The 43,397-nt window shown below is 58.7% G+C and carries 59 protein-coding genes and 2 riboswitches; of the genes, 36 read left to right on the top strand and 23 right to left on the bottom strand.

The genetic code is table 11. The features are described 5' to 3' along the window. Positions 1-240: 240 nt before the first annotated feature. From ACFQU0_RS17815 to ACFQU0_RS17835, 5 genes are all read left to right on the top strand, one after another. Entirely contained in the window at positions 241-1,074 is an 834-nt protein-coding gene (locus tag ACFQU0_RS17815) for a cyclic nucleotide-binding domain-containing protein (RefSeq protein WP_382203074.1), read from the top strand. 488 nt (positions 1,075-1,562) lie between these two features. Continuing rightward, on the top strand, positions 1,563-1,994 hold the full coding sequence (locus ACFQU0_RS17820; RefSeq protein WP_382203075.1) for an HD domain-containing protein: 432 nt from the start codon (positions 1,563-1,565) through the stop codon (positions 1,992-1,994). Between the two features lie 56 nt (positions 1,995-2,050). After that, on the top strand, positions 2,051-2,302 hold the full coding sequence (locus tag ACFQU0_RS17825; RefSeq protein ID WP_382203076.1) for a hypothetical protein: 252 nt from the start codon (positions 2,051-2,053) through the stop codon (positions 2,300-2,302). Position 2,303: 1 nt separating this feature from the next. Next, the gene (locus ACFQU0_RS17830) at positions 2,304-2,756 is read left to right on the top strand and encodes a hypothetical protein (protein ID WP_382203077.1); all 453 of its coding nucleotides are present in this window, start codon (positions 2,304-2,306) and stop codon (positions 2,754-2,756) included. 9 nt (positions 2,757-2,765) lie between these two features. After that, on the top strand, positions 2,766-3,059 hold the full coding sequence (locus ACFQU0_RS17835) for a hypothetical protein (protein WP_382203078.1): 294 nt from the start codon (positions 2,766-2,768) through the stop codon (positions 3,057-3,059). 62 nt (positions 3,060-3,121) lie between these two features. Here ACFQU0_RS17835 and ACFQU0_RS17840 read toward each other — a convergent pair whose 3' ends face one another. Continuing rightward, the gene (locus ACFQU0_RS17840) at positions 3,122-3,460 is read right to left on the bottom strand and encodes a hypothetical protein (RefSeq protein WP_382203079.1); all 339 of its coding nucleotides are present in this window, start codon (positions 3,458-3,460) and stop codon (positions 3,122-3,124) included. 125 nt (positions 3,461-3,585) lie between these two features. Between ACFQU0_RS17840 and ACFQU0_RS17845 the strand changes: the two genes are divergently transcribed. The 8 genes from ACFQU0_RS17845 (at position 3,586) to ACFQU0_RS17880 (ending at position 8,991) form a co-directional block, all read left to right on the top strand. After that, positions 3,586-4,059, top strand: a complete 474-nt coding sequence (locus ACFQU0_RS17845) for a hypothetical protein (protein WP_382203080.1) — start codon at positions 3,586-3,588, stop codon at positions 4,057-4,059. Further along, positions 4,056-4,322 (top strand): hypothetical protein, encoded by a 267-nt coding sequence (locus ACFQU0_RS17850; RefSeq protein WP_382203081.1) that lies wholly within the window; start codon positions 4,056-4,058, stop codon positions 4,320-4,322. Before ACFQU0_RS17845 ends, ACFQU0_RS17850 begins: the two co-directional genes overlap by 4 nt. Before the next feature lie 54 nt (positions 4,323-4,376). After that, entirely contained in the window at positions 4,377-5,993 is a 1,617-nt protein-coding gene (locus ACFQU0_RS17855) for an EAL domain-containing protein (RefSeq protein WP_382203082.1), read from the top strand. After that, positions 5,990-6,424, top strand: coding sequence for a hypothetical protein (locus ACFQU0_RS17860; RefSeq protein WP_382203083.1), 435 nt, complete (start codon positions 5,990-5,992; stop codon positions 6,422-6,424). Before ACFQU0_RS17855 ends, ACFQU0_RS17860 begins: the two co-directional genes overlap by 4 nt. Continuing rightward, complete coding sequence (locus tag ACFQU0_RS17865; RefSeq protein WP_382203084.1) at positions 6,421-6,669, top strand: hypothetical protein; 249 nt, start codon at positions 6,421-6,423, stop codon at positions 6,667-6,669. Before ACFQU0_RS17860 ends, ACFQU0_RS17865 begins: the two co-directional genes overlap by 4 nt. Beyond that, positions 6,666-7,223: an SAP domain-containing protein gene (locus tag ACFQU0_RS17870; protein ID WP_382203085.1), complete on the top strand. Its 558-nt coding sequence runs from the start codon at positions 6,666-6,668 to the stop codon at positions 7,221-7,223. The genes ACFQU0_RS17865 and ACFQU0_RS17870 overlap by 4 nt, the downstream gene beginning before the upstream one ends. Positions 7,224-7,966: 743 nt before the next feature. Continuing rightward, a complete protein-coding gene (locus ACFQU0_RS17875; RefSeq protein ID WP_382203086.1) occupies positions 7,967-8,518 on the top strand; it encodes an antitoxin Xre/MbcA/ParS toxin-binding domain-containing protein in 552 nt (183 codons plus the stop codon). Between the two features lie 53 nt (positions 8,519-8,571). Beyond that, positions 8,572-8,991: an RES family NAD+ phosphorylase gene (locus ACFQU0_RS17880; protein WP_382203087.1), complete on the top strand. Its 420-nt coding sequence runs from the start codon at positions 8,572-8,574 to the stop codon at positions 8,989-8,991. Between the two features lie 224 nt (positions 8,992-9,215). Here the strand turns inward: ACFQU0_RS17880 and ACFQU0_RS17885 are convergent, their stop codons facing one another. After that, on the bottom strand, positions 9,216-9,464 hold the full coding sequence (locus ACFQU0_RS17885; protein WP_382203088.1) for a hypothetical protein: 249 nt from the start codon (positions 9,462-9,464) through the stop codon (positions 9,216-9,218). A gap of 142 nt (positions 9,465-9,606) precedes the next feature. Between ACFQU0_RS17885 and ACFQU0_RS17890 the strand changes: the two genes are divergently transcribed. The 4 genes from ACFQU0_RS17890 to ACFQU0_RS17905 are packed head-to-tail and all read left to right on the top strand — an operon-like array spanning position 9,607 to position 12,331. After that, positions 9,607-9,882, top strand: a complete 276-nt coding sequence (locus ACFQU0_RS17890) for a CFI-box-CTERM domain-containing protein (RefSeq protein WP_382203132.1) — start codon at positions 9,607-9,609, stop codon at positions 9,880-9,882. Next, positions 9,816-10,394 (top strand): PD-(D/E)XK nuclease family protein, encoded by a 579-nt coding sequence (locus ACFQU0_RS17895; protein WP_382203089.1) that lies wholly within the window; start codon positions 9,816-9,818, stop codon positions 10,392-10,394. Before ACFQU0_RS17890 ends, ACFQU0_RS17895 begins: the two co-directional genes overlap by 67 nt. Before the next feature lie 42 nt (positions 10,395-10,436). After that, positions 10,437-11,576, top strand: coding sequence for a hypothetical protein (locus ACFQU0_RS17900; protein WP_382203090.1), 1,140 nt, complete (start codon positions 10,437-10,439; stop codon positions 11,574-11,576). Between the two features lie 41 nt (positions 11,577-11,617). After that, complete coding sequence (locus tag ACFQU0_RS17905) at positions 11,618-12,331, top strand: hypothetical protein (protein WP_382203091.1); 714 nt, start codon at positions 11,618-11,620, stop codon at positions 12,329-12,331. A gap of 26 nt (positions 12,332-12,357) precedes the next feature. Here the strand turns inward: ACFQU0_RS17905 and ACFQU0_RS17910 are convergent, their stop codons facing one another. From ACFQU0_RS17910 to ACFQU0_RS17920, 3 genes are all read right to left on the bottom strand, one after another. After that, positions 12,358-12,639: a type II toxin-antitoxin system YafQ family toxin gene (locus ACFQU0_RS17910; protein WP_382203092.1), complete on the bottom strand. Its 282-nt coding sequence runs from the start codon at positions 12,637-12,639 to the stop codon at positions 12,358-12,360. Then, entirely contained in the window at positions 12,626-12,889 is a 264-nt protein-coding gene (locus ACFQU0_RS17915) for a type II toxin-antitoxin system RelB/DinJ family antitoxin (RefSeq protein ID WP_382203093.1), read from the bottom strand. Before ACFQU0_RS17915 ends, ACFQU0_RS17910 begins: the two co-directional genes overlap by 14 nt. Before the next feature lie 179 nt (positions 12,890-13,068). Continuing rightward, positions 13,069-14,046, bottom strand: a complete 978-nt coding sequence (locus ACFQU0_RS17920) for an SOS response-associated peptidase family protein (RefSeq protein ID WP_382203094.1) — start codon at positions 14,044-14,046, stop codon at positions 13,069-13,071. 669 nt (positions 14,047-14,715) lie between these two features. Between ACFQU0_RS17920 and trfA the strand changes: the two genes are divergently transcribed. Together trfA and ACFQU0_RS17930 are read left to right on the top strand one after the other, a co-directional pair. Beyond that, positions 14,716-15,558, top strand: a complete 843-nt coding sequence (gene trfA, locus ACFQU0_RS17925; protein ID WP_382203095.1) for a plasmid replication initiator TrfA — start codon at positions 14,716-14,718, stop codon at positions 15,556-15,558. A 33-nt stretch (positions 15,559-15,591) separates the two neighbouring features. Further along, positions 15,592-16,203: a hypothetical protein gene (locus tag ACFQU0_RS17930; RefSeq protein WP_382203096.1), complete on the top strand. Its 612-nt coding sequence runs from the start codon at positions 15,592-15,594 to the stop codon at positions 16,201-16,203. A gap of 154 nt (positions 16,204-16,357) precedes the next feature. Here ACFQU0_RS17930 and ACFQU0_RS17935 read toward each other — a convergent pair whose 3' ends face one another. Continuing rightward, positions 16,358-17,188: a hypothetical protein gene (locus ACFQU0_RS17935; RefSeq protein ID WP_382203097.1), complete on the bottom strand. Its 831-nt coding sequence runs from the start codon at positions 17,186-17,188 to the stop codon at positions 16,358-16,360. A gap of 703 nt (positions 17,189-17,891) precedes the next feature. Between ACFQU0_RS17935 and ACFQU0_RS17940 the strand changes: the two genes are divergently transcribed. Continuing rightward, entirely contained in the window at positions 17,892-20,708 is a 2,817-nt protein-coding gene (locus tag ACFQU0_RS17940) for a class I SAM-dependent DNA methyltransferase (protein ID WP_382203098.1), read from the top strand. A gap of 56 nt (positions 20,709-20,764) precedes the next feature. Here ACFQU0_RS17940 and ACFQU0_RS17945 read toward each other — a convergent pair whose 3' ends face one another. The 8 genes from ACFQU0_RS17945 to ACFQU0_RS17980 form a co-directional block, all read right to left on the bottom strand. Then, on the bottom strand, positions 20,765-22,558 hold the full coding sequence (locus ACFQU0_RS17945) for a methyl-accepting chemotaxis protein (RefSeq protein ID WP_382203099.1): 1,794 nt from the start codon (positions 22,556-22,558) through the stop codon (positions 20,765-20,767). 221 nt (positions 22,559-22,779) lie between these two features. Next, a riboswitch (cyclic di-GMP riboswitch) is annotated at positions 22,780-22,877 on the bottom strand. A 56-nt stretch (positions 22,878-22,933) separates the two neighbouring features. After that, on the bottom strand, positions 22,934-23,161 hold the full coding sequence (locus tag ACFQU0_RS17950) for a hypothetical protein (protein WP_382203100.1): 228 nt from the start codon (positions 23,159-23,161) through the stop codon (positions 22,934-22,936). Between the two features lie 22 nt (positions 23,162-23,183). Continuing rightward, a complete protein-coding gene (locus ACFQU0_RS17955) occupies positions 23,184-23,468 on the bottom strand; it encodes a hypothetical protein (RefSeq protein ID WP_382203101.1) in 285 nt (94 codons plus the stop codon). Between the two features lie 17 nt (positions 23,469-23,485). Then, on the bottom strand, positions 23,486-23,893 hold the full coding sequence (locus ACFQU0_RS17960; protein WP_382203102.1) for a hypothetical protein: 408 nt from the start codon (positions 23,891-23,893) through the stop codon (positions 23,486-23,488). Then, a complete protein-coding gene (locus ACFQU0_RS17965; protein ID WP_382203103.1) occupies positions 23,890-24,357 on the bottom strand; it encodes a hypothetical protein in 468 nt (155 codons plus the stop codon). Before ACFQU0_RS17965 ends, ACFQU0_RS17960 begins: the two co-directional genes overlap by 4 nt. A 63-nt stretch (positions 24,358-24,420) precedes the next feature. After that, positions 24,421-24,795, bottom strand: a complete 375-nt coding sequence (locus tag ACFQU0_RS17970; protein WP_382203104.1) for a hypothetical protein — start codon at positions 24,793-24,795, stop codon at positions 24,421-24,423. Between the two features lie 51 nt (positions 24,796-24,846). Continuing rightward, on the bottom strand, positions 24,847-25,134 hold the full coding sequence (locus ACFQU0_RS17975) for a hypothetical protein (protein ID WP_382203105.1): 288 nt from the start codon (positions 25,132-25,134) through the stop codon (positions 24,847-24,849). Beyond that, positions 25,131-25,472: a hypothetical protein gene (locus tag ACFQU0_RS17980; protein WP_382203106.1), complete on the bottom strand. Its 342-nt coding sequence runs from the start codon at positions 25,470-25,472 to the stop codon at positions 25,131-25,133. Before ACFQU0_RS17980 ends, ACFQU0_RS17975 begins: the two co-directional genes overlap by 4 nt. A gap of 94 nt (positions 25,473-25,566) precedes the next feature. After that, positions 25,567-25,661: riboswitch (cyclic di-GMP riboswitch) on the bottom strand. Positions 25,662-25,800: 139 nt separating this feature from the next. Here ACFQU0_RS17980 and ACFQU0_RS17985 point away from each other — a divergent pair. From ACFQU0_RS17985 to ACFQU0_RS18015, 7 genes are all read left to right on the top strand, one after another. Further along, a complete protein-coding gene (locus ACFQU0_RS17985) occupies positions 25,801-26,112 on the top strand; it encodes a helix-turn-helix domain-containing protein (protein WP_382203107.1) in 312 nt (103 codons plus the stop codon). Between the two features lie 734 nt (positions 26,113-26,846). Next, entirely contained in the window at positions 26,847-27,275 is a 429-nt protein-coding gene (locus tag ACFQU0_RS17990) for a hypothetical protein (RefSeq protein ID WP_382203108.1), read from the top strand. Positions 27,276-27,288: 13 nt separating this feature from the next. Continuing rightward, the gene (locus ACFQU0_RS17995) at positions 27,289-28,677 is read left to right on the top strand and encodes a type II toxin-antitoxin system HipA family toxin (RefSeq protein WP_382203109.1); all 1,389 of its coding nucleotides are present in this window, start codon (positions 27,289-27,291) and stop codon (positions 28,675-28,677) included. A gap of 11 nt (positions 28,678-28,688) precedes the next feature. After that, positions 28,689-30,047 (top strand): putative bifunctional diguanylate cyclase/phosphodiesterase, encoded by a 1,359-nt coding sequence (locus ACFQU0_RS18000; protein ID WP_382203110.1) that lies wholly within the window; start codon positions 28,689-28,691, stop codon positions 30,045-30,047. Beyond that, positions 30,034-30,288 carry a hypothetical protein gene (locus ACFQU0_RS18005; RefSeq protein WP_382203111.1) on the top strand — a complete coding sequence of 85 codons (255 nt, stop codon included), beginning with the start codon at positions 30,034-30,036 and terminating at the stop codon, positions 30,286-30,288. The genes ACFQU0_RS18000 and ACFQU0_RS18005 overlap by 14 nt, the downstream gene beginning before the upstream one ends. 32 nt (positions 30,289-30,320) lie before the next feature. Next, positions 30,321-31,166 (top strand): hypothetical protein, encoded by an 846-nt coding sequence (locus tag ACFQU0_RS18010; RefSeq protein ID WP_382203112.1) that lies wholly within the window; start codon positions 30,321-30,323, stop codon positions 31,164-31,166. A 20-nt stretch (positions 31,167-31,186) separates the two neighbouring features. Further along, the gene (locus tag ACFQU0_RS18015; protein ID WP_382203113.1) at positions 31,187-31,711 is read left to right on the top strand and encodes a metal-dependent hydrolase; all 525 of its coding nucleotides are present in this window, start codon (positions 31,187-31,189) and stop codon (positions 31,709-31,711) included. 32 nt (positions 31,712-31,743) lie between these two features. Here ACFQU0_RS18015 and ACFQU0_RS18020 read toward each other — a convergent pair whose 3' ends face one another. The 6 genes from ACFQU0_RS18020 to ACFQU0_RS18045 all read right to left on the bottom strand — a co-directional run bounded on the left by ACFQU0_RS18020 (position 31,744) and on the right by ACFQU0_RS18045 (position 34,567). Further along, a complete protein-coding gene (locus ACFQU0_RS18020; protein WP_382203114.1) occupies positions 31,744-32,127 on the bottom strand; it encodes a hypothetical protein in 384 nt (127 codons plus the stop codon). Between the two features lie 107 nt (positions 32,128-32,234). Beyond that, a complete protein-coding gene (locus ACFQU0_RS18025; RefSeq protein WP_382203115.1) occupies positions 32,235-32,600 on the bottom strand; it encodes a helix-turn-helix transcriptional regulator in 366 nt (121 codons plus the stop codon). Between the two features lie 98 nt (positions 32,601-32,698). Further along, entirely contained in the window at positions 32,699-32,902 is a 204-nt protein-coding gene (locus tag ACFQU0_RS18030) for a hypothetical protein (protein WP_382203116.1), read from the bottom strand. A gap of 17 nt (positions 32,903-32,919) precedes the next feature. Then, positions 32,920-33,099: a hypothetical protein gene (locus ACFQU0_RS18035; RefSeq protein WP_382203117.1), complete on the bottom strand. Its 180-nt coding sequence runs from the start codon at positions 33,097-33,099 to the stop codon at positions 32,920-32,922. 35 nt (positions 33,100-33,134) lie between these two features. Further along, on the bottom strand, positions 33,135-33,761 hold the full coding sequence (locus ACFQU0_RS18040) for a LexA family protein (RefSeq protein ID WP_382203118.1): 627 nt from the start codon (positions 33,759-33,761) through the stop codon (positions 33,135-33,137). A gap of 293 nt (positions 33,762-34,054) precedes the next feature. After that, positions 34,055-34,567: an RNA polymerase sigma factor gene (locus ACFQU0_RS18045; RefSeq protein WP_382203119.1), complete on the bottom strand. Its 513-nt coding sequence runs from the start codon at positions 34,565-34,567 to the stop codon at positions 34,055-34,057. A 116-nt stretch (positions 34,568-34,683) separates the two neighbouring features. Here ACFQU0_RS18045 and ACFQU0_RS18050 point away from each other — a divergent pair, with 116 nt between their 5' ends. The 5 genes from ACFQU0_RS18050 to ACFQU0_RS18070 all read left to right on the top strand — a co-directional run bounded on the left by ACFQU0_RS18050 (position 34,684) and on the right by ACFQU0_RS18070 (position 38,195). After that, positions 34,684-35,061, top strand: a complete 378-nt coding sequence (locus ACFQU0_RS18050; protein WP_382203120.1) for a hypothetical protein — start codon at positions 34,684-34,686, stop codon at positions 35,059-35,061. A 47-nt stretch (positions 35,062-35,108) separates the two neighbouring features. Continuing rightward, complete coding sequence (locus tag ACFQU0_RS18055) at positions 35,109-35,783, top strand: DUF262 domain-containing protein (RefSeq protein WP_382203121.1); 675 nt, start codon at positions 35,109-35,111, stop codon at positions 35,781-35,783. Positions 35,784-36,727: 944 nt separating this feature from the next. Next, entirely contained in the window at positions 36,728-37,306 is a 579-nt protein-coding gene (locus ACFQU0_RS18060; protein ID WP_382203122.1) for a hypothetical protein, read from the top strand. A 12-nt stretch (positions 37,307-37,318) separates the two neighbouring features. After that, positions 37,319-37,735 carry a hypothetical protein gene (locus ACFQU0_RS18065; RefSeq protein WP_382203123.1) on the top strand — a complete coding sequence of 139 codons (417 nt, stop codon included), beginning with the start codon at positions 37,319-37,321 and terminating at the stop codon, positions 37,733-37,735. Positions 37,736-37,868: 133 nt separating this feature from the next. Beyond that, positions 37,869-38,195, top strand: coding sequence for a hypothetical protein (locus ACFQU0_RS18070; RefSeq protein ID WP_382203124.1), 327 nt, complete (start codon positions 37,869-37,871; stop codon positions 38,193-38,195). A 76-nt stretch (positions 38,196-38,271) separates the two neighbouring features. Here ACFQU0_RS18070 and ACFQU0_RS18075 read toward each other — a convergent pair whose 3' ends face one another. Next, positions 38,272-38,745, bottom strand: coding sequence for a hypothetical protein (locus ACFQU0_RS18075; protein ID WP_382203125.1), 474 nt, complete (start codon positions 38,743-38,745; stop codon positions 38,272-38,274). A gap of 369 nt (positions 38,746-39,114) precedes the next feature. Between ACFQU0_RS18075 and ACFQU0_RS18080 the strand changes: the two genes are divergently transcribed. The 4 genes from ACFQU0_RS18080 (at position 39,115) to ACFQU0_RS18095 (ending at position 42,062) form a co-directional block, all read left to right on the top strand. Then, complete coding sequence (locus ACFQU0_RS18080; protein ID WP_382203126.1) at positions 39,115-40,314, top strand: serine hydrolase domain-containing protein; 1,200 nt, start codon at positions 39,115-39,117, stop codon at positions 40,312-40,314. A gap of 65 nt (positions 40,315-40,379) precedes the next feature. After that, positions 40,380-40,745 (top strand): hypothetical protein, encoded by a 366-nt coding sequence (locus ACFQU0_RS18085; RefSeq protein ID WP_382203127.1) that lies wholly within the window; start codon positions 40,380-40,382, stop codon positions 40,743-40,745. A 113-nt stretch (positions 40,746-40,858) separates the two neighbouring features. Further along, positions 40,859-41,539: a helix-turn-helix transcriptional regulator gene (locus ACFQU0_RS18090; RefSeq protein ID WP_382203128.1), complete on the top strand. Its 681-nt coding sequence runs from the start codon at positions 40,859-40,861 to the stop codon at positions 41,537-41,539. After that, complete coding sequence (locus tag ACFQU0_RS18095; RefSeq protein WP_382203129.1) at positions 41,529-42,062, top strand: DUF6036 family nucleotidyltransferase; 534 nt, start codon at positions 41,529-41,531, stop codon at positions 42,060-42,062. The genes ACFQU0_RS18090 and ACFQU0_RS18095 overlap by 11 nt, the downstream gene beginning before the upstream one ends. A gap of 110 nt (positions 42,063-42,172) precedes the next feature. On the opposite strand, the gene ACFQU0_RS18100 is transcribed toward ACFQU0_RS18095, so the two are convergent. Then, positions 42,173-42,958, bottom strand: a complete 786-nt coding sequence (locus tag ACFQU0_RS18100; protein WP_382203130.1) for a hypothetical protein — start codon at positions 42,956-42,958, stop codon at positions 42,173-42,175. A gap of 66 nt (positions 42,959-43,024) precedes the next feature. Continuing rightward, positions 43,025-43,276 (bottom strand): hypothetical protein, encoded by a 252-nt coding sequence (locus tag ACFQU0_RS18105; protein WP_382203131.1) that lies wholly within the window; start codon positions 43,274-43,276, stop codon positions 43,025-43,027. Positions 43,277-43,397: the final 121 nt, after the last annotated feature.

The raw sequence follows: 43,397 nt of genomic DNA on the forward strand, positions 1-43,397 counted from the left end.
CAACGGTCTACCCAGACCACCCCCGCGCCAGTGCTAGCTTTGCGTACCGTCACTTATTGCACTGAAAACGAGGAGACCCCCTTTTGCACGCCACGTGATGGCCCAATCGTGCCGTGTGGAGGGTGGCGTTCTGCAACTGTTCGATGCCTCCGGGTGTTTCATGCTTCTCCCCCCTGGCCAGTGGGGTGTTGTCGAGTTGTATGACGCGAAGGCAAGGACGGCTTTGACGGGGCGTTGCTGATGATGGCCCTGAGCAAAACCCTTCTTCTTGTCGTGCCAAATGCAACTTTGGTGCTTGGGCTGGTGATCTGGCACCAATTCGGTATCCAGGGTTTTTTCTATTTCCTGGGGCACCTGTCGTTTGCTATTTCGTTTGTCGGCTACTCGCAGCGAAGCATGATCCGGCTGCGCCTGTTTGCCGTTTTGGGATTGTTCGTTGGCCTGGTCTACAACGGCTACGTCCACATGAACATGCCACCGAATCAGAACTTGTGGCCGGTTCTTTTTTGGATGACTGTCTTCCTCATTCAAAACCTCGTTTTTGCAGTTCTTGAAATTCGGGGCTCTCTTGAGGTTTCGCTGCCACCAGATCAGCGGGCAATTTTGGTTGAAAGTTTTCCTCACATGCACAGCAGAGACTGGGCGCAGCTTGTGGCCAAGGTGGATGAGAGGGGGTTCTCACAGGGAGAGGCGGTTCTTTCGTCGGGGGAGGCAACAACGTCGCTGATGTTGCTGGTCTCTGGGCGTTGCAGTGAAGTCAGGCACGATTTGCCTTCCAGTGTTCGCTCATTGGGCACGTTCTGGGGCGAGTTGACCTATTGCATGGGGAGCGCCTTGTTCAACAGGTCTCCATGTGATGTGCTTGTCGTCAGTGAAAAGGCTGTGGTCTACGTCTGGTCGTACGAGACGCTGCGTGAACTGGAGGCTGGCAATCCGCGTCTTGCCAAAGCACTGCGTGATGCTTTCATTTGGTCCGCTTGCACAAAACACGCCTTGCTGAGGCCGCGCGCAGAACCCCAACTCGATACCTCACCTGGGAAGCTCATTGGGCTTGTAGCTGAGGGTGCGGCTTGAGAATTGCTGCGGCGCAAGAGTGGTTCATTTCCAAAGGTGAAATCTATGACTGATTCAAGGCTTGCTTCTTCAGGAGTCCGCCGAGCTTGGCCTCGCAAGGCAAGCGCATTCATTGGTGAGCATCATCCCTTTTTTCCAGTGGTCTACGGCGCCATGGCCGCTGCGATGATGCTGGTTGTCGTTTCGATGGCATTCGATGCTCAACAGCAGGGCAGGGCAGGGTATCCCGTGGTCCTCATTCTGTGTGTCATGACAGGCGTTTGGTGCGTTTGGGTATCGTTCAGTCAGGCGAGGCCACTTCTGAGTGCTTTGGACACCGAGCACCTTAACTGGCTTCACGAGGTTTCATTTGGTGCACGCTCGAAAGCGATCCTGGAGCGCCGAGCGATGCAGGCCAAGCCACTACGCGGGCTGGATCTGTGGCGAGCGCTGGTGATTGAGCAGTCTGGTGCTGGTCCGCTTTCAGGACTTTCACGCGGGAGTCGATCATGAACATTTTGTCTGCCTACCAGCTTGCTGCACGGTTACACGCAGGACAGAAGGACAAGGCTGGTCGCCCCTACATTGACCATTTGGCTGGCGTGTTCATACGCACCATGCGTGCGCAAGGTGACCGGAGCCAGCAGATTGCGGCCTTGCTTCACGAGGCAATCGAAAACGGGAAGGCTAGTGCCGAGGATTTACTTGCTGCTGGTGTGCCTCAAGCGTCGGTGGATTTGGTGAAGATACTCACGCGCGACCCCAGTCAGGACTACATGCATTACCTGGCCGCAGTGAAGGCGGTGCCTCGCGCCGCACTTGTGAAGGTGGCCGATCTGGACGACATGATGGAGCCAAAGCGACTTGCCGCTCTGGATGTGGAGGTGGCTGAGAGTTTGGGGCGAAGGTACCGGTGTGCTTTTGAGTTTATGCACGCCTGAGGTCTGCGTATTAGCCCGCTTCTGCGGCCGGTTGTGATTGAGCAAAGGTGTCCATCATGAACGATCCTGTTGACGTGTGCTTGAAGGTTCTCAAGCCTTTCGTGAAGGCTGTGCTCACAGATTTGGGGGAGAGGCAAGGCTTTGTCATGGAGGACGCTGAGGCGGCTTTCGGGGGGCACGAGGCGGCTTGTGCGGTGATGGTGGCGCTGGTCGCGCGGGGTGTTGTGAGCTGTGAGCCGTACCTATTGGGAGAAGAGGTGCGCATCCTGTTTCGACTCAACGATCACGCGCAGCAGACGCCAACATGATTTGACCATCCGCCTTCGGCGTCGAGTGCTGTGGATTGTGTTTGCAATTGTTGTAGATTTGTTCTATAGTTCACTAATCGGACTACACAAAACACACATGCGTCACTCAACTTCTGCAAAATCGCCTCACCAGACCCGTGCTTTAGTGGGTCATTCTTTGTCTCAGCGCGGCTGGTCGCGCGATGGAGTGGCCGATGTGTTTATCCGCGAGATCGGCTACGGCATGGACCGCAAGTTGTTGCGAGTCGCGCTCGTGGAAGATGCGATGGGTGATATTGAACTGGTGGGGACGGTGCCTGGCGCCCATGTCATTCGGGGGCGGATTGATCGGGGCGTAGATGCGCTCGCTGGAGCTGCTGGTTTTGCCCATGACTTGGTGTTGAGCGTGGGTCAGAAACTGGCCCGTGATGTTCTCAATGCTCGCCAGGCCTCTCCCTCTGTCCAGTCCCACTAAGGTGCCGCCATGTCCGAATTGACGACGAATCACAGTGGGGTTGGTGGTGGCGATTTGGCTGATGCTCCCTTGTACATGAGCGCGCCAATCGTCAGCAGGGAGGGTGCTGAAGTGTTCATCCGCGCGTTGTACGCGGATGGGCTGTTGTTCCACTTTGACGACAGCCCGGAGACCATCATCAACGTCCACTCAGGTGCGCCCATCTTCACCCCGGCGCAGTGCGATCTAGTGCGGGCCCGTGTGGCTGAAATGTTTGCTTTGCCTGGATTCGATCCGTTCGATCTGGCAGTTGAATTGATCTGACTGGCCCGATGAAGCTGCACTCAGGCGCGTCACAAGAAGGCGCGGTGATGCGGCCTCGATTTTCACCGTGGGGGCAGCAGCTTGAGGATTTCGGGCCAGCGTGTCACCAGGGGCGAGGAAAAGCCAAGCTTTCGCAATGCGGCCAGTGCAGGAACCATGTCAGGCACGGAGTAGCCCTGCAGTGCGTGGTCGGGTGTGCCGCAGGCTTCAGGCAGAGCGGTGTCCCAGCCCTTGAATACGGGCCATGGAACAAGCTTTTGCACCCCTGTGTGGTGCGTCACCCTGATCCAACATTGGTGGTTGGGCGAGCGCATGAGTGCAACCGTGGTTTTCTTGCGGTGCTGCCAAGGCCAGGGGTTGATTCGTGGCGTGCTGGGGTCGCTGGTTTGTGCGGCGCTCATGCGGTGGAGTTGTAACAGATGGGTCGCTTGGGTGCCAAGCTGGGCGTTCATTTTGCGCCGCGTGTGCAATCCTGCGTCGCTGATGTTGTGGGGCATCTTTGATGCCCAATACGTGTACAACTGCAATGGCATTGAGTGTTTATTTATTGATGTTCATCGCCCTGTTTTGTGGGCTTGAGGTGGGCATTAAGGGTGCAATGAAAGAGGTTATGAACGAAGCTTTGTCGGATTGGCAGAAGAGTCATGGCTTTACCTATGAGCAGGCGGCAGAGTCTCTTGGGTTGGGGAGAACGATGTTCTGGAAGTACCTCAAGCGGCCGAGTCTGCCCCGCGTGATCGGCCTGGCCTGCCAGGGCGTATCCATCGGACAGTGCGTGCGAAACATCACCGTTTGGCACAAGCGCCACCGGCACACCTACGTCAGTGGTGCTGCTGCTCTTGGAGTCAGCCGTGCAACCTACGCAAGCTACCTGCGCAGCCCAGACAAAGTGCCGCGTACTGTGATGCTGGCGTGTGGGGCGTTGGATGAAGGATTGGAGCCACTTGGTCAAGACGGCGCCGTCACACGTTGGTCTGAGGTTGCAGAGGTGCGCGGATGAGTGACCCCTACGAGAAATTTGCAGACCTGTTCATGACCACCTTGGCTGGGCAGATGACGGGTTTGAGCCGTGAACAGTTCGTTTCCGTGTGCCGGGAGCGGTATCCTGACCCGGCCGATTTTGAAAGAACCATCGCAATGGTGACTGCGCAGGCACAGGTACAGGTGGACAAGGCCATGTCCGAATTGCGACCTGGTGAGTCGGTTGGCGTTGCCTATTCGCTGGACGAAAACGGTGGGCGGGTTCAGGGTGGGCCAGTCTAATGATGGCGCATCAAATTGGAAGCGTCGGGTAGGTCGATGAGAACGGTTCAGAACATGAAATTTCTCTTCAGCCGATACGCACTCATGGTTGCAATCTCCTTCGGCATGCTTGTGCCGGTGGCCATTTCCGCATGGCTGGCGGGTGTTCATGGTCAGATGCGGGTGAAGGAACTTGCGATGGAGCGCTCCGAACTCCAGATTCAAAGGTCCACAAAAATAAGCGCCCAGATTGCGTCCGCACTCCAGCAATTGGGAAGCCTTACCAGCGCGGGGCCATGCTCTGCGGTGAGCATTCGCAAGATGCGTGACCTGGTGATGGGCATGAACTTGTTGCTTGATGTTGGCCACGTTTCAGATAACGCCCTCATGTGTTCATCGTTTGGTAGTGAGCCGCTTGAAGTTGGAGAGCCCAGTTACCACAGCCCATCGGGCCACCTCATTCGCATCAATGCTTCCCACCCAGGTGTCGAGGGTGTGCCCATCACCATGACCACAGACGCCTGGACAGGGTTCACCACGTTGGTGCACCCGGACACCATGCTCGATTTCACAAGCCACAAGATAGGTGAAACACATGGCCTGGTCGGGTTGAACAGCGGGGTTCCGATTGCCGTTGCCGGTGTGTTCGATGACCGGTGGCTACCTCACATACGCTCAGCCAGTCAGGGGGTGGTCTCAGTAGACGGAGCGGTTTTGGCTTGGAAACACTCAGATCAGTACGACTACTCGGCATTCGCTTCTGTGTCGGCTTACGGGGTGGAGGGGATGGTTCGCCAGACGCTGTTGGTTCTGGTTCCGGTGGGCTTGATTGCCGGGGGTCTCATTTCTGTGGCGGTGCTGCTTTTTCTGCGCAACCAATCCTCAATGCCTTCACTTCTCAAGGCGGGGCTGCGCAAGAACGAATTTTTCGTGGTCTACCAGCCCATCGTGGAGTTGAAGACTGGAGCATGGGTTGGTGCAGAGGCGTTGGTACGCTGGCGCAGGGACAACGGCGAAATGATCGGGCCTGACACCTTCATCCCCATCGCAGAGGATTCTGGGCAGATTTGCGAAATCACCATGCGGGTTCTGGAGTTGATCGAGCGCGATGCAGCGCAGCTTTTTTATGGGCACAAGGGGTTTTTTCTTTCCATCAACTTCTCAGCCCAGGACTTTGCCAACCCGCTGGTGATCGAAAAGCTCGACTCGATGGTCAAGCACCTGAGGATTGCCCCTGATCGCATCCACGTTGAGGCAACTGAACGCGTGTTCATGGACCTCGAAACGACACGGCGCAATGTGGCGCGCATGCGTGAGATCGGTGTGAAGGTCTCCATTGACGATTTTGGTACCGGCTACTCCAGTCTGTCTCACCTGGCGAGTGTTGAACTTGATGCCCTGAAAATTGACCGCGTGTTCGTCCAGACCGTGGGCACCAACTCGGTGACCAGCAGCGTCATCGGGCACATCATCGCCATGGCCCAGGGCCTCAAGCTCAAGATCATCGCGGAGGGTGTTGAGACAGAAGAACAGGCCGCGTACCTCAGGCAGCAAGGGGTGGAGTTAGTTCAGGGTTGGCTGTATAGCAAACCCATAGACGCAGTGACTTTGCGTGCTGGAGCCAGCTCTGGCATGGATAGAAACCGCGACGAAGTGCCTGAGTCAACGAAGGAAAAGGACAGCAGCCAATGACAGTTAAACCGAGTACCAGTCACCTGAGGGTGTTCTCGCACTTTCTTGATTCGGTGGGTCAGGAGCCCTTTCGACGCTCAGGTGTGGCCGAGCAGCTCTATCCGTTGACCAACCCCCGCAGCCAAGAGCGCGCTGATGCGATTGCGCAAGCACTCATCGGCGACGCCGCAAAGAGCGGCCAGATCCAGCGTCATGGCCATTTGCACTGGATGCGCGTCACACGTGGGCGTGCCCTCAAGTCAGGCCGCAGCGTTCCCGAGTTGGATCGCGAGGTGGTCCTGACGACAAGTACCCGCTGCCCTGGCAAGTGGGCGTCGGTGGACTTGGAGACGGGTGAGGTCTGGGTAGCGGATGACGTGGGCCGCTGGAAGCGCGCAGGAGAAGCCGCTTTGGCTGACCTTAAGGTAGCTATTGGCAAAGGAACGACATGATCATCGCAGCACGTGATTACACCGAATTCGACAAGAAGCTACTGGAACTGCTGGACAACGGCACCAACACGGCAGCGGCATTGACCAAGGCTCTGGACGCTCAAGCCAAGCTGCTCATAAGCCAACCTGGCGATGAGTTCAGGGTGGTGGACCGCCGTTTGCAGGCGCTGCGCAAGAAGGGGCTCATTTCGTGGACACGTCGCGGCTCATCTGTCCTTTGGTCCACCACTCAAGGTGAAGCATGAGCCTGCCGCTTGTCCCTGAACGCAATACTGATGGCAGTTTGCTGCGCGTGGTCGAGTACAAGGAAGTTGCCCGTGGCATCGAGGTGGGCTACGACCTCATGGGTGGCGTCGATATCCGTTTGGGTGGGGACTTCGTGTATGTGCACATCAACTACGACTGGCGCTACACCGACAACGCTTCACGAAAGGCTTTGGCCGAAAGCATTGTCGGACTGCTGTCGGGCGCCGATGAGGCGTTTCCTGTAGTGGGGCTGGAAAAGCTGCGTGTAGCGCTTGCTGCGCGTGGTCTGAGCACACAAGGGGATGCCGGGGCTTTGATAGATCGCGTGTGCGAGGCCTTGGCCGGGGATGGCGAGTCGAGAGGTAGCCAAGTCGTGGATTCCAACAGCAAGGTCCCATCATGGGGTCAGCCCAGCCCTGATGATCTGGCCGGAATGAATTGGTGGAATGCCATGACCGAGGGGGAGCGCCTTGTCGCTCTGCAGGCGGCAGGGACGTCAATACCGGCAGTGGCATGGGGCCACTACAAAACAACCCAGTCGAGCCCGATATGACTTACAGGTGCACACAATGAGCAAGGCAGTTGGAGTTTTGATTGATGGCGTTGCCACATGGCATGCACCAGGTGTTTCTGGGCCCGATTACGACACCCTTTGCGGTATTGATGCAAACGACCCGGCAGTAGGCCATGAAGGGCTGATTCCCACGAAACGAGGCCAGAAAATCACGTGCGGCGAGTGCAGGAGGGTGTGGGAACGCGTGGTTGCTCTGAACTTGCGCAAGGCCAGCTTCGAAGGAATTTCTGGGGACTCCTATTGAGCGCTGTAAGTTGCGCACTGAACGTTCGCCCTCGCATCTAGAGGGCGGATGCCAGCAAGAGCACTCACCAGACGTATCCCCACCTATGAGCAGGCCTACCGTGATCAGTTGTCGAGTCTTCGGCGGGCGTAGCCCGTTGACGGGCAAGCCCGTGGGCGAGCGTCACCGCTGGAGCGGAGGGGCTTGGGGGGAGGGGCGATGCGAGTTCTGTGGGCGTTACCTTGAAGACGTGCTGGAGAAGCCCCAAAAGCCCCCTCTCACCCTTGACCAGGCCATTGAAAAGGGGGCAGAGCCGCAGGTGCGGGACCGGGTGACGGAGGCAGCGCCTGAGGACTTCGATTGGCGTGCCTATGCCCTGGGAAAGCCCCAGCCCCGCAAATCAAAACCTGAACGCACGGGTCGCAGGTAGACACAGAGGCCAGTCTGTTGCATTTTCATCTGCACGGTGTTGTAATTGCAACACCATGAGGACGCCGCCGTGATTACCTATTTTTCGCCCCCCTCCAACACAGTTGTCGTTAAGAAAAAGCGTGAGCAGGCCTATAAGGACCTCACACAGATACTGATTTCTGCGCACAGGGAAAGAGCCGAAGAAGGGAATGCAATCACAGCATTTTTTGGATCGGGTTTGGTCTCCGCCCACGAAATTTGGCATTTGTCGTCAGAGTCGGCCTATGAAATTCTCAAACGTGGCGTTCCAAGTCGCTCACTGGCCGCCCTGAGCGATTATTTGGGGGTGGGCAAGGGTGTAGTGGCTTCGCTGGTGGATGTGGACCGTACGACCGCGTTTCGGAACGCTTCGACGGACCGACCGCTGCCGATGCACGCGGCAGAAACAGTCTTGCGGTTGCTGGAATTGACGAGTTTGGCCGAAGACACTTTCGAAACGCCGGAGGATGCGGCGCAATGGTTGCGCAGTGCCCATCCCATGCTCAATGGTCAAACCCCGCTGGAACTGGCCAAGTCTGGCTATGGTGCAGAACGCGTCAAGGAGATCCTGATTGCGCTCAAGTACGGCGGTGCAGTGTGACCACCGTTTATCGAATCGGATATTGCAATCCCGCGCGACCAGATGACTCGTCCTTGCTCAAGGAGTTGGGGTACGGATCGACCCTAAGCAGCGGGCGTTGGCACACCAAGGGTGCGCTTCAAATCGTTTACAGCGCCAGTTCGAGGGCGCTGTGTCAGTTGGAGAAAAGGGTCCATGCCAACGGCTACGCTCTGAAAAACCAGGCCCTTGTGCAACTTGAGTTGCCGCCTGGGGCGCACCTGTTGACTGCGGTGGACCTGGGTCTTCCGACAAACTGGCGCAACGATATGGGCGCGACGCAAAAAATGGGCGACGACTGGCTGGCCAGCCGTGATTCGCTGGGGCTGTGGGTGCCCTCATTTGTCGAGCCAGGTGAGTTCAATCTGCTGATCAATCCACAGGTGGCAGCGTTTGACAAAATCACGCTCGTGGTTGAGCGCGAGCCATTCGTGTTTGACCCACGCATGTTTTGACACAGCCCAAGCATGTCCGGCGCACATCATGCCAATGTCTATCCGCACAAAACTACTGGACCACCTCTCAGAGTTGGAGCGTCAGCGTGCCGGCGAAGTCATCCGCAAAAGCCCCCCAGTCAACCGCATGGGGAAGGGCAAGTTCCCAACAACCACAAGGGAGCGGCGGGAAGGCCTTGAGCAGGCCGCACGCAACCCGTCCTTGAAGTTGCGCCGCCAAGCCATCATTGCCGCAGATTGAGACTGGGGCACTGCCCGGAGAAACCGCCACTGTGGCGGTTTTTTTTCGCCCAGATGGTGGTCATTGGTTGGCGTTTACGTGGGGCGCACAAACCCAAAATGCTGATCGCGTTGATGTTGGGTGGTGGCATGATCTCGATGAAGACTTGGGCGCCATTGTGGCTGTAGATGCCCGCGCCTGACCGGGCTTTTTCCTGTGGTGAGTTTGATTGGTGTGAGGGCAGCTTGAGCAAAAAGCGGACAAAGGATTTTCACAGCGTCACCGACATAGTGTCCGCCACGTACTGTGAGCAAAAGGTCGTTTTCGACAGGGAGTTGGGGGATGCAAGGCCGCGTGAAGTGCGCGCCAAAGCTGCTGCTGGCACCGCCTCCCACATGCGCTTTGAGACCGTGGGAAAGGCGCGTGCTTCGATTGACCGACGCTGTTTCATTGCGACGGCTGTGTATGGCCCTGATGCCCCAGAGACAGACTTTCTCAGGGGATGGCGTGATCGAGTGCTTGTCCCTACGCTCGCGGGCCGGTTCGTGGTGCGCACCTACTACGCTTTGTCCCCCTTGTTGGTCTCTCACGTGATGCACAGGCCATGGGCAGCGGCGATGGCGCGCGGCGTTCTCAACAGGGCGCTTGTGGTCTTGGGGATGCGCAAATGAGCTTCTTGACGAACCTGGTGATGGTGTCCGCACTGGCCGCGCTGGCTTTCTGGCTGTACCGATTCTGGCAGGGGCTTGTGCCCAAGTGGCTCCCGGCAGAGTTGGAGGGCGCCAAGCTGGTCCAGGTCGAGCACGATCTCTACGCCAAGTCGCCTTTTAAGGTGGCAGGCCGACCGGATCGCGTCTACCGGACCCGCGATGGGCTTCATGTGCCCGTAGAGTATAAAAACCGGGACAGGTTTGCCGTCTATGAAACCGACATTGCCCAGCTTTCGCTGCAGTCCTGGCTGCTACGCCAAAACGGGCACCGGACCGCCGCGTTTGGATTTGCCGTGGTCAACGACCGCAATACCGGTGAGCACAAGGCGCTGCGTGTCGATCTCAAGGATGACGTGTTCTGCGAGCGGTTGATTGCCCGCTACCTTGACGTCATCCAGCGTCGTGTCCAGGCGCGCAAGAGCCGGGGTCGCAAGTGCAACACGTGTGGCCATCGCACTCCGTGCGAGTCATAGCAGAATCAATCACCGATAACCCGATCAACGGCTGGAGCCACCATGCAATTTCAAACGCGTGTCCTGAGTGCAGCATTGAGCGCCCTTGCTGCCTCGCTTGCTGGTTGCGCCAGCTACCCGGCAGAAGATGCGATTTTCGGAAAGCCCCAGCGTTTGATGGACATGGCGCTTTCGGGCCAGCTCAACCCAAATGAGCGGCTTAGGGCCAGCAACTTAATCGGCGATTCACAGAACACGATCACGCCACTCTGTGCGCTGGCCCAGAGCATGATTTCTGCGCCAGCCGTGGACACATTGCTCAGACAGGGGGCGGATGTGAACATGCCGTGCCGCACGTCAGAAACGACCATGCCGCTTGATGTGGTGATGACGCAGGCGCATTACCGTGGGTCAGTTACTTTGACCAACAGGCCCACCCATGTCCCGACGTTTGTTGCGTACGCGGAAAAATTCATCGCCAGAGGGGGCCGATCAGAAAAGGGCGCCTTGTCGTTTGATCAGGTCAAAATGCGCATCGCATCGGATATTGCAAGGAGCAACAGCCTGCACCCTGAGGTCGTGAGCAACTTCAGCAAGTCCCCTTCTCAAGCGACTGCCTACCTTGCTCGAATGGCGGAAGGTGTGACCTACGCGGCACCGCCTGCCCCTCCTGCACCGCCACCGCCTCAAGCCCCACCCGTGGCCACTCAGCGGCCAGCGCCCAAGCCCCCCACATCCGCAGCCACGTCATCTGGGCCCGGTAAGCGTGCCCACGCTGTGATCATGATCGCGGTCGGTGGTGTTGATACGCCTCGCAAGGTCACCACCAGGTTGACCGATGGCGATAGGGGCGCCGTTTCGATTTGCGGCCGGAAGTTTCTGATGGCAGGTGTTGCAGAGGACGGCGTTCGCTCGTTTACCTGCGATGGCAGCGGCGGCATGGGGGGAGGCACCTACATTGATGGGCAGCGCACTGGCGATATTGAGTGGGGCTACTCGATTGACACCGATGACCAGTCGCTCAAAATCAAGTCCTACCAGGCTTGGGGTGAGAACTATTTCCCCAATGCGCAGGAGCCCGCCACACTGATTTACTACCGTTTCAAAAATGGCCCGTTGGCAGGCCGGTCCTACGCCACCATCGTGGGCAAAGTGCCGGGTCGGGACATGTTGTATCTCAGCAGCAACTACTTTGCCCGGTAGGCTTGAGGATGCGGTGAGCAGCGGAAGGATTCGAGGCCCCCATGCCCGCACGCACATCCCCACTGGTGGTTCCAGATCCTGAGACCCGTGTCAGCGCCGGCATGTACGCCGATGTGCGCACCTGGCTGCTGGAAAACGACCCTGATGCACAGGCGATGCTGGACTGGTCGAACAACGAGTTGCTGCCACCCGAGAGCCCCGAGAAGATGGCAAGCGAGGTCATCTGGATCATCCTGTGCGCCGGGCGGTCGGCCCAGGCAGCACGCACCATCGAGAAAAAGGTCTGGGACGCGTTAGAGGCTGGCAGGCCCGTGGTGGAGGCCTTCGGCTACCGTGCCAAGGCAGCGGCCATCGAGCGTGCCTGGAATGAGCGGGAAGCGGATTTCGCGCGGCTGCAGCCGGTGCTGGCCACCGGGAGCCCCGAGGCATTGGTGCACTGGTGCGGGGCTTTGCCCTTCATTGGAGACGACACCCAGTTCCAGCTTGCCAAGAATTTTGGGGCTGATCTAGTCAAGCCCGACATTTGGTTCTGCCGCCTCACCGGCATACCGGACACGCCACGGCGCGCGGTGCGTTTCCGATTCCCCGCCTGTATGGCACTGGCCAGAGGACTCGCCCAGGCCAGCGGCGACCGCATTGCGGCTGTGGATTCGCTGTTGTGGCTGGCTTGCAATAAGGGCGTGCTGAGCGTCGATGCCCAGGCGGGGCCGGTGAGCTTCATGCCCACGACATTGACCCAGCGCTCCATTTTTTAAGGCGACAGGGGAGGGCGCCACAGGCGCTACAGACCTAGCTCGCTGTGCGAGCCAAGGCGAACGAGTTGCAACGTCGCATCATCTGGCTTTCGATAGATCAGCACCAGGTCGGGCTTGACGTGACAATCCCGATGATCCTTCCACTCGCCCGTAAGCGCATGGTCACGATGCCGTGGTTCTAGAGACTGATCGCTTGTCAGAGCCTCCAGAACCGGCTCCAAGTCGGCATCGAGTGTTGCCCGGTGCTGGCCCTTGGCCTCTCGTTTGTAGTCGCGCCTGAATTGACCAGTTGGGTCAATCTTCCGCATGCAGGTCTGCCATCAACGCCCCAACGCTCTCGAAGCTCTTGAGGTTACCGGTGCGAGCTTCGCGCATGGCTGCAATGGTGGTTTCGTTCGGTATCAGAGGCTCGAATGGCAATGCCTTTTCGCGGGCGACACGGGTCAGCATGATGCGGAAAGCGTCGGAGACAGTCAGCCCCATTGCAGCAAGAACGGCGCTTGCTTCTTCCTTTATGTGCTCATCGATGCGTGCACGAACAACAGCATTGGCAGTCATGATTCTTCCCGGAGTGTGGGCTACATTGTAGCCCGACACAAAATTTCCTGCCACTGCTTCCGCCCATGTGCGGAGATCGAGTCGAACGCCGATTGAAGCCCTATGTCCATTGCCCCTTGAAGCCGATGGCGTCTCAGAGCAGCCGCACTGTGCGCGTGCCGCTTCGAGGCTGGGGTTGGCTATGCGGCCAGTCGGTGCTCGTAGTAGGCCGGTTCCTTGTCGAGCAAGAGCTGGTCCAGCTCATCGAGTGATCGCCCCGCTGGGGTCAGCCAGGCCTGCACGTTCTGAGGCCTCAGCTCCACGATGCAGCGATCATGTCCCGCGCTGGCCACCTCAGGCGGCGGTTCATTCGTGATGGCCGAAAAGGACCAAAGCGGCGCTTCACTGGAGCCAGGTAGCGGGGTCCAATGCGACACAAGGCAGGCCACCCACATGGGGTGCGGCTGGCGGGGTTCAAAGCGAAGAACCACGTTCTCTGGCTTTTCACCGGGGAGCAACTCACGATGCTCCATGTCGTGGCGCTTGACGTTCTCGAAGAAGGTGGTTGCCAGCATCACGCCGTGTGTTCGACCGTACAAGCCCCGCCAGAACTTGCGCAAGCTGTCAAAGCGCGCGTTGTAGACACCAGGCAACTCGCGGTCGATCTTGGCAGGCATCCCCGCAGGCCTGCACTGGTAGCGCATAGGCCGTATCACCGGTTGACCGTCCTCAAACATGAGGATGGGCGCAAACCACTGCGGAAAAATCCTGCCGTCACCCTCGCTCAGATCCGTGCGTTGCAGTGCCTTGAGCTTGGCCAGGCCATCGGCGATCTTGTCGGTGGCAATCCGTTCATCCTCAAGGGCACCTTTGGTTTGCTTCTCGGCCAGCTTGCGCTGTGCAGCGGCCAGGCGGACACGTTGCTCAAAGACCAGCTTTTGCGTCGCGGCTGTCTCGTCCTCTGAGAAGGCCTTGATCAGCTCTTGGATTTCTCGTTCCTTGTCTGACTGAGGGTTGGAGAAAAGCGCATCCATCACGCGGGGTGTGCGCAGCAGGGGCTTTGTGCGCTCTTTCCTCTTGCCGTACAGCTCGTGGAAGTCCTGAAGGCTCAACCTGGACGTTGGGAACATGCGCTGGAAGGTGCGGTGGTCGGCGACAACGGAGGCGGAATAGCACATGGGACTTTCCTCTTGGGGGGCCTCTGCGAATTGGGCGGGGTTGGGAAGCTGATGGGGCGGTAGCCAAAGTGGCTTTCAACGGTGACGCTCAACCGGGGGGCTGGTGGCGGCATGGTGGCGGGGGCTTTTCTGGACTTGTCCACAGAACTGGGCCGCATGTAGTTCAACGGTGACGGACTTGTCCCGATTAAAAAACATTAAGAGAAGGATTAGGCCCTGTGCACAACTGACCCAAGGCGTTGATTTCATTGGTAGTTCAAGAGTGACGACCGTCACCCTTGGACCATGGCGCCGTCACCGTTGAACTGCGCATGTGTCACCCTTGGACTGTTACCCGCTCGATTTTGTCACCCTTGGACTAGGTGAGCCGCCTGTCACCGTTGAACTACGTTTTGGCCTGCTGGCGCGTGCGAAAGGCGCATCCGTCACTGTTGGGCAGCGAGATTCGTCCATTTCTGCCTGGTGGGAGGCCTCAGCCGTCACCGTTGAACTATGTGATGCGACTTTTGTGGGGATTCTGGGGGTGCCTTGTCACCCTTGAACTATGGATGGCACCCGTGGCGACGAGGCGTGGGGCTCTGCCGTCACCGTTGAACTATGAAACGTCACCGTTGAACTATGGACATGGCAGGCCGTGCACCGGCACACTCGACTGTCAACCTCACATGCATGACGCCCATGTCCTCACGCCATAGTTCAACAGTGACGGTTTCTCAAGAGCAGCTACCCATTTGGCCCAACGATTTGCGCGGCCTGCCCAATGCGTTCGCCCGCTCTGCGCTGTTCAACGTGGCCAATGCCCGCAAAGGTGCGCGAACCAACCTCAAGCGACACAAGGTTGCGGCCTTGCAGGGCACCTCAATCGATTACACCGGAGAGGAACTTCGGCAGGACGACGAAGATTGCTTTCTGCAGATCCTGCACTTGGCACGGATGCAGGAGATCGGGTCCGAGGTTCGCTTCACCGCATACGCGATGATCACCGAGCTGGGCTGGACGCGCAACTCTGGAAGCTACCAGCGGCTGGTTGACTGTCTGAACCGGCTCAATGCCACGGCGGTGGCTGTCACCGTGACGCGTGAGGGTGGTGCTGTGGTGGAGAACTACACCGGTTCGCTGATTCGGTCCTTTCGCTGGCGTGAGGCCAACGGTGATGCACCCTTGCGCGAGTGGACGGTGCTGCTGGAGCGCGAGATCATTGCCCTGTTTGGCCCGCAGAGCTACACACGGCTGGACTGGAAGATGCGCATGCGCTTGGCGCCCATGGAGAAGTGGCTGCACAGCTTCTATCACACGCACCGCCATCCCCTGAAAATCTCAGTCGCAACGCTGCACCGGCTCTCAGGCTCGGAAATCCCTGAAAAGGAAATGCGCAAGTTCCGCTACAAGCTCAAGAAGGCCCTTGCCACGCTGGTGGAGCAGGGGTTTTTCATCAAGGCCTACATCGACCCGGCAGCGGACTTGGTGGTGGTACAACGCAATCTGACCCATCAATCCATAGTCGAACGGTGACACTGCAAAGCCCCAGCCCTATGAGCGCATGCAATGGCTGAACCCAAGCCCCCGAATACGAAAATCGAGTTGCGCCCTGGAGAGAGTCTCTGGGAGGCGATGACTCGTGAGTTGGCCAGCAACCCTGACAGCCCCTCATCCTTGAGCATCATGTCGGCCGTGAACAAGGCCATCAAGCCCCGCGCTCAAGCTGTTGACCAGGTGGTGGATGCGATGGCGGCGCAACTGCAGCATGACGGCCAGTCGCAGCGAGCAGCGGTGCAGGCTGCAATCGGGCACTGGGAGCGTGCGTGTGGCGCACCGATGGAGCCTGACATTCGTGCGGGTCTGCAGAAAACGGCAGTGGAGCGGGCCACGCAAGCACGCCGCAAACCCCCAAAGATCGGCAACATCTTGACAAGCGTTCCGACCGTCACGGACACCGGATACCGCCTTGGCATCCACCTCGAAGGCTTGGAGGGCACCTGGCATCGACTGTGGGCGATCATGTGTTTGGCAGTTGAATTCGACGGCGATGTGGACCAGGATGAAGGTGTCTTGGCTGTGCGCACCCAGTTTGAGGAACTGCTGAGCCGCAAGCTGTTGCCCGTTGAGTGGGTGGCACTGACGGCGCATGTCAAGGCGCGGTTCGAGTCGGGTGGATAAAAGGGGCGGTAACTGGCCGTCCGAACCACTGTTCATTCGGGAGCGCGCAGCGGTGAGTTGTTTACGTGCGTCACTGCGAAATCACGCCATCACGCGTTCAACGGCACACTATCAATTCAATTGCTGGATTCACCATCCCTGTCATAAACGATCATCACTTGATTAAGTTTTCCGCCATGAACCTTGGGAACCCCTGGTATATGGTGGTCGCCGAGCGGCGACAGTAGTTGTCAGCCTCAACAATGGTATTTTTTCCACATTTGACGCTGATTGAAATATCCGCCGAAGACGCACCTCTCGGTGTCTTCATTGCGCTTACGCCAATCTTGTAAGTGTCCGTTGGATTATAGGTTTCAATGATCGTATCGTTGGCAACCTGTATCTTCATGTCGGAGATTTTTGAAATATAAATCTGCGTCAGGGCGAATGCCTTGTCACACTCAAGCTTGTCCTGGCATCTAAATATAGACTTTTCGCGCACCTCTCTAAAATTGTCGATGGCCCTGGCCTCTGCTGCGAGAGCTTGTTTTTCCTTTTCTACTTCTGCCGCAGCTTTTTGCTCATTGAATTTAACGAAATTCAAATGTGCCTGTTCGTAATTTCCATGAGCTATAGCAAGGTCGTCGCCAGACGCTGCTTGCGCAAACCGCGTAAGTCTTCGCTTCAATTCAGCATGAGCTAAATTAATTTCATAGGTTCGGAATGCGCTTGTTAGTTTTTCAACTGAAAAACTTTCAATTGCCGCCGCTCTCAATGCGGGTTGAGATTTGTACAATTGAATGGCTTTGTTTCTGGTCGCGCTATTTTCATGCAGAAACGCATATTCCAACGACTTGTATGCGTCAGCAAAATTCTTATCATTAATTTCGGACTCCGCTCTCGCGATGTAGTCGATTGGGCGACCAGTCGAAGCACACCCAATCAAAGTCCAAACGGTCAGAAATACAAATACACTTTTCCAGCCAATCACGTGAGTTGCATTCATGTTTCTCGCCAGTTTGCAGTATGCACGGACGTGATTATGGCAACCAACCAACGACCTCATGTGCCATCTGACAACTTTTTCACGGCTCGCGTGTGCCTCGGCTTTGCAAGCAACTGCGTATCATTCGGCGGTATGACGGGGGAGCGCGGGGCGTATGTTTGAGCGCTTTCTGAGCAACCTAAGCTACCCGCCTGATGAGGGTGGGAGTCGTTCGTTCAACTGGCGTGCTGCCATGGCGCGGAACGCTTCAAACTCTGCCTCTGTTGGCGCCACCACGGCCCCAAGGCCTTTCTCTGCGCAGATGGATTGAGCGATGAGGTGCGCTGCGTGTAGCTCTACCCGCTCTTGCGGTGGGGCGTACTCTGCTGCGAACTGGCCACGGCGCCCAGACAAAATCTGCAGGGCAGTTATCAGTGACAAGTTGGAGCCAAAAGCCGACTTGAGGTCAGCAAGCGCCTCTTTGATCTGTTCTTGCGAGCCCCCCAGAGAGTGCACAACCCGTGCGCATGCGCGAACCCGAGGAAGGTCGGCTTGTGCTTCGGCGCGAGCTTGGGCGATTTTGTGCAGGAGGGCTGGGCTTTGGGTGCTCATGGTGGGAATGTACTGCGTGAACCTAGAACAAGGCGTGAGATAGAGAAGGGTAAATTGCTGCGTAAACTCACAGTCAGGTCTGGTGGGCTGACCCCCTCAACGATGGATTCAGATGGCGAAGATCACGACAAACGAATTGCGAAAACGGCTTTCAGCATTCGCCCACCAATGGGCCGGCGCCAGCAGCGAGCGAGCCGACGAAAAGCTGTTCACGGCCCAGTTCCTGGCCTGCTTTGGTGTTCAGCCCCACCAGTACAGCCGCGAGTACAGGCTGTCCATGCGCGACGGCAGTCACGGCTTTATGGATGGCTTCATCCCCGGCAAGGTGATCATTGAGGGCAAGAGCCTCGGTAAAGACCTCAAGAAGGCGAGAGCACAGGCTGATGAGTACCGCTGGGCATGCCCCCCGCAGGACCAGCCCCGCTATGTTCTGCTGCACGATTTCAACCAGTTCGTGCTCTTCGACCTGGCACAGGACAAGTCCCACACCTGCCTGTTGACGGATTTGTCCAAACGTGCCGAGTGGTTCCGATTCCTTGTGGGCGATGTGGCCCCGCAGATCACTGAGGAAAGTGAAGCCGACAGACGCGCCGCTGAGAAGATGGCAGCGCTGCACGAGGCACTTCTCAAAAGCAACTTCACAGGCCGTGATCTGGAAATTTTCCTCACCAGACTGCTGTTCTGTCTCTTCGCGGACGATACAGCCATCTTCGGTGACAACGGCCTGTTTCGACGCCTCATTGAAGGGACGCGTGAGGACGGCAAGGACGTTGGCTCCCAGCTCAATGAGCTGTTTGCGGTGTTGGACACGGAGCCCAAGAAGCGAAGCAAGCTGCTCGATGAAGATCTCAAGGCCTTTGAGTACATCAATGGGCAACTCTTCTCCGAGCGCTCTGGAATTCCAGCCATCGACAGCACCTTGCGAGCGCTGTTGCTGGAATGCGTTCGCCTAGACTGGTCAAAAATATCGCCAGCCATCTTCGGGGCGATGTTCCAGGGCGTTCTTGAACAGAATGCCGATGATCAGGATGAGGCCAGCGGTGAGAGCGAGAGCGCCAGCCAAAAGAAAAAACAACGAGGCGCAAAGCGCCGGGAATTGGGGGCTCACTACACCTCCGAGCGCAACATCCTGCGTGCCATCAACCCACTCTTCATGGACAGCCTGAGGGCCGAACTTGAGTCCGCTGGCACCAGCCGCCTCAAGCTGCAGGCGCTATACGACAAGCTGCCTACCATCCGGGTTTTTGACCCAGCCTGCGGCTGCGGCAACTTCCTGGTCATCGCCTACCGCGAGCTGCGCCGCCTGGAAATGGACCTCATCGACCGACTGTTCAGCAAGGGCGGTCAGACCAAGGGACTGCTAGACATTAGCACCCTGATCCGGGTGAGTGTTGAGCAGTTTTTCGGCATCGAAATTGACGAAAGCGCCGCCCACATCGCACAGGTGGCCATGTGGATCACGGACCACCAGTTGAACTTGGAAGCCGCAGACCGCTTCGGCAACACAAGGCCCAGTGTCCCTCTGGTGCACAGCCCCCACATCCGCCACGGCAATGCACTGCGGCTGGATTGGAATACGGTGCTTTCCCCCGCCGACTGCACGTTCATCGTTGGCAATCCGCCGTTCGTGGGCGCCAAGTTCCTCAAGCCAGCACAGCGCGCGGATGTTGCACATGTCATGGAGGGTATACCGAGCTTCGGTCTTTTGGATTTCGTTGCCTGCTGGCATGTCCTTGCCGCGCGCTACATGCGCCAGAACCCTCTGATCCGCGCATCACTGGTGTCCACTAACAGCATCTGCCAAGGCGAACAGGTCGGGGTGCTCTGGTCGCATCTGCTGGAACAAGGGATTCAGATCCACTTCGCGCACCGAACGTTTCAGTGGAGCAACGAGGGGCGCGGTGTGGCGGCTGTCCACTGCATCATTGTCGGTTTCGGACTGCAGCCAGCAGAGCAACCGCGACTCTTCGAATACGGATCGAACATAAAAGCCCCAGAGGCCCAGTTGCAGTTCGTCAAGCGCATCAACCCGTACCTGGTGGACGGCCCAGATGTGGTCCTGCTGCGCCGCTCTAGCCCCTTGAGCAGCGTGCCAGAAATGGGGATTGGCAATAAACCCATTGACGATGGGAACTACCTTTTCACGCCCGAACAGAAGGCGGAGTTCATTGCGGCTGAGCCAGCAAGCGCGCCTTTTTTCCGTCGCTGGCTTGGGTCAGAGGAATTCCTCAACGGCATTGAACGGTGGTGCCTGTTGCTCAAGGACGTGAGCCCGAATGAGCTTGCCCACTTGCCGGAATGCCGAAAGCGGATTGATGCGGTTCGTAAGTTCCGTGAAAAAAGTGACAGCAGGCCCACTAAGGCGTTGGGCGCCACACCACGCAGTTTTCACGTCGAGTTCTTCCCGCAAGGCAACTACCTGGTGGTCCCTGAAGTGTCCTCGGAGAAGCGCCGGTACATCCCCATTGGCTTTTTGGACTCCACCATCCTGGCCAGCAACCTGCTCAAGACTGTTCCCGATGCGACGCTCTACCACTTCGGCGTGCTCTGCAGCAGCGCGCATAACGCCTGGATGCGCACGGTTGCGGGCCGGATGAAGAGCGACTACCGCTACTCGGTCAAGATCGTCTACAACAACTTCCCATGGCCTGCCCAACCCACCGCGAAGCAACGACTGGCCATCGAGACGGCTGCTCAAGCCGTTCTTGATGCGCGTGCACGGTATCCAGACAGCTCCCTGGCGCAGCTCTACAACCTGTCCTCAATGCCTGCCGAGCTGGTCGCTGCACACGCCGTGCTAGACAAAGCTGTCGATTCCGCTTACGGCTACAAGGGGGGGCATGACGATGCCAGTCGAGCACGCTACCTTTTTGACCAGTACCTTCAGGCAACGGAGGAAGTCATCGCGCCCCCCCCGAGCGCGTCTTAGCGACCGCAGAGAGGTCGTTGCGCTAGAGGTCCGGTACAGCTCAATCGCAGCGGTCATCAGAAGGACTCCCAGTCGCCGCCGTCCGCTGCAGGGCTTGTTGCAGGCTTGGCGCGGTGGACCGGTGCACCCAGGCGGGCGGATGCCGGGGCTGCAGCGGCCTTGGGCGCGTTCAATTGGGCGGCTGGGTGCCTAGGGCCTTTCGCGGGCACCACGGGGCTTTTGGTGGGCTTCTGACGAACCGGGGCCTTGGCCGTGGGCATGGTGTGGGCCTGCAGCACCTGAATGTGGCTGTTGCGCAGATCCGCTTCACTCAGGCGGAAGGTCTGAACCACCTTGGAGAGCTGGGCGGCTTGCTCGCTCATGCTGGAGGCGGCAGCGGCGCTTTCCTCCACCAGGGCTGCGTTCTGCTGGGTCATCTGATCCAGGTTGGCCACGGCCGCGTTGATCTGGTTCACCCCTTCGGACTGCTCGGATGCGGATGAGGCGATCTCCCCAATAATGTCGCGCACCCGCACCACGTTCTCAACGATTTCCTTCATCGTCTCGCCCGCCTGAGTCACCAGGTTGGTGCCGGCGTCCACGCGGGTCACGGTGTTGCCGATCAGTTCCTTGATTTCCTTGGCGGCTTGGGCGCTGCGCTGGGCCAGCGTGCGCACTTCACCGGCCACCACCGCAAAGCCCCGGCCCTGCTCACCCGCACGGGCCGCTTCGACGGCAGCGTTCAAGGCCAGGATGTTGGTCTGGAAGGCAATGCCATCGATCACCGAAATAATGTCGTTGATCTTGCGCGAGGCCTCATTGATTTGCTGCATGGTGGTTACCACCTCGCCCACCACCTCGCCGCCCTTTTGCGCGCTCACACCGGCCACGTCAGCAAGTTGGGTCGCCACACGTGCGGAGTCGGCCGATTGTTTGATGGCGCCCGACATTTGCTCCATGCTGGCTGCGGTCTCTTCCAGGTTGGATGCCGTCTGCTCGGTACGCGCGCTCAGGTCGTGGTTGCCGGTGGCGATTTCCTCAGAGGCCACCGTGATGTTGTCGGTCCCACGGCGCACATCGGCCACCACACTCACCAGTTGATCGCGCATGTCATCAAGCGCCTTGGCCAAAGCCCCAATCTCGTCATTGCTCTGCATGTTCAAGCGCACCGTCAGATCTCCCTTGGCGATTTGCTGGGCGAAGTCCAGGGCCTGCTGCAGGGGCTTGCGAATACCACGCACCAGCGCGACTGCACCGGCAGCGATGGCCAGCATCAGGAGCACCACCACGATGGTCGCGTTGCGGGTGTTGGCGTTGCGGTCGGCGACGCTCTGAGCCTGCACATCCGCCACGGCCTTGGTCTGGCTACCGGCGAATTCATCCAGCGCGCCCAGGTAGGGCGTGATGGCGGCATTGAACGGGCCCTGCACGTGGCCAGCCGCGCCCACCTGGTCCCCCGCGTCTTTCAACTTGCGAGCTGCAGCCAGCTCATCGAGCACGGTCTTGCGCAGGGATGCGATCTTCGCCATCTGAGCCTTCTCGCTGTCGGTCAGCTCCATGGCCTCAATCTGCTTTTGCACCTCTGTGATTTGCTTGATGGTCCCCGACACCTTGTCCTTGAAATAGGCATCCACGGTGGGGTCCGAGCTGAGCATGGAGGCCTGCAGCCGGTTGACGTTGAGCGTGGTCATCGACGCCCAGGCGTGCACCAGTTCGCTCTTGGTGTTGGCTTGCCCCAGTGCTGAGGAAGCAGCCGCATTGATGCGCGACGTGTTGATGCTGGTGCCAGCGAGCACAGCAACGAGGGACAGGATGATGGTGGCCACCGCCGCCCAAAGTTTGCCGCCGATAGAGAGTCGGTTGAAAATCACGAGGTTCAATCTCACAGGAGCGCACGGCGCCACGCCAGGCCGACCCGTTTCCGGTTCAGCCATGCCAATGCTGGGTTTGCAACAGAAGAAGCCCCTGGGGGCGCATGTGTCAGGTGCGGTATTCGCACTGGACGGCAGGGGCGGGCCCAAAGAGAAAAAGGGGCAGTGCCACAAAGCGCGAATGCAGATCGATTCGCGCGAAGCAGTCCGCGCAAGGGAGGACTGGCAACCCCGCTGCCATGTCCCGTGCTGCAAGTGCATGGAGGTAGGTCGGAGGCTTTGCGGCCCTGGCTTTCGCGCAGGTGAGCCCTTCAATTGTACGGGTTTACCCGTATTTTCACAATGTGGCGACGCGTCGGCGCGGGGCTTTGCTGTTCAGATCCACGTCTCCACAATCTTGGCGTCATCCGAATCAGCGCGCTCCAAACGGTACAGGCCTGGTGGGAGTCGGCTGCGAAGCTCTTCGAGGGTCGAGCTTTGAAGTGTTTCCGCTGTCGGGGTGTCGTTGAGCCACTTGCGCGCAACAAACCGCCCTGGAAAATCCACCGGGTTGTCGTAAACCACCCAGATTGGCAGGGCGTTGTTCGTCTGATCGATTAGCATTTTGTTGCTGCCTCAGTTCACATCAAAAGACCAGCAGACCTGAATTGTTCAGCGCAGTGTGCACCGGCTTGGGCAGGACGTGGAACCACCCAGGCTGCAGGATCAGTGCATGCAGGTGCCCGCTCTCGGATTCGGCACCGCTGAGCCAGATGCGGTGCTTCCCGTCCAAGCCTTTGCCGGTCAGGTTGACCTGTTTGCGGGCGGTGGCCAGCCACACCTGGCGGTTCAGCGCCTCAGCGTTTTTGGCAATCGAACACACCCAGGACCAAATGGCCTGCTCACCGGCAGGCGTCAATTTCAGAATCATCTTGAACGAGCCCCGGCTCAGAAGGGCTGCAGAAAGGGGCTTTCACTATCGAAAGCGCGATTCCACGTTTCGAGAATCCCAAGCCCCAGTAACAACGCGCCAGGCACGGTGAACCAGAGGCTGTGCCAACTCAATGCGAAATACCAGATCGAGGCGCCCAGGCCCATGCAGATGACCGAGTGGAGGGCGCTGGCCGCAATCACGAGGCGAAGGAAGGAAATTGCGCCAACCAGCGCCAGCACCATTCCCACTGCCAACACGGCCGTACCGCCATAAAAGACAGCCAGTCGCCATGACTCACTGGGGATGAGTGCCGACAAAACTTTGCAGACCAGACCGGCAATCAAAATCTTGCCCCACATCCTGACCAGTCGGGATTCTGACCAGGGCGCCTCTGAGGCGGGAAAGAACTTGCGGAATTTCATTGCTTGGCGCTCCCTTGTGTAGAGCGTGTGGCGTTGGACGTCTCAAGGTAGGCCATGAGCGTCGCGGCACTGAGGCCGATCATTGCGATGAGCCCACACACGGCGCAGGCCATGAGTGCACCACGGCGAAGCGTGTTTCCAACGGAGGCGGTGGGGGCTGCAGCAGGGGCCCTCTGGCCCATGTGTTGTCTGCTTGTGTGGATCTGTTCCAGCTCGGCGGCGATGGCCTGGCAGTCGGCAACATACGCGGCGAGGTCGTTTATCTCGAAGCCGTCCTCGTGCATCGCTTTGTTGCGCAATGTCGCGACATAGCGGATGCGCTTGACCAGTCGATCAGGAAGGGCAGGGGTGACGCTCGCGGTTTTCTCATAGAGGCCGCGCCCTGTCGCACCAAATCTTGCGCCAAGAATCGTTTCAATGTTCTTGGCGGAGGCAACAACGTCTTTGATCGTGAAGGCGGTCATGTCAGGATGGCGCGGCTACGCGCTGAGAAAGCCCCAGCGGTTCGCGCCGGGGCGGGGTCGGCATCAGGTTTCAGGGGAGTAGTAGAGGGTGGTTCCGCACTGGGTGCAGAAGTGCGCGCGTGTATACGTGTGCTCCCGCAAGGAACGCACGTTGATGCGCCGACCGCCACAGGAGTGGCATGAAACCCCGTTGCCGTGCACGTGAGTCGGGTGAGTTGCCTTGTACCAGTCGTAGCTCATTTGCTTGTACTTGGCCATGGTCGCCTGGAATTCCTTGGCCCTGGAAAAGCTGGAAATCAACATTCCAATCAGCACCACAAACCAAACCACGCCGAAAGCTGTGAAGGCGTGCATCTGCGTCAGCAGACCAAAAATGGAAATAACTGGGCCCAGGGCGAGGCAGAACAGGTACAGGGCGATGTAGATGATTCTTTTCATAGACACGTGAATGTTGATGTGAGCGGTTTTCTGATGCGGTTGGTCTCAGCGCTATTCACCATGAGGTTTGTTGGGAGTTCGCCCGCACACCACCTGCCATGCCTTCCATGTGACGTACACCGTCAGGAAGAGCGCCAGACCCAGCCACATGAGCACAGCAGCGGCGACATACATGTACGCCACCAGGTCAGCGCTTGACATGCAGGTTTCGCCAAGGGTGCAGCCCGCTGCCTTGGCAAGGTCCACCCCCCGCGCAAACAGCAGGAAGGGCAGGATCAGCAGGGCAGGCCAGAGTGCGTAGCGCAGCACCCGCAGTGCCCCACGCATGGAGCGACTCATGGCGCCTTCTTCGGTGTGATCGGGGTGTAGATGCAGGTCACAGCCCCTTTGGTGATCGTGACCGCGAAACGCATGTCGCAGTTGACGGCCGCAAAAATCACCGGCAGTTGCTCGTTCCCCCAAGAGTCGGGCAGGAAGACCACTTTTTCACCCGGTTTGCAGGCCTGCGCCACCACGTCATGCTGCCAGGCCTTGACCTCGCAGAGGTTGGTTTGGTCGATGGTGGGTTGCGCTGGCGCTGCAGCGGCCTGCGCAGCCTGTTGGAGGTTGCAACCAGCCAGGGTGGCGCAGACTGCCAGGAGAAGGGTGGAGACGCCGATGTGGAGCGCTTTTGTCATGGAATCGGTCCGTGAGTGTGGTGCACAAGGTGGGATGACCCACTGGCACATGACACGGGGAGAGACGCAACGACTCCAATCTGACCGGTGGAGGTCAGGCAACCCAGCTACCCGGTCAAGCGCGTGCGCTTGTCTGAGGGTCTGTGGCTTTGCGTCCCTGCCTTTCGGTCAGGTATGCCAATGTTTCAACTCTAGTATATGTGAAAGCCTTCCCTTGCTTTGGTTTGGTGGCGTTTTATCGAAAAACAAAGGAAAACTATTGCTCTTGTTGGCTGGACAACTACAATGACAAAGATTCTTTTCTTCGGGAAACACCAGTTTACTTACCATGCGCTCCCTTGCTGAGTTCGCCTCTGCTCTGAACGATGCCAAGAAAACCCGCAAGCTGACCGCCAACGCGTTGGCGCAGCGCACGGGGCTTACCTCTCAGGCGGTTCGCCAGATCCTGTCTGGGGAAAGTGCGCCCAGGCTCACCAACGCGATGGCGCTTGCCTCCGAGTTGGGGCTTGAGCTTGTGCTGCTGCCCAAGGACGCCGCCCAGTCGCTGGCAGCGCCCCCACAGGCGCAGCGGACCGTGGTCTCCGATGTGGAGCGCATGGTCCTCGGTGGCAAGACGGGCTGGGCGCCGAACGACGCATGACGCCACGACTTCACCCCATCACCGGCAAGAACGCCTATTGCGGCCCAACGGCCATGGCGACGGTGCTGGGCATCAGCACGGACCATGCTGCGCGGATCATCCGTGTCTTCAGCGGCCATCGCAGTATCAAGGGTGTCAGCGAACGGCACCTGTTGGACGCCTTCAAACGCGCTGGGTGCGGCCTGAGGTACCGTGACTTCAGGGTCGAGGGGCAGGGGCTTGTGAGTGCTGCGCAGTGGATGCGGCGCCATGCCGATCTGTTCGCCGACAGGCACGTCATCATTGTGTTTGGTCGGCACTACGGCACGCTGCTGGGCGACAGGTACCAGTGTTCTCTGAGCCAGCGCGTGGTCCCCCTCGAAGATCTGCCGCACCCTCATGAAGTGGTGGAGGCGTGTTTTGTGGTGGACGAGCTGCCGCAGCAGGCCCCCGTCGATACCGTGGCGCAGAGACCCGGCGCAACGCCCAGGCCCTGGCCAAGGCAAAAGCCCTCGCGCGCAAGCACGGCATCGTCATCGAGACAGTGGAGGGGGGTGGCTGGTACGAGGTCTTCTGCCCCGATCTGCAGGACGATGACCCGTTTGAAGGGCGGCCGAGCCCAGAATCAGGCCAGGAAGTGCTTTCCCTGGTCGAGGACTACGTGGACTGCCTGCAGAACGGCTACCTTGAGGCCGTGACGGACCCGCGACTGTTCTTTCCCTCCACACTCCACCAACACAACGGAAATTGCTTCAATGCCCAACTCTGATCGCCCAGCCCTTGTCACCGCGCGCGCCGCGCGTGCGTTGCATCGCCACACCCTGCTGCAGGCCCAGCGAATGAACGTGGTGTGCATTCTTGGAGGGGCCATTGCTGGCCTGTTGATTCTGGGCATTGTTCGCCCGGAGCTGCTGGCCTTCACGGATGGGATCAATGAAATTCACATGATCATCGTGGTCGCGGCGATCCTGTGCGTTGGTGTTTGGATGACGCCATTTCGTGACCCGCGCTTTTTGAGTGAAGAGAAGCTCCAAGGCGGGCTGGCCGATTGCATGTTGGTGCTCTCAGTGGATGAACTGGAGGCCATGGCAAACATGGGGCTCACGCATGAGGATTTGAAGAACACGCTTCGCTTCGCCACGTACAAGACCCCCGATACCCCCAACCACAACGTGGAGTCATGAAGGGGCGCCCACGATGCGATACCGCGCCCTCAATGTCTACCTTGGCCCCCGAAAGCGCTTCGTGGGTGTGCTGTTCCAGTACGGCATGGGTGCTGCGGCCATCACGCGTCTGGTGCCCGATCAGGGGTTCTGGAGCGACGACCAAGCCCCGGTGTTCTCACTCAATGCCCGCGTGCAGGATGCGCAGGCGCGCGCCGTGTTCTTGGCCGAGTACGTGGCGCAGCCTTTCTTCAACGGCGCGGGGGAAACGCTGCCCGCCTTTTTCTGGAATCTGCTGCCCGAGGGGCCACTGCGCCGTCATCTGGAGCAGATCTCGGACCTGGAGAAGGGTGATGACTTTGGCCTGCTGAGTGTGTGCGGAACGGACTTGCCTGGTGCGGTCTATGTCGAACAAGCCCCGCTGGACAGCCTGAGTGTCGCAAGGGTGGTGACACAGGAGCACGACGCACTGGAGGCTTCTGTGTCGCCCATGCCGCTGCCCGAGGCCACATCGCTCTCAGGCGTGCAGCCCAAGCTTTCCCTCGTGCAGGCCCCAGGAGGGCGCTACGTGGCCCGAACGAAGGATGCCAAGGGTGTGCACATCATCGCCAAGCTCCCAACCGTGGAATACCCACTGCTGCCCCAGGTGGAGGAACTGTCCATGCGGCTGGCCGAAGCCGCAGGGGTGAACGTGTGCGAGGTCGCGCTCGCGCCGATTGAGAAAATCGAGGCCGACCAGCCCTACACGCTTGGGGACGGCAAACAGTTCCTGGCCGTGCGCCGGTTTGACCGGGATGGCAAGCGTCACATCCACTGCGAGGACTTCGCCCAAATTCTGGGTGTCCCACCGGATGAGAAGTACACCCACGAGCGCGCCAGCTACGCGAACATCCTCAACGTCCTGATGCAAATGCCGGGGCTTGGTGTGGCAGCGGTGCACGAAATGCTGCGCAGGATTGTGGTCAACGACTTGCTGGGCAACTTCGATGGGCACCTCAAAAACTACGGGCTCCTGTACCGCGACGGCATCACCCCCGATCTGTCCCCGGCCTATGACGTGGTGGCCTATGCGGCGTACCTCTCTGGCAGAGGGCACGCTTTGAGGTTCACGCCCGACTCGCCCAAGCACGCGCGGATCTCCCCAAACATTGTTCGGCTGCTGTGCAACGCGGTGCCTGGCCTTCTGGAGCCCCAGGTGAACGCACTCATCAAGAACACCGTGCGCAAGGCCTACGACGCCTGGCCGGATCTCATCCGCGCATCAGGCCTGCTCGAAGAACAAAAGGCAAGGCTGTTGCAGCACTTCGAGAGAACGCCTGCCATTGCTTCGTTGCAAAAGCGGGTTTCAATAACCCCTAAGGCCATTGAGCGCGGCAACCATGAGTTGGCCAACGCACTGGAGATTGCACTCAAAAAGGCCTGATGAAGGATGTGATGGAACCATCGCTCGTGTCCTTTTTTAACCCACGCGACGTTCTCTCAGCGCGTGAGCGAACCCGCATCATGGTCCTCGTGGGTGGCATGCTGGTCATGGGCAATGGCCTTGGCTGGGCGTTGTTTTTTCTGAGTGCGCAGAACTGGTATGTGGCCGCACTTGAAGGGGCGCTGGCGCTCGTTGGCCTGGCGATCTACCGGCTCCAGAAGGCGGGGCACAGCCGATTTGCCTCATGCCTGCTTTTCAGCACCGTCTTCCTGGTGATATGCGTCTTCTCGCTGATCCTGGATGTGCCCACCGTGGCCGCGCCGCGCACAAGCCATCTGTGGCTGCTGACGGTGGGGCTTTGCGCCTACTACGTGCTCTACGAAGAAAAGCCATGGTTGCGCTACAGCGTGGCGTCAATCTATTTCGCGGCCTTCTACGTCTTCGCGAGCACCCATTTTGGATTTCGCACCGAGTACGCCATGCCCGACAGCACGCGCGTGGTGGGAACATGGATCAATGCTGCAGGGGCCATGCTTGTCATGTACCTCACGCTGTACCTGATGAACACCGACCCCTCTTTGCGCGGTGGCTTGCACTCGGCGATGCGGGATGCACTGGCGGCGCGGCAGTTCCGGCTGTTCTACCAGCCTCAGGTGGACGAGACAGGGCATGTGGTGGGCGCTGAGGCGTTGATGCGCTGGGATAGGCCCGGAGTTGGGATGGTCAGCCCCGCAGAGTTCATCCCCCTGGCAGAGCAGACAGGCTTCATCTTGTCGTTGGGTGGATGGGGGTTGATGGACGCGTGCAATCGTCTGGCCAAGTGGCAGCACAGCGAGCACCTCGCGCACCTGACCCTTTCGGTCAACGTGAGCGCCCAGCAGATCCGGCAACCCGACTTTGTGGATTTGGTCAGGACCGTATTGGCCCTCTCTGGAGCCCCCGCCAAGAAGCTCAAACTCGAACTGACCGAGAGCATGCTTGTGCAGGACATGGAAGACCTGATCACGACCATGAACTCCCTGGCGGACCTGGGTGTTGGCATTGCGCTGGATGACTTTGGTACCGGATATTCGTCACTGGCCTACATCAAGCGCTTGCCTTTGCGGCAACTGAAAATCGATCAGTCGTTTGTGCGTGACATTGCAGGCGACAAGCACTCCGCTGCGATTGCCAGGACGCTGATTGCGCTGGGCCAGACACTGGGCCTCACGGTGGTCGCAGAGGGCGTGGAGACAGCCCAGCAGCGGGCCTTGCTGTTGCGCGAGGGGTGCAGGGTGTTCCAGGGCTACTTGTTCGCCAGGCCAATGGAGGTGGAGGCGTTCGAGCAGTTCATCTTGAATGCCGGGAAGGGGCCGCATGAAAGCGTCTGAGAGCACGGTTTTGAGCCATGCCAGTGGGGTTCACCTGGTCATACTCAAGGACGGACGAGGGGATGAGGTGTTCTACGTGTTGGTGGACCACCCCATCGACGGGGAAGCCCCGAAGCGCACCTATGTGGGCAAGGTCGGCAAGACGCCACTGGAGCGCATCAATGAGGCGATGGAGCGGGCGCAGGGCATCGCTGTCCAGTATTTGAGAGAGCAAGAGCGGTCTGGCCGCATCGCCGGATAAATGCCGTTGTATTTAATCTTGGGAATGAAAAAGTGAAGAAATTGAAGTTGTCTCTTGCTGCACTGATCGCAGCCCTGGTTTGTGTTTTTGGTTCGACGGCCTATGCACAGAGCCAGGCTGAAAATGAAAAAAGAATGAAGAAGGTGTGTGCATTTCCCCGTGACAAGGTATGTGCTTGGGCCTCACGTCTCGCAAAAGAGTCACAGTCAAGCCCCACCCTTTTGAGGGCGCCAAATGGGATGTTGGTTTTGCCCGCCCGTGAATTTGGGCCTGCTCTTATTTTCCCAATCGAGGTGAAGTGGACTCATGCTGAATTTGATTGGCTCATCCGGCAAGGTAAAACTCCGGGTGTAGTCCTTGAGACCATGAAGAAAGAGCTTCGAGCCAAAGCGTTGGAGGGATGCCGCCAATGGCCTGCAGATCAGGGTCCCGCGCTTTTTCTGCGCGGCGATGGAGTCATCGTGTTTGAATATGTATCATTAGATGATATTGTCATTGATTCGTTCGCCATAAAACGTTGCGATAAGGATGCCATCGTGGATGTTCCGTTTGAGCGTGGATCAGAGATAATTTTGCAAGACCGCAAATTGATGGTCGAAAAATGGGATTCATCGCAAAGAACCTACCTGTTGGCCGGAGGCTCTTCCAAGTGCGACCTGAGTGAATCTGGAACGCCCTTATCACCGTGGGGGAATCGACGCAAGTACGAAGAAGTTGCGTCAGTGAATCCAGTCGAGCGTTGGCATGTGATAACCGCACTATTCGAAGACGGCACCACGGAGACCCTATTTCATTTCCGTGATTTGGCTGGTTGCAAGCGCTTCATTGCCCGCATGGACGGGGTAACGCCTGTGCCGAATAGACTGGCTCAGCGATGAGAACAGAGCCCCGCTGGTAAATGCCCTTCACACCCTTCCACATGGGCTTGGGCCTCGCGGCCAAGGCCGCTGCAGGCAACAGGCTGGGACTGGTCAGCTTCGGGCTGGCGCAGGTGCTCATGGACGTGGAACCCGGCGTGCGCATGCTCATGAACGATGGGCACCTGCATGGTTGGAGCCACACCCTCTTGGGCGCCCTGGGCATCGGGGCGCTGGCCACCTGGTGGTCACGTTGGTTGACTGGCCTGCTGGTGGGGCGATGGAATGCGGAGACCGGTCACTATGGGCTGCGCTGGCTCGGTGTGCCGGGGGCTTTGTCCTACAGGGTGTTGGGCGCGGGGGCTTTTCTGGGCACGCTGAGCCACGTGGGGTTGGACAGCCTCATGCACGCGGACATGAAGCCCCTGGCGCCGTTTTCTGATGCCAACCCACTGCTGGGGCTTGTGGCCCACGACTCGGTTTACAGCGCCATGGTGCTCTGCGGGGTCGCGGGAGGCTTGTGCTGGCTCATCCGGCAGAGGTTCTCTGGCCCACGGGGCGAGTAGATTCAGCGCGGGTTTCGGCGCCGAAAGTCCGCTTATTCCCGTGTGGGTTTCGGCGCCGAAAGCCCACTCATCGCGGGGCTCTCACTTTTGAAATGTCGCCACCTGCGCATGCGGAACTTCGCCAGGATGGCCGACCACACCTTGCCCTCATCAGAGACGACATGCGGACTTTTGCCGATGCGCGAGAGCAGCCACTGTTCTGCAAAGAGGACGATCTCCAGAGCCAGCTCGTCTTCTTCTGTGCTCATGGTGTCTAGCTTTTTGCCCATGATGGTCTCGAACCGGTCGGCCACGGCAAGCCACTTCTCAGCCAGCTCTGGGTCGAGGTCGGCGATCTCTTGGGCGTGGGTGTCGCAGGCCTCGAAGGCGAAGTTCAGGGCCTTGCGAAGAAGGGTGTCATCGCGGAAGGTGGTCATTGCTCATTGCTAGAGATTTGCACGGCAAGTGCACAGCGAGGTTGGTTCGTCTCGTCTGTGGAGGCCTTTGTGCTTGCACGCTGAAACTCATACTGAGTTCAGATTGATCACGTCTTGCGCTCGGGGGCTATCTCTTCCAGGAGGTCGAGAAGTATCCGCGCCTGTCGCGAACCCAATCGGCCATTTTCGATAGCGGAGGCCACCCGTTGGATGAGCAGTAGGCCGATGCGCTCTGATGGATCATCGTACTCATGGTGCAGCGTCGGCATCGGCACCACGTCCTCAAGATTCAGTCCGAGTGCCTTTGCAAGCGGCCGAATGTGGATCGCCTGCATATCTGATTCACCAGCCTCCCATTTCGAATAGGTGGACTGAGCGACGCCTACTCGCTTGGCCACATCGGCTTGTGTAAGGCCTGCGGCCCTCCGTGCTGCGACCAGTCTCGCCGCGTATGCGCTACTGAGCATGTTCATCGATATTTTCCTATGGCTTCCCAGGTTCTTATTTCGATGTGTAGCTACAAATACAAATGACCTTGAGAGGCATGGCGTCTGCATTCCCTTGGGCAAGTTCACCCGGCAGGCACACCGTTGGGGTACCGCTGGCGCACGTTTGCTGCCCAAAATGCGATGGCTTCGTTGATCTCGGTTTCGCGATCAGGAAAAGTCATCAAGAGCCTTTCCTTCAAGGCCTTCACGCTTTGGCACTGGAATTGCCGCGCAGCGTTGACTGCGGCCCGCAGCATGTCGTAGCCGCTATCGGAGAGTGTTTCCATGGCTGTTTAGTCCTCGTTCAGATGGGTGCCGTCGCGGCCTTGAGACCGGCCTGCACCTCATCGAGCCAATCACCATCGACGCCAGGCATTGCGGGCAGAGACGCGGCGACGTCATCGGGTACCGCCTGAACCCAGTCGCGCAGTGCCTGAAGCGCGCAGGCGGCATCCGCAAGCAATCTTTTGGTGTCCTCTTGCATGGCGTATGGTTTCCTTGCTCGACCGGATGCGCGCTTTACGCGGGCACCCATTTGCCAATCACGACCCCACAGATTTTGGCCGTGTCGGGGATCTCCACAAAGCGCGGTGACCACGCGGGGTTGAGCGCTGCGAGGACATTGCGGCCGTCTTCCACCACGAGTTGCTTGAACGTGGCTTCGGCCTGGCCTTCCAGGGCCACGATCACCCGGTCAGTTGAGTTGGGCGTGCGGTCGGGGTCCACAAAAATCACGTCCCCGCTGCTGTAGGAGGGACGGCCTGCAGGGTTGTTCATGGATTCGCCGCGCACCTCCAGGCAGAAGGTGCGAGGGCCGTGAGCGATGGGGCAAGGGAGCTGCTTTGTGCCTGTCCCCGGCTGGTGGGTGGCATCGCCCATTTCGGCGGCTTCTTCCCACGTGATGAGGGGAGCGTAGCCAGGAGCGGGGAGGCTTGAGACGTGGGAGGCCGTGGGCGCTGCGCCGAGGGGTGGCAGCGGGAAGCCGGTGGCCACCGAAATGTCATGAAGCTGCTGGAGGCTTGGCGTGTGTTTGCCGGTCTCCCAGTGACTCACGTTCGCTTTGCTGCAGCCGATCACTTTGCCCAACCCATCTTGAGACCAGCCCTTGCTGCTGCGTGCATCCTTGATCCAGTCGCCCATGTCCATTTGGAATCCATCCTGCGTGTGTATGTATAGCAATGCTACACCACAAGGTGCGTAAACATGAACCAACATGCACAATCACGCGTCAATTTGCTGATCAGTGGACGTTTGAGTTGCGTATAGCTATCCGTTTGGTCTCTTGGGCGGTCTCTTGGGCCCGGTCTTTCGGTCTCGTGCTCAAAAAGTGGGCACTGTGATTGCGAGTCCCGATCAAGGGGCGTGTGGCGCCTCATCACTGTGTTGTCCACAGACTACTCCCCAGAGACGGTGGATAACTTGGGAGGTGACCAAAAGGGTCAGACGACAGTGGGCTTGGCGCGCGTGTGCTGATTGGCCGAGCGCCGGGTGACTTGGACGCTGGCGATCACCGAGGGGTCTTTGTCAGCCCACCAGCGTTTGGTCAGCCCGAACCTGACCTTGTACTGGGCGTCGTCCACCCCTTCGAGCATGTCGCGGTGGTTGGCCAGCAGAACGGACCGGGAGGGGATGCCAAGGATCTGCAGGGCATTGCGCAGATGCATCTTGGCCGTGGTCACATCGCACCCCATGATCTGGGCAATTTCGGCGTAGCCCAAGCCCCCCAGTGTGGCGGTGAGTGCGGCGTGGCGCTTCAGGGTGAGCTGGCCCAGCTTGATCAGCAGGATTTCTCCGTCCTGAGATAGCCCCCCGGCCGCAGGTTCCGTGGGGCTTTGCGCCTGCCCCATGACCTCTACCAACACCTTGCCCATGACGCGCTCAAGGCGGTCCAGGCGTGAAGTGATGCCGCTGAGCAGATCGATGATCTTCTGGGTGTTTTCGTTGCTATCCATGGTGTCAGTTCGGCACATACGTTTACACCTATTATGGCACCAGTGCCGAAAAACACGGTAAAACATCCCGACAACAATGCAACCACGGTATAAACAAAAGCAACTATAATGCAGGCATGGCCAACCCATCCGCATCCCAACCGCAGTCCCCCAGCGCCCAAGCCTTGCTCGCTCAGGTGCAGTCCTTGGGCTACAGCGTGACGCTGGAGCTGCGCGGCACGACTCAGAAGTGGGTGAACGGCAAAAACCTCTTCATCGGGGCTTGTACGCCGGGTGGGCTCGACTTGCGTGATGCCTACGGGCCCGTGCGGCTTGAAATCGATCTGCAGGCGGGTCGCTGCCTGCGCTGGCAGAGCGAAACAGGCGAGCAGGCCCAGACGCACAGCCAAGCGCTGCGCAATGCGATCATGGCGGGCAAGGTCCGTCGAAACTCTGCCCTGTACTGGGGACTGCATGCCATTGCCCAGCTCGTGGCCAGTGATGCTCGCAAGTAATGCTCGCAAGTGATGCGTGCAAGGCGTGACCTCAAACAATGACGACCATGAAGAAACCCTTCGACCTCTCCGACCCGTACTGGGACAGCCTGAGTGCCCAGCACCGGGCGCTGTATGACCTCGTGCGCCCCATGCCGACTGCGGCCTACACCGCCGATTGGAGGATCTCGATGCTGGAGACGACCTTGGAGCGCATGGCCGAGGAACAGCGCCAAGCGGGAGGCACCTTCGAGCTGGAGCCGGATTTTCAGCGTGGCCACGTGTGGACGGAGCAACAGCGCGTGGCCTTCATTGAGTCGCTGCTGCGCAAGACGGCGCCCAACCGCATCCTGTTCAACTGCCCTGGGTGGTCGCGCTCGACGGCCTCAGCGGGTGCAGGTGGGGACATTGCCGAGCACACCTTCCAGTGCGTTGACGGCCTGCAGCGGCTGACCGCCGTGCGCAAGTTCATGGCTGGTGAGTTCGGTGTCTTTGGGGGGCTTGGGGCGCAGGATTTGAAGGGCTCTCCGTTCGACCTGGGGCGCTACCGCCTGCAGATGGCGGTGTACGAGTTCCACAACCGCGCGGACTTGCTCAACTTCTACTTGCACTTGAACGAAGGGGGCACGCCCCATGGTCCCGAAGAGCTGGCGCGCGTGCGGCAGTTGCTCATGCTTGGCGGCAACCGTAACGGGCCTGCCAGCCGAAAACTGAACCACGGAGAAGCACATGCCGAAAATTGACCCCCAAGAATGGCTTGCCGTTGCACGGCGACAGCGCCCGAGCACACCAGGGTTGACCGACTGGTTCCCCGGCAGCGTGGCCCCGTTCCATGTGGGGTGGTATGAACGGTTTTTCACGGACTCCGAGACCATCCCGGTGGAGGCCTCTATGCAATATTGGGACGGCCAACGGTGGCTGATCTCAGAGGGGTGGGCACACTGGCGCCAAGTGGGTGAATATCCCTCCTGGCGGGGTGCCACGGTGCGTCTTAGTGCTGGGCAAGTGGTCACGCTGCTGCGGGGCTCCAGAGGGCGTGAAACGGGGCTTGGCTGCGGTCGCCGCGTGCGAGCACGTCTGCAGTCCGCGACGCCGTACGCAATCCATGCTGTGTTGCTCCAAGACGATCAGCTTGCAGCGGTTGCTCCCTTCAAGGCGGGAGAGGCTGGTGTTTGGCACGGCCTGTCCTTCCTGAGCCAAATCGAGGCAACAGAGCTATGAGGCTGTTGTCAGTGGCGGTGCGTATTTGGCAGTGTTCGCCCACGATGGAATCCGCCAACTTTATTAGAGGACAACATGAAGATTTCGGACAGCATGGTTGACGCCGCTCTGGCTGTAGCGCCTGGGCTGGATAGAACTGTCGTCATCGCAATACTCCAAGCCGGATTGCTGGAAGCTTCGACCCAGCAACTCTCTGCCTTGTGCCTGGGTGTCGCACGGGTTGTGGCTGTGGTGGACACGCCGAGGCATGCGTCGCATCGCGCGCTCTTACGAGCCGCTGGGGAGGATGCAGAGCATGCAGCCTGAGACGGTCGCAGTACCCAAGAAGCGGGGCAGGCCCGTGCGCCGAGCGAGTGCCAACCAGGTGCCAGCGCCGCCCTCTTCATCGGCAAGTGCATCGCAAGTTGACCTCTATGTGGGATTCCTTTCACGGCACCCGACCGCCGAAGAACCCACGGGATTCAGCTTGGAGTTGTTCACCCAGCGTTTTGCCGAGGCCAGCGCCAATTGCGTAGATGCAAGAAGCCTTGAGCAGCGGTTCAGCGAGGCTGCAGGAATATCGGAGCATGTCGCCGGGAGAGTGTTGGCGGGGTTGACCCCATTGACGGCGAAGATGGTGGCTGCGACCGCCAAGCACCTGGGCATGTCGGCCGATGCACTGCTCTTAGGCCGAGCCCCACAACCCGCACCGGCCTACCCGTCTGATTTGGATGCTGACGAAGCACGTCTGCTGAAGTCCTACCGCGCCGCCAACGAGACCGGCAAGGCGTGTGCGTTTTTCACGCTCGCGCTGCCGCGACTGCTGGAGACCTTGGCCCCCGAGGGGCGGGATCGAGTGATTGCCTCGCTGGTGGCATTGCACAACTCAGGGTGGCAGGAGCAAATGTCTTTCCTGCCGCATGTGCTGGGCGTCTACCAGGTCAGGACAGGCAACGACTTGACGGACAGTTTGGGGGCGGCAACTGTTTTCACACCATGGCATGACGCTCTGGGGGTGTATGGCCCAGAGCAGCGGCCTCTGTGGACGTACCTCGAAACACACTGAATCTGAGGACCGATGAACTACTCGACAGACGTTTTGGCTTTCCTGCGCAAGCAGATCGAGAGCGCTGGCACGCGCGTACTGGGGTCTGGCATCGTTCCCGCAAGCCCCGTGGATTACCCCGCACACGAGTGGGTCTACAGCCGCCAGCGTGGGTACTCGATGGAGATCCTTTTGAGTCCCGCCACCGAGGCACCCAGCGTTTATGGCGACGGCGGCGTGTCCCTGCGGCTCTGTCTCATTCATCAGTCCCAGAGCGCCGTGGTGCCCGTCTTTTGGTTCCGCCTGGATGATGATCCCAAGGCCATGTGCTGGCGCACGCTGCCCACCCTCATTGAGGCGGTGGATGGGGTACTGGGCACAGCCAGTGAACCATATTCCCAGCAACCTTCGCTTCATCAGAGCCTCGTGGAGGCAGTCAATGGTGCTTGAGCTATTGCAACTGGACGACAGGCCCGCAGGCGCGCGTTCTTAATGGCCATCGGATGCTTGTGGGTCAGCCTCCATGTCCAGTTAAGATGCCCAAGAGACTGAGTTTGACATTGACGATTTATAAGGTTTCTATATGTCGGCAGGATTTTTCTTTTTTCTTTGCTTTGTTGTTGTCGGATTGATCATCTGGGGTGTGAAGGTCCGTCAGGATGACGAAGTTGCCAAGATCAACGCTATGTCGCCCGATGATCGGCTTACCTACTTGTTTGGGCCGCGCAATGAGCATTTGGTCTGCCCTCATTGTCAGACCAAAGGTTTGGTGCATGCCAAGAGCATTGTCGAAGCTGTCACGTCAACCGGCACTGTCGGTGGGATATTGAAGACGAACACCGAAAGCACCACGATGGTTGCTTCAATTCAACATCACTGCGCCAAGTGTTCAACGACTTGGAAGGTGTGACGCGCACTTTGGCGGTGACAAAAAAGGAGGGGGCTTCGGCCCCCTTCTCTGTTTGAGAAGATGGCCTGCGCGGTGTTCAGCGTGTCGGGCCAACCGGCCGCGCGCTGGGGGAGCCAGGCATGGCTAAGAACTTGCCCCATGACGGGGGGCCTTTTTTTAGGATCTGAGCCGTCACGCTTGCCTCCAAGCTGGCCAGCGCCTGCCTTGCGGCTTCGTTCAGTTCGGGATCTGCATAGGCCATCATGAACACCCGGATGAGCTGGACCAGCTCGCCCTTGATGTTGTGGTCCTTCACCAACGCCATCACGCTGAATTGCTCCAGCAGGGCGGGCGGGGCCGTCATGAGGTGGTCTAGGCTGGCGCCCTTGACGAACTCATTGAACGAGGCACGCAGTACGACCCTGCGCTCTTCGTGGCTGAGAGGGCCAGCAGTGCTGTCGATCTCCAACCTGGGCGCCAAGGCCATGGCCTCATCCACCTTGCGCTCGATGGCTTGGCGGGTTGTTTCGTCCCATCGGGGGTCGCTGTTGTCAGGGGGATTGAATCGCATCACGGGGCTTTGAAGCAGGGATGAGGGGTATCGGGCGAACTGTGCACAGTGCTCGGGCATCGTAACCCTGCGACGCCTCGTGAAAACGTCTGTGTGAACTTTGCACAGCCCTTGGGCAATTCAGGGATGATCGTGCTCAAGAGCGATCAAGTCCAACACCCAACCATGAGTGGATTGAATCCTGAAAGCGAGCATGGGCAACCTGGCCGAACAACGCGCCTTTTGGCGGTTGTAGAGGTGCCCGAAACAAAAAAGGTGATGTGCAACCAGCCTGGGGGCAAACAGGTCTTTGTTGCGCATACTTTGTTTGTTGAAAGCGTTATGGCACACTAATTTAGCTTGACTAGCCGAAAAGTTATGAGGCAACCAATGAAATACTCAAAGATTAGGCTGGCATTTACAGCAACCACTCTGCTGGCAGGTTGTGTTTCCATCGCATTGGCCCAAAGCAATATGTCCTACGCAGACGGTGCCGCAGCAGTCCCTGATAGTTGGCTGCTCGTGAAAAAGGGCAATCCGTGGTGGTACACCACAAAAGCCAGCCCAACTCCAGTGGCTTTGCGTCAGCGCACACCTACAGCAGCAGAGCAACAGGTGATTGAACGAGCACGTTCTCTGGTTGCCAACAGACCCGCCAAAGCGTTTGCGCTACTTGATGGTGATGTAGTGGTGTACTCGGAAACCAAAGCTCCTGCAGATATGGAATCTGTGTTCCATGGATTTTCTGTAGGTAAAACAGTCACAGCCATGGCTGTCGGTCAGGCCATATGTCTGGGCAAGCTGAAACTGGACACCAAAGCCAGTGAAGTGATGCCTGAATTAGCAGGAAAAGCATTAGGCTCTGCGACTGTCCATGATTTACTGCGCATGGCATCAGGTTCTGCTGAACCCAATCCCGATAGCACCATCTTCACACCAGAGCAGTTTAAGGAGTGGGGGCGCGGCAACTTGAATCTCGTTGACCTTATCACAGAAGAACGCGTGGCCAAGGCACAGCGCGGCGTGTTCTCAAATTACAAGCCAGGTGAGTTGTTTTCATATAAGGGCACCGATCCGATTTTGCTGGGGCTAATGGTCAGCAGAGCCACAGGCATCGTTTGGAATCAATGGATACAGGAGACAATTCTGAATCCAATGGGGGCTGCGCATTCGGGCCTATACGTGCAAGATCGCCAGCAAAATGGACTTTCTGACGGTGGCTTGCGTATGAGGTTAGAGGACTGGATGCGGTTTGCTGTTTGGGTTAAACGAAGCAGCAAAGAGCAAAGCTGCTTCGGTGATTTTGTGCGCAAGGCCATTACCACACAAATTCCCAATGGGAGCAGCCCGAGCACACGCAAGATGGGCAAGCTGTTTGGCGGATATGGCTATCTCACATGGACCGATAACGAGATAGCGCACAACACGTCTTGGGCCGTTGGCTGGGGTGGTCAGCGGATTTCATGGCACCGCGACAGCGATAGGATCGTGATTGCATTCTCCAACATCGAAAATTGGATGCCAGATTTATACGAAGTAGCACGCGACTGGAACGCATTGCTGTCGCGAAAGACTATGAATGCGATATGAACACAACCTTGCAGCCTGACACATTAAAACAACCCGCCACTCAATCAAAAACATTCCGCTGAACCATGTTCACCACCATCGTTGGCGCCCTCTGGGTCCTCTTCATCCTCTTCATCGTCTTCAGGACGGGGCTCTTCAAAGGCAGGCGCTACGGCAACAAAGTCGCTGCTCACATCGGGATTCCAAAGCGTCTTTTTCATGCCCTGCTGGATTCCACGCCAGGCCCCAGCACGCAGTTCCTCTCTGTCCTCAAGGATTCGAGCCCATCGCTTGACCACAGCGCGCTCGTCCTGTCCCCCTACATGATGGCCAGCCTGGATACCCTGCAAAACAGGTTCGGCCGGCAACCCATGCTCGATGCCGCGCGCCCCATCGTCGAGCGTCTCTACCGCCAGCACAAGCACAACTTGGAAGCCCAGCGGGAGCAGTGATCTGGGTGAGGGTGGTCCCGCCCCTGTTTCTTGCGTTTTGCGGGCGCGTCGTTCCGCTTCAACTGTCCATAATATTAGGCAAAACAATGTGAAATGCGTAGAATACTGAACACATGAAACCGGACGATGACGACTTTGTTCTGCACCGCCAATTGCTGCTGCAGCTTGGGGATAGGTTGCGACGTCTGCGTAAAGATGCCAAGGTCAGCTCGGTCGAGTTGGCCAAGCGCGCCGGGGTCTCGCGAACGACGCTCTACGCGGTCGAGGCCGGCGATCCAAGCCCCTCCATGGGCAACTACCTGAGGGTGATGGCGACCCTAGGCGTGGCCTCAGACCTGGCGCTTGTGGCGGGCGACCTTCTTCGCGCGCCCCCGGCCGACTCTGCCGCTGGCCGCTCGCGCCGCCCCAAGCCCCAAGTGAGCATCATGGTCAGCGCGGACAACAAGCGGCACCAGGCGCAGGATCTGCAAAGCCTTGTCTTGCACGAACTTGCCGTGGATCTGGTCAAAAAAGACCCCGAACGTGTCAAAGAGGCTCAGCAGGTGCTTGAGCGCTGGATGGAGACGGCAAGCCCCCATTCCAGGCCACTGCTCGACAAGTGGGTGACCATTCTGAGCAACAAGCAGTGGTCCAAGGTGCTGGGACGAACTCGGAATGCACAAGAGTTGCGCCAGTCTTCCCCCTTGACCGTCCTGCTCCCCAAGGGGACCAGGGAAAAGGCCCTGGAGGGCGTTTCGCGCCTTAAGGCTGGGTTGGTGTTGATCGACACGAGCGGCGCCACCCATGAACCGTGACGATCTTGAGCACCTGATTCGGGTCTCTGCGGAGATTGCCCAGGAATACGATCTTTTGATCGTGGGCAGTCAGTCCATTCTGGGTGCTATTCCGTATCCGGCACAAGAGTTCAAGAGGTCTATGGAGGCCGACATGTACCCCCGGTACGCGCCTGAGAAGGCCACCAAGATCGAGGGTGCGATAGGCGAGGCGTCTGAGTTTCACAAGACCCATGGCTACTACGCTCAAGAGGTGGACCCCAGTACATTCACTGTTCCTCAGGGCTGGGAAGAGCGCCTGTGCAAGATCCAGAACGCCAACACTGACAGCAAAATTGGCTGGTGTCTCAGCCTTGTGGACCTCTTTCTGTCCAAGGCCGCTGCAGGCCGTGATAAGGACAGGGAGTTTTGTCAGGCCATGCTGCGCCATCGCTACATCAATGCCCCCGATGCTTTGGAGCTGGTGCCAGCCATGACGACCCTGGATGAGGAAGAGCGCGAGCGCCTCGCGAAACGTATCCGCCGCTGGGACAAGACAAAGTAGCGACGCGCGTTCAAAGTCGCTTTTGACGGTCACGCGTCCACGTGCCGTGCGCCGAATAGGCCCTTCTTGTCAGTGACGCACCCCCGCTGGCGCAGCAGGGGGCAGAGAGCCTACTTGAACTCGTGCAGGATTCTGTTGCCGCTCCCGTCCACTACAGCGGCGCAGATGAGGTTCACTGCCGCGTAGTAGGTGGACAAGGACTGGTCTTTCATGGCATCAAAATCCGTCCATGAAGAGTAGGACTCAAAAGTCCAGGGCTCCTGAACAACGCCGATAAAGGCCAGGCGAGCACCCGACCCTACCGCCCTTGCCTTTTCTACTGGGTATTTGAAGAAAAATTTGCTCTGCTTGCCGTTGATGAAGGGGTGTTTGACCGCCGATTTCACAAAGGCCAGCCCGTAGTGCCTGCTCGAAACTGACTTGGCGCCCAAGCCGATATCTCGACTTGTAGTGCCATCAGGTTCTGCCTCCGACACAGCAGGGAATGGCACTTGTTTGCCGTCTTTTCGTGACGAAGCGGCCGATACCCCAAACTTTGCCTCAAAACCCCCACGGTCGGGGTCGTAAGAAATCCATGGCCCACCGGTCATCATTTTGAACACCAGGTTCTGGCCTGCCATCTGTTCAGCGGTCTTTTCCTGGTGCGCCTTCTTGGCCGTCTTCACGCGAGCGGCAAACGCTTTCGCCGACTCGTATTGCATGTCGCGAGAGGGCTCGGAAAAAGGCCTGGGCAGCTTGCCCATGAAGTCCGTCTCTTTCAGCAGCGGGGTGCTGACGATCAGAGCTGCGCAATCGGGTTTGGCTTGGGTCGGCTTGGCCTGCTGGGCAATGCTCAAGAGGGGCGCGGCGAGCGCGGTCAGGGTGACAGCGCGAAAAAAGATTGTGGTGATGGGCATTCGTTCCTTGTCGTGGCGACAAACTTCGCCAGAGAGCGGGGGGCTTTTCTGAGGCTTTGATGGGGATCAGTTCAGGAAGCGTGGCGCCTCATCGGTGTTGAGGACTGATGCGGCTGCGGAGAGGGCTTTCATCGCGGCTTCTGTGCCCCCTTGCTCCTGAATCGCGGCGGTGATGCCCATGAGCACTTGGGCCCACGGAAACTCACCCTTGAGACCGGGCAAAGTGGCCACCTCAATCCCGTCGCTTGCCAGAGAGACACGCAGGAGTTCGAGGGCGGCTTGGCCCTGTGCGGGCATGTTGTCGATGATGCTGTTCATGGCCGGGGATGCTATCCGATCAGGCGCTGTGAATTCGCAGGTGCGCATTCCACTGATGGCGGACAGTGATTCCATTCCCATCGCGGACAGCGTTCCATGCGATGGCGGACACCGTGCGCGG

This window comes from Hydrogenophaga defluvii (genome assembly GCF_042665235.1).
In the GTDB taxonomy this organism is placed as follows: domain Bacteria; phylum Pseudomonadota; class Gammaproteobacteria; order Burkholderiales; family Burkholderiaceae_C; genus Hydrogenophaga; species Hydrogenophaga defluvii_A.

Bases quoted from the DNA above. Each gene is read 5' to 3' on its own strand.
- ACFQU0_RS17815 (WP_382203074.1), top strand. From the start codon at position 241: ATGATGGCCCTGAGCAAAACCCTTCTTCTTGTCGTGCCAAATGCAACT.
- ACFQU0_RS17820 (WP_382203075.1), top strand. From the start codon at position 1,563: ATGAACATTTTGTCTGCCTACCAGCTTGCTGCACGGTTACACGCAGGA.
- ACFQU0_RS17825 (WP_382203076.1), top strand. From the start codon at position 2,051: ATGAACGATCCTGTTGACGTGTGCTTGAAGGTTCTCAAGCCTTTCGTG.
- ACFQU0_RS17835 (WP_382203078.1), top strand. From the start codon at position 2,766: ATGTCCGAATTGACGACGAATCACAGTGGGGTTGGTGGTGGCGATTTG.
- ACFQU0_RS17840 (WP_382203079.1), bottom strand. From the start codon at position 3,460: ATGAGCGCCGCACAAACCAGCGACCCCAGCACGCCACGAATCAACCCC.
- ACFQU0_RS17845 (WP_382203080.1), top strand. From the start codon at position 3,586: ATGGCATTGAGTGTTTATTTATTGATGTTCATCGCCCTGTTTTGTGGG.
- ACFQU0_RS17850 (WP_382203081.1), top strand. From the start codon at position 4,056: ATGAGTGACCCCTACGAGAAATTTGCAGACCTGTTCATGACCACCTTG.
- ACFQU0_RS17855 (WP_382203082.1), top strand. From the start codon at position 4,377: ATGAAATTTCTCTTCAGCCGATACGCACTCATGGTTGCAATCTCCTTC.
- ACFQU0_RS17860 (WP_382203083.1), top strand. From the start codon at position 5,990: ATGACAGTTAAACCGAGTACCAGTCACCTGAGGGTGTTCTCGCACTTT.
- ACFQU0_RS17865 (WP_382203084.1), top strand. From the start codon at position 6,421: ATGATCATCGCAGCACGTGATTACACCGAATTCGACAAGAAGCTACTG.
- ACFQU0_RS17870 (WP_382203085.1), top strand. From the start codon at position 6,666: ATGAGCCTGCCGCTTGTCCCTGAACGCAATACTGATGGCAGTTTGCTG.
- ACFQU0_RS17890 (WP_382203132.1), top strand. From the start codon at position 9,607: ATGCGCTTTGAGACCGTGGGAAAGGCGCGTGCTTCGATTGACCGACGC.
- ACFQU0_RS17895 (WP_382203089.1), top strand. From the start codon at position 9,816: ATGGGCAGCGGCGATGGCGCGCGGCGTTCTCAACAGGGCGCTTGTGGT.
- ACFQU0_RS17900 (WP_382203090.1), top strand. From the start codon at position 10,437: ATGCAATTTCAAACGCGTGTCCTGAGTGCAGCATTGAGCGCCCTTGCT.
- ACFQU0_RS17905 (WP_382203091.1), top strand. From the start codon at position 11,618: ATGCCCGCACGCACATCCCCACTGGTGGTTCCAGATCCTGAGACCCGT.
- ACFQU0_RS17910 (WP_382203092.1), bottom strand. From the start codon at position 12,639: ATGCGGAAGATTGACCCAACTGGTCAATTCAGGCGCGACTACAAACGA.
- ACFQU0_RS17915 (WP_382203093.1), bottom strand. From the start codon at position 12,889: ATGACTGCCAATGCTGTTGTTCGTGCACGCATCGATGAGCACATAAAG.
- ACFQU0_RS17920 (WP_382203094.1), bottom strand. From the start codon at position 14,046: ATGTGCTATTCCGCCTCCGTTGTCGCCGACCACCGCACCTTCCAGCGC.
- trfA (WP_382203095.1), top strand. From the start codon at position 14,716: ATGACGCCCATGTCCTCACGCCATAGTTCAACAGTGACGGTTTCTCAA.
- ACFQU0_RS17930 (WP_382203096.1), top strand. From the start codon at position 15,592: ATGGCTGAACCCAAGCCCCCGAATACGAAAATCGAGTTGCGCCCTGGA.
- ACFQU0_RS17935 (WP_382203097.1), bottom strand. From the start codon at position 17,188: ATGAATGCAACTCACGTGATTGGCTGGAAAAGTGTATTTGTATTTCTG.
- ACFQU0_RS17940 (WP_382203098.1), top strand. From the start codon at position 17,892: ATGGCGAAGATCACGACAAACGAATTGCGAAAACGGCTTTCAGCATTC.
- ACFQU0_RS17950 (WP_382203100.1), bottom strand. From the start codon at position 23,161: ATGCTAATCGATCAGACGAACAACGCCCTGCCAATCTGGGTGGTTTAC.
- ACFQU0_RS17955 (WP_382203101.1), bottom strand. From the start codon at position 23,468: ATGATTCTGAAATTGACGCCTGCCGGTGAGCAGGCCATTTGGTCCTGG.
- ACFQU0_RS17960 (WP_382203102.1), bottom strand. From the start codon at position 23,893: ATGAAATTCCGCAAGTTCTTTCCCGCCTCAGAGGCGCCCTGGTCAGAA.
- ACFQU0_RS17965 (WP_382203103.1), bottom strand. From the start codon at position 24,357: ATGACCGCCTTCACGATCAAAGACGTTGTTGCCTCCGCCAAGAACATT.
- ACFQU0_RS17970 (WP_382203104.1), bottom strand. From the start codon at position 24,795: ATGAAAAGAATCATCTACATCGCCCTGTACCTGTTCTGCCTCGCCCTG.
- ACFQU0_RS17975 (WP_382203105.1), bottom strand. From the start codon at position 25,134: ATGAGTCGCTCCATGCGTGGGGCACTGCGGGTGCTGCGCTACGCACTC.
- ACFQU0_RS17980 (WP_382203106.1), bottom strand. From the start codon at position 25,472: ATGACAAAAGCGCTCCACATCGGCGTCTCCACCCTTCTCCTGGCAGTC.
- ACFQU0_RS17985 (WP_382203107.1), top strand. From the start codon at position 25,801: ATGCGCTCCCTTGCTGAGTTCGCCTCTGCTCTGAACGATGCCAAGAAA.
- ACFQU0_RS17990 (WP_382203108.1), top strand. From the start codon at position 26,847: ATGCCCAACTCTGATCGCCCAGCCCTTGTCACCGCGCGCGCCGCGCGT.
- ACFQU0_RS17995 (WP_382203109.1), top strand. From the start codon at position 27,289: ATGCGATACCGCGCCCTCAATGTCTACCTTGGCCCCCGAAAGCGCTTC.
- ACFQU0_RS18000 (WP_382203110.1), top strand. From the start codon at position 28,689: ATGGAACCATCGCTCGTGTCCTTTTTTAACCCACGCGACGTTCTCTCA.
- ACFQU0_RS18005 (WP_382203111.1), top strand. From the start codon at position 30,034: ATGAAAGCGTCTGAGAGCACGGTTTTGAGCCATGCCAGTGGGGTTCAC.
- ACFQU0_RS18015 (WP_382203113.1), top strand. From the start codon at position 31,187: ATGCCCTTCACACCCTTCCACATGGGCTTGGGCCTCGCGGCCAAGGCC.
- ACFQU0_RS18020 (WP_382203114.1), bottom strand. From the start codon at position 32,127: ATGACCACCTTCCGCGATGACACCCTTCTTCGCAAGGCCCTGAACTTC.
- ACFQU0_RS18025 (WP_382203115.1), bottom strand. From the start codon at position 32,600: ATGAACATGCTCAGTAGCGCATACGCGGCGAGACTGGTCGCAGCACGG.
- ACFQU0_RS18030 (WP_382203116.1), bottom strand. From the start codon at position 32,902: ATGGAAACACTCTCCGATAGCGGCTACGACATGCTGCGGGCCGCAGTC.
- ACFQU0_RS18035 (WP_382203117.1), bottom strand. From the start codon at position 33,099: ATGCAAGAGGACACCAAAAGATTGCTTGCGGATGCCGCCTGCGCGCTT.
- ACFQU0_RS18040 (WP_382203118.1), bottom strand. From the start codon at position 33,761: ATGGACATGGGCGACTGGATCAAGGATGCACGCAGCAGCAAGGGCTGG.
- ACFQU0_RS18045 (WP_382203119.1), bottom strand. From the start codon at position 34,567: ATGGATAGCAACGAAAACACCCAGAAGATCATCGATCTGCTCAGCGGC.
- ACFQU0_RS18050 (WP_382203120.1), top strand. From the start codon at position 34,684: ATGGCCAACCCATCCGCATCCCAACCGCAGTCCCCCAGCGCCCAAGCC.
- ACFQU0_RS18055 (WP_382203121.1), top strand. From the start codon at position 35,109: ATGAAGAAACCCTTCGACCTCTCCGACCCGTACTGGGACAGCCTGAGT.
- ACFQU0_RS18065 (WP_382203123.1), top strand. From the start codon at position 37,319: ATGAACTACTCGACAGACGTTTTGGCTTTCCTGCGCAAGCAGATCGAG.
- ACFQU0_RS18070 (WP_382203124.1), top strand. From the start codon at position 37,869: ATGTCGGCAGGATTTTTCTTTTTTCTTTGCTTTGTTGTTGTCGGATTG.
- ACFQU0_RS18075 (WP_382203125.1), bottom strand. From the start codon at position 38,745: ATGCGATTCAATCCCCCTGACAACAGCGACCCCCGATGGGACGAAACA.
- ACFQU0_RS18080 (WP_382203126.1), top strand. From the start codon at position 39,115: ATGAAATACTCAAAGATTAGGCTGGCATTTACAGCAACCACTCTGCTG.
- ACFQU0_RS18085 (WP_382203127.1), top strand. From the start codon at position 40,380: ATGTTCACCACCATCGTTGGCGCCCTCTGGGTCCTCTTCATCCTCTTC.
- ACFQU0_RS18090 (WP_382203128.1), top strand. From the start codon at position 40,859: ATGAAACCGGACGATGACGACTTTGTTCTGCACCGCCAATTGCTGCTG.
- ACFQU0_RS18095 (WP_382203129.1), top strand. From the start codon at position 41,529: ATGAACCGTGACGATCTTGAGCACCTGATTCGGGTCTCTGCGGAGATT.
- ACFQU0_RS18100 (WP_382203130.1), bottom strand. From the start codon at position 42,958: ATGCCCATCACCACAATCTTTTTTCGCGCTGTCACCCTGACCGCGCTC.
- ACFQU0_RS18105 (WP_382203131.1), bottom strand. From the start codon at position 43,276: ATGAACAGCATCATCGACAACATGCCCGCACAGGGCCAAGCCGCCCTC.